Genomic DNA, 56,803 nt, shown 5'->3' with positions numbered 1-56,803 from the left:
CTGCTCGCGCGGCGCGCCGTGCCGGAGCTGATCCGCTTCGCCACGTCCGTGCCGACCGGCGGACCGCTGTACGCCGCCGAGGACTTCGAGTTCCGTGGCTGCCCGGTGAAGACCGGCGACGCGGTGATCCCCTCGCTGCTCGGCGTCAACCACGACCCGCGGCAGTTCAAGGACCCGCTGAAGCTGGACGTCGCCCGTGACATGGGTCCCGGCGTCGGCCACCTCTCCTTCGGCAGCGGCTCGCACTACTGCACCGGTGCCGCGCTGGCTCAGCTGGAGACGGAGATCGTCATCAACACGTTCCTGATCCAGAACCAGGGGATGGAGCTCGCGGTCAAGCCCGAGGAACTCCAGTACTTCGACGTCCCCGGCAAGGGCACCGCTCTCGGTTCCCTTCCGGTGCGCTTCTGAATCCCCGCTTACGCCGCGAGGAAATCCGCAGCAGAGGTCGTCCTGGCTCCCCCTTGGAGGGGGCCCGGGCGACCTCGCTCTTTTCACCGGGCGGTGCCAAGAGCTGAGGCAGTGCTCAGAATTCGTGGAGGCCTCTCCCTCAGTCGTCGAGTTCCATAGGAAAACCGTACACGCCACGAGTAGATGCCAACACCACGAACCGTGAAGCGGAATGCGGAACGGCTGAAACGGAACGCTATCCGGCTCGGACCGCACCCACGCCGGAGCCCTGCGCCTCAACGGGCCCGTCACGTCGTTCTCTTGCTCTTCTGAGCCGTCCCCAAAGGGCATAATGCCGTGCCCGAAAGGGCAGGATGGCCAAATCCAGACAGGGAACCGGAGGGCCGCTGTAGGGATTGATCTTCTCCGCCGAGAAGGAAAAGGGCCGAATCATTGTGCACGGCTCCGCACGCATTCTCGCCGCGCGGGGCGGTGTTTCCGCTTGACGGCCTGGGAGCTTCCGATCGCCCGGCGTCACGACGACGGAGGCTCCCGGCTGGCTGGAAGTGGAGGCGGGGTCCGGGGTGATGGCCGCTATCCCTCACGGTCGCCCGTCGCGTGTCCATGGCGCGATAGCGCCCTTGACCCTCATCAAAGGCCTTCTGCTTCCCCCGGCGTTCCGTACGCCACCGGATCGGCAGAGGGGCAGGGACGCCTCCGCGGCCTCGCGGCGGGTACGGGGTGCCTGACCGTCGCGAGGCCGGAGCGCCGCCCCGCTTATGGGCTCCTGAGGAATCCCGCCCACGCGGGCGGAGCGCCTGGAGAAGGCCGTCGAGGCCTGGCGCCACGAGTTCCCCCGAGGGCGCCTGACGCAGTGCGACCTGACCGACTCCGTCGTCCTGACCAACACCCGGCCCGGCTTCGGCGGACCTGCTGTCCCGTTGGCGCACGCTGGGCCTGCTCTTCGAGGACGGCGGCCAGGCCGTGCACGTCGTACCGTACGCCGCCAACCAGGACCTCCTGCGCTGGGTGACCCGCGACGGCAGCCCGGCGCCGGTGCCCGCACTGCTCCACGGCCCGGCGGGCCGCGCTCCGGAAGCGGGCGCGGCGACGGCCCTGCGGTGCTGGCGGGAACGCGACGAGGAGACACGCGCGCAGGACGGCATCTTCCTGGGCGAGGAGCCGTACGGGGGCACCGCTGTGCGGTCCGTCGCGGAGCTGGTCGCGCGGGGCGCCCAGCACGTCGCCCTCCCCGGGCCCGTGGTCCTCGGGCGTGGCGAGAGCGGAAGCGACCGGTCGGCGGTCCGAGGACTCACCCACGTACGGGAGCTGACGGGACACGGCGTCTCCGTCGACTGGGACCTGGACCTCGGAGATGACACCGGAACCTGGCGGCTGTTCAGCCATCTGTACCCGCCGCGTTCGGTGGCTGGGCCCGACGGAGACGCCGTCCTCGAGCAGTGGCGCACTACGTTCCACATGAACAAGTGCGGCTACCGGCGCGGCGTGGGGTTCATCGAAGTCACCGACCTGCGCCACGGAGCGCAGCGGTGCGTCCTCATGCGCAAGGTGAACAAGGGGAAGCTGGCGTCACTCCTGGACGGCGCCCCCGTCTCGGACTTCCGGCCGCGGGAGATCGAGGCGTTCCTGACGTCGGGCCTCGTGCACCGGGTCGGCTCCCTACCACACGTACGCGTCCGTGGCCGCCCGCGGCTACGCCGTGACGGCGTGCGACTTCTCGCCCCGGGCGGTCGAAGAGGCCCGCCGCCGCGCGCCGGAAGGCGCGCCGGTGCGGTACGAGGTCCGTGACGTCACCGGCCCCGCGCCCCCGGAGCCGTACCCGGTGGTCCTCGACCGGGGCGTGCTGCACACCTGCCCCACGGACCGCGAGCGCCGCACGTTCGCCGCGGCGATGGCCCGGGCGTGCGGGCCCGGCGGACTGTGGGTCCACGCCGGGGCCGCCGCGCTCGGCGAGGAGGACGCCCTGGACCAGTCCGGCGGCCCGTCCTGGACCATCGAGGAGACCTTCCGCGCCGCGGTGGCCCCGTGGTTCACGGTGCTGGACCTCCGGGTCGCCGCGTTCGGCCGAGAGCCGGGCGTGACGGACTGGCCCGCGCGGTACGCGGTGCTGCGGAGGGGGCCTGATGCCTGAGGCCGGGCGCCTGATGCCGCCGCCGAGGCCCTAGCCGCGGTCGACGTGCACGTTCGTCGACTTCACCCGGGCGGTGGCCGTCATGCCCACCTCCAGGCCCAGCTCCTCCACGGCCTCCCGCGTCAGCAGCGACACCAGCCGGTGCGGCCCGGCCTGGATCTCCACCTGGGCCGCCACGTCGCCCAGCTTGATCGCGGTGACGATGCCGGGGAAGGCGTTGCGGACCGAGGTGTGGGAAGCCTCCTCTTCGCCGCTCCCGCCCTGGGCGAGCTCCACGGAGAAGGCGGCCAGGTCCTTCCCGTCGATGAGCCGCTTGCCGCCCTCGTCGCGGTGGGTCGCCACCCGGCCCGCGTCCGCCCACCGGCGCGCGGTGTCCGGGCTGACGCCGAGCATCCGCGCCGCCTGACCGATCGTGTATGCCTGCATGGTCGTCAAGGTTAGGCGCCCGTGCCGCGGCCCGGCCGGGGGCCGCGGCGGTCAGGCCCGCGCGGCCTCGACGGCCGTGACCGTGCCCAGCGTGAGCAGGGCGCCGCCCGCGGTGCCCTCAAGGGCCCGGGCCACGCGGGGCCTGCGGAGCCACTCCACGAGGCGGTCCGCGGCGAGGACGACCAGGAGCAGCCACCCCGCGGCGATCACTGCGTCGATGAGGCCGTACAGCAGCGTGAGGGCGAGCACCGAGTGGCCTTCGGGCAGGAACTGGGGGACGACGGCGACGAAGAAGACGCCCACCTTCGGGTTGAGCAGACAGCTCAACAGGCCCTGCCGGAAGGCCTGCCGCGACGCGATCGGCGCGACCCCGGCTGCCGGTGACGCACTCTGCTCCGGACTCCCCGCGCGCAGGGCCCACAGCGCCTGGGCGCCGAGGAGCAGCAGGTACGCGGCGCCCGCGAGCCGTACGACCATGAAGGCGGCGTCCCAGCGGGCGAGTGCCGCCGCGAGCCCGCACGCCGCCGCGACGGCCCAGGCCAGGGAGCCGATCGCGGCGCCGGTCGCGGTCGCCGCTCCCGCGCGCCGCCCGCCGCGCAGGGTGTTGCGCAGCACGAGCAGCAGGTCGGGCCCCGGGACGACCGTCACGACGAGGGCGAACAGCGCGAAGCCGAGGATCGCCGTGCTCACGCGAGGTCCAGCGCGGTGGTGTTCCCGGGCGTGACGCACGACGGGGCCTGCGCCCCGCGCTCACCCCTGCCCGGCGCCACGGGGCCGCGCTCTTCGGCCGCGTCCTCGTCAACTGCCTGCATCACGTACTCCTCCTACTCGCATCTGCAAGGTATGAACACACTGAGGTCCGGCCGACATCCGGAAAGACCGGACAGACCGGGAAAATCGGGAAGACCGGGCTGAAGGGCGTCAGGCGACTCGGACGACTCAGACGACTCAGACGGCGGCGGGCGTCGCCGCGGCCAGCCGGGAGATCTCGGCGGCGACGGCCTCCGGCTCCGCGGCGACGGTGACGTGGGCGACGCCGTCCAGGTCGGCGTGGGCACCCACGCGGACCGCGTGCCGGGCGTGGCGCAGCAGGTCGAGGTCGTTGATGTCGTTGCCGAACGCGTTGTACTCGTCGATGCCCAGCGAGGCGAGGGCCTCCCACTTCGTGGTCCGGCCCGGGGCAAGGTCGATGATCGCCTCGTCGAGGTGGTGGTTGACGCTCATGCCGAGCGCACGGCACGCCTCGGCCAGGGCCGTCATATCGCTCGCGGTGACGACGAGGAACTTCACGACTTCGGGAAGCTCCGCGAGCTCCACGCCCCGGGCGAGACCGCCCTGGTCGACGCGGCCGCGGATCGGGTGGTCGGCCGGACCGGTGTAGGCGTAGTCCCAGGGCCCGTCGGCGAGATAGCCACCCTGGTGACGCTCGACCTCCACCAGCAGCCGCTCAAGCTCCGCACGCCGGAAGGCGGCCCGCGCGGTCACCTGCCCCCCGACCGACACGAGGCTGCCGTTCCCCCCGATCAGCAGGGCGGAGGGAAAGGCCCCACCGAGCACGGGCAGCAGATCGCGCACCGGCCGCGCGGAGGCGAAGACGAGCTGCTGACCCGCGCGTTCACACGCCTCAAGGGCGGCCAGAACGCGGTCATCGATGCCCCGCCCGTCAAAGCACAGGGTCCCGTCGATGTCGAAAACCGTCGTCCGAGCACAGGGAATGATCATGCCCGCATGCTAACCACCCAACTCTCGCGGCCACCCCACCACCTGGGCTCGCCGCTCCAGCCGGTGCCGCCGCTTGACGGTGAAGTACGGGCTCACATACATCAGCCTGATCGCGAAGGGGGCGTCCAATCCCGCCAGCCTCCGACTCGCCCTGCACCAGGGCCTGCGCAATGCCTGTGACCCAACGCTACGTCTGGTCATGCCCGTAAGGTGCATATGCCACAGAGGGTGATACGCGTGGCCCGGCGGGCTGCGGGTCTGGGCCTTGCCGCCCTGGCTGAGTCCCGCCCTACCTGGGGATTGTCCGGTCTGATGCCATGGATGAAGTGCGGGTTGGGACACCATCGTTGGGGGCGATGTGGGGACATCCACGCGATGGAAGGGACCGAACGGCGGCCAGTGGAGTTCCGCTGCGAGGCGGCTGGCGCGCTGGCGGGAGGACTCGCGCCACGCGGACCAGCGGCTGGAGGAGATCGCCGCAGACCATCTGCGTGCCCTGCACGAGACGCTCCGTGCGGATCGGTCGGCTTTCGGGTTGTACGACACCGCCTGTGCGGCCGGTGAGCGGCTCGCCGGGACGCTGGGCTCCCTGGCCGCCGAGGGAGTGGAGTCGGCGGACGCGCTCGTCGCACGTCTCGTCTCGGAGGTAGGGGGAGACGGGGGCACACTCGCAGATGCCGCGGTGCGCAGAGGGCTGGCCGCTGCGGTAAGCGATGTCCGGGCCAGCCATCCCGAGTTCGATGACGCCATGGGCGTGGGCCACGCGGGCGGCGGCTTCGCCTGGGACATCCTGTGCGATCTCTATCAGGTGTTCTTCGCCGACATGGTGGGGGAGTTCCTCCGGTCTGTCGTCGCCGAACACGTCAAGCTGGCCGTCCCGGTGCTGATCGCGACCGACCCGGAAGGCAGGATCGCCGACTGGGTCGCGGCGAAGGTGGTGCGTCTGGTGCCGAATCCCTGCGAGGAGTCAGCGGAAGCATCGGATCTCGCACCGGCCGGGGACGCCGCGCAGTCGATGGCGGACGCTGCTCAGGATCCGTCGGCCGCGCTGCCCAAGCTCGCTGAAGCGCTCGTACCGCGGGCGGTCGGAAAGGCGCTTGGCCTGATCACTGAGGAGATGGACCGAGAGGAGGGAGCCGCGGCATGACCGGTTCCGACCATCTTCTGTGGTGGCGTGGCCGCCGAGGAGACCGGCCTCGTCATGAGCGTTGGACGGAGATCGGCGAGGAAGCCTTCCAGGAGGATGAGCGCCGCATCACCGGCCGACACCATCTGCCTGGGCGTGTCCCCGACTGGGCCGACGACTTGTTCCGCGTCGCCAGGGCCGCGTTCATCGCGGACAAGTACGTACGTCGGGCCGGCGTACGGGACCGGTGGACCCGCCGCATCGGTCTCGCCGTGCCCGTCACGGAGCACGAGCGGTGGCAGAGCGCAGCCGCCCGTACCCACGTCGCCACACTCCTCCAGATCCTCACCGGGGACATCTGGAATGTGGACTTCCGACCTCTCGCCGGTCACTACATCGAGGAGGCGATGGTTTCCCGCGAGGACCCGCGTGCCTCCGAAGTAGCGCTTTTCTCCGGTGGGCTGGACTCCCTCAGCTGGGCCGCCACTCGCTCTCGGGCCGATGACCCCCGACCGCTGCTGCTCGTGATGTTCCGCGAGATCGGCATGCTGCGTCTCCAGCAGCGGGTGTACAAGGCCGTCGAGCGACTAGGCGGCCATCGGCCGGTGATGCTGCTGCCGATGAGTCAGACCCCGGCGGGCGACGGTTCCGGGCTGCGACTGGAAACCTCTTCCCGAACCCGCGGTCTGCTGTACGCGGCGGGCGCGATCCGCGCCGCTGCCGCACACGGAGTGGGCATCGTCCACATCCCCGAGAACGGCCAGCTCGCCCTCAATCCACCGCTGACGCCCGCGCGTTCGGCAGCCTGCTCCACCCGTTCCGTGCACCCGCGGACGCTGGGCAGTCTGAACGCTTTGGTCACTGCCGTGGCTGATGCCGGAAGCCCGGTACAGGTGGTCAACCCCTTGGCGCAGCTCACGAAAGGCGAGGTGTGCAAGGCCGGACGTGATGCGGGCCTTGCCCCGTCCGACCTGGAGTCGACCCTGAGCTGCGGCAAGCCGCCCGCCCGCCGCAGCGGCGGCCCTCCCATCGCCAACTGCGGCGTTTGCTTCCCGTGTCTCGTGCGCCGCTCCGGACTACTCCACGCCAACGGCACCGACGCCACGCGGTACGAGGCATTGCCGTGGGCGGACGACCTACCCCTGGACCGGAGCACAGACTGGCGCGCACTGCAGCGGTGGCTGTTCGGCCGATACACCCTTACGGACGTCCTCACCGATACCCCGCTGCCGCCGGACATGGACCCGGCGGTGGCGTTCGACTTGATCAGGCGCGGGCGGGAGGAACTGGCCCGGCTGCTTCGGGTCGCGGATGCGGCTGAGGCCGCGGATGCGGCGTAGGCAGCGCAAGCAGGACTCAGTTGGCTGTGGGCACGCGCTGCCTGTCGGACGAAGGCATTTGGGTCCATTTGGCACCGGGCGGCTTCGGCCACCCGGTGCCGTGTGCGGCGGCGTCGAGGACGTCACCGAGCCGTAGCCAAGCGGTGGGACCGGCGTATGAGGCCGGACTGCTGGCGAAGCGGGCCCACGCTTCGTCGCTGTCGCCGAGCGCGGACAGCACGACCGCGGCGACGGCTTTGCGGACATTGCTGTACCGGTCGCCTCCGACCGTCAGGGCCGTCCATGCGGGAAGGGCGCGTATGAGTTCCGGTGTGCAGTCCTGCAACGCCAGCACTTGCCGGGCCCATGTCTCCCGGAGAGGCGGGCCTCCGCCAAGGTGCTTGCGCAGGTTCGTGGTGATCTGGAGGAGCGCTGTCTCCGGCGTGGAATGGCGTGCCAAGACATCCGAGAAGGAGAGCTCCGGCCGGTACGCGTACGAGGCGAAGGAGAGCAGGGCCTTCTCGACGAGGGTGTCATTGCCTGTGTGGCGGTCCAGGTAATCGAGCAGCACTTCTGCGGAAGCGCGGCTCAAGTCAGCAACGGTGACCTGCTCGGGATCTCCGAGCGCCCACTTGCGTGCTGCCGTGGCGGGATCGCCCAGGATCCGTTCGATGGCGGCGTGTATCTCGGTGAGCTGTTCACCGTCACGTTGCTCGGCGAAGTCGTGGAGTTCCCACCGGCCGCGGGGGCGCGGACGGATGTGGCGAACCACGGCCCGGGCTTGGCCTTTGACCTCCTCAGATACGTGCGGAAGGTGCAACAGCATGGCGTGCACCCAGCGCAGGTCCCGGGGGGTGGGGCGGCTCGGCTGCGAGTCGGGCTCCCAGAGCCGTAGGGCCTTGACCGCGGTGGCCGCGAAGCGTTGGCCGAGCGAGGCGAGCAACTCGTCCGACGCGAGCCAGGTATGCGGTTCGCCGTAACGAGGCTTCGCTTCCGCAGGGGCCAGGATGTACCGCCAGGTACTGTCCGCTGCCGCTTCAACCCAGGAGACAGCGGCACGGAGACCGTAGTCCAGCTCGTCGGTGGAGTCGTCGAAGATGCTGTCGACGTGTCGACGGTTCTTGGATCCCAGCGCGTCGAGTTCGTCGGCGAAACGGGAGCGCACCTCCTGCTCGGCCACGCCGTCCCTCACCAGCCGACTCATCCGCGTGATCAACTCGCTGGTGGTGAACCTCGCCAGGTCGTCGTCGGCGACCTCCTCCAGCAAGGAGGGCTCGACGTCCCACGGAACGGTGCCGAGCAAGTGCCTACGAATGACACGGCTGGCCATGCCGTCTTCGGCCCACGTGACCAGTTGCCGGTGGCGCCGAGTGTGACGCGTCACCACGTGCTCCCACATGGACTCCCAAGCGTCCCTGGCAGCCATGTACTTGTCGAACCACCCCGTGACGCCGTCCGCTTCGGACCGGTCGATCTGGCTGGGACGCGGACGCTCCGGGAGGAGGTCCAGTGCGGCGAAGAACACGGCATCGTGCAGCTCGGCCTCGCGAAGGATCAGCTGCGCGGCACTGGGCTCCTTCAGGAGCTCCGGCGTCATGGGCTGCCCGTGAGGCCCGCGCCCCTGGAGCTCGGCCACGATCATGCGAGCTAGTACCTCGCTACATCGTTCGCGGCCGAGGATACCGAGCTGCGGTACGGAGCAGCGCCTCAGCGCGTCCTCGCGGAGCATGTCCGTACAGGAGGGGTGATCGAGCGCCGCAGCGGCCAGACGCATGGAAGGGCCCAGGTATGACGGGGTCTCCTTCTGCAAGTCACCGTCCACAGCGGCCTGGAGCATCCACTCCGGAGCTGAGTCGCTGAGAGCACCAAGCAGCAGCGCCAGCAGAAGGTCGTCGCGATCGCTGCCTGCGGGCAACTCCCGCGCCCTTTCTGCTGCCATGCGGATGGGAGGAGAGCCCGGGGCGGCCTCCGCAGCGATGACGTGCAGGAACGCGATGGGGAGCCCGGAACGCGCCTCGTCACTGGTCATGGAACCCCCAGGTCGGTGTAGTTGGACTCCCCATGCTGGACCATGCCACTGACACTCGTGGCCCCAGCGCTGATCTATGACGGCGATCGCCTGTTGCACCCCGAGAGCAGACAGCGCTACCGGGAACTGCGCGAAGCGCCGGTTCCGCAGACCTACCCCGTTGCCTCTCGCGGACGACAGAGCATCGCCCTGGTGGGCCTGAGGGACATCTCGGCGAGCGTCCAGCGTGACTACATCGCCACGCTCGAAGCCGAATGCGCACCAAGTCGGTGCGCTGGACCAAGGGGCTCGAGGACCACAGGTACCCGGCTGTTGAGGTCGAATTGGCGTGGGGCGGGCCGGAGCCGGAGCGGGAGAAGCGGACGTTCCCGCTCGCCCTGACGACGACGTACGGCAACGCGCCGCGGGCCAACATCCCTGCCCCGGAAGTCTCGTGGAGATCACTGCACCATGCCCGGCCTGGTGCAGGCTTCGCGCCGACGACCACGGTGCTGATGTGCTTGCGGATCGCTATCACTTCGGCGAGGAGCACCTCGTCGAGCTGAGCCGTCACAACCCGGAGAAGCAGTTCGACGACCGCGTCCTACCTGGCGAGCTCCAGGTGATCCTTGAGCAGGCGCCCTACATCCGCACGTCACAGGTGACCATCATCAACGAAGATCGCGGTGGAACGTACGGGCGGATGTCCCTTCCTGAAGCCAGGCGGCTCAGGAGGGCCCTCGGCAAATTGATCGCGATGGGGGAGGAGTGTGCGACTCCTGACGCATTGCCCACTCTGGACGCGGTCCTCGCGGACATGAGGGCGAAGGTCGCAGAGGACTCGAACCTCGACTCGCAATCGAGCGGCTACGCCTTGGGTGATGCTGGCGCGGAAGGGTGGGCATGGCTCTGTGTGTCTGCCGATCTCGCCCCTGACCTTCGGGAGGAGACCGTAAGGAACCTGCTGGTGGACGTCTTCGAAAAGCGTTGCAAGGCGCTGTAGGAAGGGGGCTCTCTCCCTACGTGATGGGCGACAAGAAGGCTAAGGCCAAAGCCGCGTTGCACGCTGCGGCCTGATGGTGGGAATGATTCCGCAGAAGGACCCAAGAGCGAGCCAGGGGCGGTGCATCTGCTGATGCACTGCCTCGTGGGCTACCTGAACCCACGACCTCTTCGCCCCGAATGAGGTTCGGGCGTGATTGGCACCTGGACATTTGACATTTATGCAGGTCAGGGGCGTTCTCTCAAGCAGCCTTGCGCGGTGCCGGGCGGGCCCGGGGAGCGGGTCGGCTCCCGAACGGCTCCCGAGACGCCGTCCGTCGATTCGGCCCCACAACCTGGAGCAGGAGACTGCGGAGAACAACGCTGCCGCCGGTGGATTAAGAAGTCAGCCACAACGGCCGATTCCCTTGCCTACGTTCAAGATCACTAGCTAGAGATCATGATGTCATCTCTCCGGCCCGCCCCGGCCTTTAAGCCACATTGCGAAACAACCCGTGACGAACGTCCCAGCCGCACCCAGGGCAACCGGCCCCGCACCGGCCACGGCGACCAGCACGACGGTAGTGGTCAGCAGCGCCAGGAGGACGAGCGCGTCCAGGGTGGGCCGAGTGGGTCCGCCGCCTCGGGAACCTGAGTGAGGAGCCATAGAAGTCCGTTCGTCGGGGTCCGGTGCCGACCGGACCATGTGGTGAGGGCTCCGAGTAGGCACCCCCATGTCCCCGCATGGCGATCCGATTTCGTCGTCCGCGCCGGACGATGCAGGTGAGCGGACTAAGGTCGGTGGTCCGGACCGGACCGCTCAGGACCACACGGAGCCCTGAACGGGGGCGGGGAGAGGAACGCAAGTGACGCCTGAGCCAGAACCGCGGGAATGGTTCGCTGAGCGGCTGAACGAGCTATTAGGACTGGCCAGGCCGCAACGGCTGGAAGACGTTGCTCATGATGCGGCGCGCCGTATCACTCGGCAGGCAAGAGTGGCTGGCCAGGTTCCCAAGCGGTTACCGGACAAGCGGCGGATCAGCGCGTGGAGGACTGGAAAGAACGTCCCGACGGAATCGGCCTTGTTCACCGCTGTGGTCTCGGTTCTGATCGACACTGCGCGACGGCGGAATGTGAACCCACATACAACAACCGAGGGGTTGTTGGACACGGATACCTGGGAGCGGTGGCGCATGGCCGCCATACAAGCCCCGGGCCTCCCTCAACCGCCGACGCAGCGCATCCCCGTCTCTCCCCGCCGTACGTTGATGGCAGAGGCGGATCTCTTACTGCAACTGGGGGTTCACCGAGGCGTTGAGACGGAACCCGAGTGTCTGCTGGCGCCTCTTGGATCGGCGCTACCGCTCTACGTGCCGCGTGACTACGACCGTACGAAACTGTGGGACGCGTTGGATCCGGAACATCCGGTGAACCGCCTCGTCGTCCTGGTCGGAAAGTCCACGACTGGAAAGACGCGTTCCGCAGCAGAGATGGCCCGTCGGCGATTGGGGGACTGGGAGCTCTTCGCCCCTGCTGACGCGGGCGCACTCCTACGGTGGATCGAGGGGGACCCTAGCCCGCGAACAGTCCTGTGGATCGATGAGCTGCGGAACTTCCTTGAGGGCGGTAACGGACCGGCCGTGGCCGTAGCTCTGCGCCGACTTCTAGCGAGCGAGCATCGGGTCGTAGCCATCGGGACGCTCTGGCCGGAAGACTGGCAGACCCACGCCGGTAACGATGTCGAGCCTCACCAGGGCACACCAGCTGTGCGTGAACTGCTGGTCAGGGCGGTTCGCGTGGACGTACCGCCTCAGTTCTCGGCCATGGAGTGGGACCGTGCCAGGGAACAACGGACGCTTGCCTTGGCCGTGGAATCGTGTTCCAGCACAAGGAAGTTGCCGCAATTCCTGGCAGCAACGCCGCATCTCCTGCGGCGCTATGCCGATGCCGATCCCTACTGCAAGGCACTGCTTACTGCGGCGATGGATGCCCGCAGGCTCGGGTATCGCGCTCTGTTCACGTCCGGGTTCCTGGAGCATGCCGCTGGCGGGTACCTCGACGAGCAATCCAGGGCGAATCCGCCCCGTGACTGGTACGCTGGCGCGCTCCGCTACGCCACGACCGAGGTCAAGGGCGCCGTCGCTCCACTGACCCCACTCCGCACCTCCCCAGGCGTCGGACCTGCCGACGGCTTTCAGCTCGCCGACAGCCTGGAGGAACACGCCCGGTCCGCCCGCTCCCAGGTGATCGTGCCCGTCGAAGTATGGGACGCACTGCTCGCCGCAGCCGAAGATGCAGACGACCTGGAGCGCCTCGGTGTGGCCGCACAAAGTCGCGGCTACTACCGGTACATGCATCTCTTCTGCCGCCCTGCCGCAGCTCAGGGACGCGGCATCGCGTCGTATCTCATCATGCGCAATCTCGAGGATCAGGGCCGCGCCGAGGAGGCCCTCGCCTTTCGTAGCGCGGCAGCCGAGGCGGGCGATACCGAGGAGATGGAGCACCTCTCCAGGCACTGGGAGCGGGAGCGCCAGATGGACAAGGCGAAGGAGGTGTGGAGACGGGCCGCAGCAGATGGTGACGCTGCCGCCCAGAACGGCCTGGCCAGTGTGCTGGCCCGTGATGGGGATGTCGCAGCGGCTGAAAGATGGTGGCAGAGGGCAGCAGAGGCGGGCCACCCGCAAGCGATGCGGCATTTAGCGGAGTCATTGGAGACCCGTGGTCTGGGCCGCGACGCCGAGCACTGGTGGCGTAGTGCCGTCGGCGCGGGCGAGTGGTGGGCCGCACATCGGCTTTCTCGCCTGCTAACAGATTCCGGGCGCGCTGATGAAGCAGTTGAGATATGGCGTCCCCGCGCGACCTTGAACGACACGGGAGCCATGGTCGAGCTGGCCCGCGCTCTGGAGGCTGCAGCAGATCCATGTGCAGCTGCGGCGTGGTGGCAGCGAGCGATTGATGCGGGATCGACCAGGGCCGTCTTCGGCCTCCAGAACCTGCTGTTCCGCCACGGCAATACCGAAGACGCATACCGAATCGTCGCACGCGCCATTGCGGCGGGCGACACCGAGGTCATCGAAGAGCTGTGCAAGCGAAACGGAGGAGACATCACCCTGATCAGAGACGTGGAGAGCGGGTTACGGCGAGCCTGCTCCACAGGTAGCCGGGCGGCACGGGAGGTACTCTCCGAGTTCCTGTGCGCCGACGGCCGCACCGACGAAGCTGTGACTCTGTGGCTCCCGGCCGCCGAAGCAGGGGACTTGGCTGCCACGCGCCACCTGATCCGGCTGATGTGGCTGTCCAAGAACCATCGCGAAGTGTAGCGTTGGGAGCACCGCATGGTCGAAGCAGGCGATGGAGCTGCGATGGCGTCGAGGGCGCAGGCCTTCCAGGAAGCCGGTCGCCTGCCAGAAGCCGAGAACTTGCAGCGGCGAGCACTGGAGACGGGCTATTCGGCCAATCCTCCGGTGAACCTGGAGTATCTGCTCAGGATGATGGGGCGGCCCGCCGAGGCCGACCGACTACACGCCTACGGCATCGAACCCGGTGGCCAGACAGCAGCCCCGTGGTGACCTGTGGCGCTGGTGATCGGCCGTCGCACAAGCCGCGATGGCAGCCTGGAGAACGGCGACATCCTGGTCGCGAAGGTAGTTCGGACATGCGAGTCCAGCCTGCTGACCCCTCAGACACCAAAGCCCCTTGGCTCCGCTCCCAGTGACCGGGTTCAAGAGGCCCATATGTAGGCCGTGCGGGACTCGAACCCACAGCCAATGGATTAAGAGTCCTGGAGGGGACCGTCCGGGTGGGTCCGGACGGTCCTTCACGGTCCGAGGGACGCCTGGTCAGGGAGGGTACTGGCTGGTGCGTGATCCATAAGGAACGGGCCTGTGGGGCGCCGTCCGCTCACGCAGATGGCTGCTTCCAGCGGGCCCTGTGCTGCTGCACATACGTGAGTCTGATGCGGTGATCCGGGTGGATCCTTAGAGGTCCGAGACTGTGTCCGGTGAGGGCGTCGACGACGTGAAGGTCGTCTGTGAGGTACCGAGCGCCTCTGTCGAACTGGATGTGGCAGTTCGGACACAGGCAGAGAACGTTCTCGATCCGGTCGGGTCCGTCGTGGGGAGCGCCGAGGGCTTGGATGTGGGCGGCCTCGCTGTACGAGTACGGCGGCGCAGGCAGTTCGATTCGGGTGCCGCAGATCTGGCAGGTGTTGTCGTACCACTCCTTGACCTGGCGGGTGACCCGGGTGTCCCGGTCCTGGCTCTGCACGACGGCGGTTCTGCGTTGGACCGGCATGTCCGGGACATCGGCCGCCGGCTCTCCGACCGGTTCGGTGTCCGCCTCCTGGTCGGACCGCACGGACGGATCGGAGCACACATCTGTGTCTTCGGCGGCCTGCAGCGCTGCGTCCACCTTGGCAAACGGCTCCATCAGTCGGCTGGTGTCCGCCGCGTCGAGCTCCCAGCTGTCAAGGATGGAGCGTCGGACCAGGGTCCAAGCCGCCTCGATCATGCCGTGGTGGATGACCGTCGACGCTTCCGCGGCGGCGAGTGCTGCCGCGATACGAAGCGTATGTTCACCCACACGAAGCGAGAAGGCATCCTGCTGGGGGCCGGGCACCCCTTCCAGATCCCACTCCAGGGACCTGACCGCGTGCCACTTCTCTGCCGCGGCGCCGCTCAACTCCACCCGGCGTGGGCTGCCGACGGCCCAGGCGTATGCATCGGTCAGCGCTGCGGGCGGATCTTCCGGCCCGCCCAACGGGAACGGATCAGTCCTTCGGACCTTGAAGGGAAGGAAGCGCGAGTAGAAGGCGTCGCCGCCGGGCATCTGCGGCCGCTGGTTCCAGGCGGTCTTCGAGACACCCCACAGGACACCCACCATGGGCGGTACACGATCGAGTTCCTCCTGGCCAGGGCGCCGCTTTTGCTTCAGCGGCCTCCCTCCCAGGAAGTTGCTGCCGTCCCACGCCACCCGGAGCGCGCAGTCGAGATCGTCCTGAAGTCGGCACTTACCGCCTGTCGTCCAGTGGAACGGTGATCCGTTCAGCCACGTGCTCGGCAGCATGGAAGCCGCGGTGGCATTCCAGCGTGCGGCGTCCACGGCCTGGAAGAGCTCCGTCACGCGAGCGACGCCGTATCCTCCTTCGATGAATGCGTATCTGTCGTTGATCCGCAGAGCTTCCACCACGGTTCGCTCAAGTGGGGCAGCGGGAGACGTGCTGTCGCCGACAAACGCCGTCCAGACGAGTGGCGGCCGTAGCCCGGGCAGATACGACTGGATTTCCAAGCTGGGCGCGATGGCTGTCGACCACAGTGCGATGGTCGCGGCGTAGACCTCTTCCGCTCCCAGGGCGTCCGACGGGCTCAGCTCACGGGCGAGCTTCCCGATAGGGCCGTACAGGGTGACTCCATCGGTCATCGCACTCTTCTCCTCATGTGGCTGGCTTCGTACCCGGCTTCGGTAATAGTGCCGTGCTTCAGGGCCTTGAGACCGGCCGACCCAGGCACCCCTACGCGACCAGCAGACGTTGGACCGCGATGTCGAGGCCGGGGTGGACTTCCCCCTACGCGGCGCCATCCGTCGAGGGACACGTGCGGCCCATCGGTGAGATAGCGGTGAAGAGCGCTGCCGGTGGTGTTGACGAAGTCTTCGGGGATGGCGTCGACATCGACCCAGCTGACTCGGGCGTGCTTGCGGGGTTCGCGGTTCCCGGGCTCGCCGGTCCACTCGTGAGCGGCGAAGACGACCGTGAGGAAGCTGTTGGGCGCTTCGACGCCCCACGCGCCGTGGATGATGTGGGCTACTTTCAGGGACTCCGGCTTCACGGTCAGGCCGGTCTCCTCGTACAGATCGCGGCCCGCGGTCTCGGTGATGGGCCCACCGGGCTTGCTCTTGCCAACCGGCAGGTCTCCCATGCCCTTTGCGAACTTGGCGTCCTGGCTGCGCTGGAGGAGGGCGACCCTGTTGGTGGCCTTGTCATGGACGATGACGGTGGCGACCAGCAAGGTCCTGGACTCGAAGGCTGGCTTGAGGGCTTTCGGCTGGTCGTCAGCAGCCGACTGCGCCACGGTGGTCCCTTCGTCGGCCGGGGTGTTGGGCATGTTAGGCGAGTACCTCGCGTGCGCGGCGGCTGAGTTCGGCGGAGCCAGGAACTCCCCGGCGCTGGTAGACCGCAAGCGTCGAGCGCACTGCACGAGGTCTAGCAGCCAGCTCTCGCCACGGCCAGGGTCATCCCGACGCTGGAGAAGGGGCAGCGCTGGAAGGCATCCCGCAAGGACGGATTCGACGTGCTCCGGCACACCTTCGTCTCGGTCATCCTCGAAGCGGGCGAATCCGTCGCCACGCTGGCCCGCTGGCTCGGCCACTCCAGCCCGACGATCACACTTGACCACTACGCGCACTTCATGCCGGAGGCTGGTGGCAAGGGGCGTACGGCTGTCGACGCACTGCTCGGTTTGGTTCCCGAGTACGTGCCGGACAGCCTCGCCGGCGCCTGAGAAAACAGATGTACGGGCCCTGTGACGAGCCGCCGGGTGAAGGTTGAGGCGTCACCGCGTCTGCTGAAGGCGGGGGAACGGCGCTTTGTATGAGGAGACCTTTGCCGACGCCGTTCCTTGGACCGTGGCGCGTTAGCCTCCCGCCATGGTTGGTAGAGGGATGCACGGTGCTGCCGTTGAGCAGACGTGGTTCGAACCGACGGTTGAGTTTCGGGCCCAGGTGAAGCACGGGTCCGGAGACGATAGATGGTTCTGGAGATCGGCGGAGTTGTTAGTGCCGCCGCTTCGTGAACCTCTTGGGTCGCAGGGGGAACTTCGTGCGACGCTTCACGTCTACGGTCGGTTGGCTGCATCGATCTTGGAAATCAGGAAGCATGTCGTGCGCGCTCGGGTAACAGGTCATTGGCTGCCGGACGGGGGCACTGCCGTAGCGCACTACGAGTGGCGACGCTCTGGGGAGACGGGTCGACTGATACCTGCGGAGGAACCAGTCGTCCTGTGGATCGGCTGAACTCTGAGACCTACGGTGACCGCTGTTCACCGGCCTGAAGGGCACGGGTGGGGCAGGCACTGCGTCCACCCGGTGTTGGGTTCGGCTCCGACTGATGTCGGCGAAGGTAACGCCCTCCAATTCGCTACTCGTGTGTCGGAGGTTGAGGCGGCGGTTGACACACGCAGAGGGCCGGACCATCGGTCGGGTAGACGGGCCCGCTCCGTGTGGACCGCGGCCCCGCAGTGTCCGCCATCGTCGACGGAGGGGTATGCCCTGATGACGGTCGAGGAGTGCCTCACATGGGAGGCGAAAGGTCGTACGCACCCGACTCGTTCACCATCGAGCTGTCACAGCGGCTGTCGGACGGGAAGTGCGATCCTCCTGATGGAGAGGGTGAGCTGTGCTGCGCACACACGCTTGTCGTGCCCGTTAGGTCACGCTCAGCGACATTTGCTGAAGGTGCTCGGTGGAGCCGCGTCGTACCGCAGGTGCGGGACAGCGGGCGAGGAGGCTGGCGGCCCGCTCCCCAAGGCCGCGCATTCTCCCCACATTCCCCCCAGGACTCCGAAGCGGGCCCGCAGGGCAATTCGCAGGCGTGAAGTTGATCATTTGGGCTGACTTGCTGCCTACAGCCAGTCTCGCCTCTTGAAGATGAAGTACAGGCTCACGCACACCACGCCCATCAGCCCGATCGCGAAGGGGTAGCCGAAGGTCCAGCTCAGTTCGGGCATGGTGTCGAAGTTCATGCCGTAGATGGTGCCGACCAGGGTGGGGGCGAAGAGGATGGCGGCCCAGGAGGAGATCTTCTTGATCTCCTCGTTCTGTTCGAAGCCCGCTTCGGCCAGGGCTCGCATTTCTGCGTTTTGTTGTTGGGTGACCAGGGTGGCGTTCACGGTGAGGATGTCTGCCAGGGCCTGGCGGAAGCCGTCTACTCGTTCGCTGGTGTGGGTGACGTGGTCGGCGACGTCGCGGAGGTAGCGCTGGAGTTCCTCGTCGGTGCCGTACTTGGCGAAGCCTGCCATGAGGGCGTGGAGCATTCCGACCAGGGGGCGGGTGGCGCGCTGGAACTCGACCATTTCGCGGGCGAGTTCGTAGATGCGCCGGGAGACCTCGGGGGCGCCGCTGAAGACCTCGGTCTCGATCTCGTCGATGTCGTTCTGGACGCCCGCGACGACCGGCGCGTAGCCGTCGACCACCGCGTCCAGGATGGCGTACAGGACGGCCTCGGGGCCCAGGCCCAGGAGTTCGGGGTCGTCCTCCATGCGGTGGCGCACCGCGGACAGGTCGGGGGCGGCGCCGTGCCGGACGGTGATGAGGAAGTCGGGGCCGACGAAGACGTGCAGCTCGCCGAAGTCGACCTCCTCGGGGGCGTCGAGGTAGCGGGCGGCGCGCAGGACGACGAAGAGGGTGTCGCCGTACCGCTCCAGCTTCGGGCGCTGGTGGGCCTCCATGGCGTCTTCCACGGCGAGCTCGTGCAGGTCGAACTCGGCGGCCAGGGAGAGGAGTTCGGCCTCCGTGGGGCGGGCGAGGCCGATCCACGCCATGCCGTCGGGGCGGGCGCGCAGCTCGCGGTAGGTCTCGGCGAGCGTGGTGGGTGAGGACACGCGGACGCCGTCGCGGTAGAGGGCGGCCTCCACCACGCTGGGTGCCTGGGGCGCGGTGTGCTCGGGTCGGCGGCGGGGCGGGTCGGCGGCCGGTGGTGTCGCGGGCCGCTCGGGCGTGCGGCGCTCCGCCGCGCGCCGCCAGGAGTGCTTGCGGGTCGACTGCGGGCGGTGTGCTCGTCGCTCCGGGGTCACCGGTGGCCCTTCCTGTCGCCGATACGGTCCTCACGCCTGCGGCCGCGCCTGCGGCCACACCTCCGGCCGTAAGGACCTTGAGCAGGATATATGCGGCAGATGACGCGAGTGTGACCCCGGTGTGCGGTCGCCCTCGGGCCGTGCCGCACCGCCGCCCCGGCTCTCGTACGCGGCCGTTCCCGCCCTTGGCGCGCTGCCGCCCGGCCCGTGCCGCACCGCCGCCCCGGGCCCTGGTGTGCGGCCGTCCCGGGCCTGGCGCGCTGCCGCCCGGGCCGCCGCATTCGGCTGCCGTCCGTGGCCGTGGCGTGCCTCAGCCTCTGGTCGTGGCACGCCCCAGTCCCTGGCCGTGGCGTGCCCCGCCGCCCGGCCCGTGCCGCGCTGCCGCCCCCGGCCCGTGCCGCACCGCCGCCCCGGGCCTCGGCGCGCTGCCGTTCCGGCCGTGGTGCGTCCCGCCCCGGGCCCTGGCCCACCCCCACCCCGGCCCTCGTACGCCCCGCTGCTGCCCGGCCCAGCCCGTGCCGCTCCGCCGCCCCCGGCGTCTCGCGGACCAAACCTGTCCGCAACACCCGCTAGCGTGCGCGCATGACGAAGACCCCGTCGGCGACCCCGTCGGCCCCGGTGCTGAGCCGCCGTGCGCTGAACCGTGCCACCCTCGACCGGCAGCTCCTGCTGCGCCGGGTGCGGATGCCCGCCGTGGACGCGCTCGCTCACCTCGTGGGCCTCCAGGCGCAGAACGTGAAGCCGCCGTACGTCGCGCTCGCCGCCCGGCTCGACGGGTTCGTCCCCGAGGAGCTCTCGGGCCTGATGAGCGACCGCGCGGCCGTGCGGGCCGTCACCATGCGCTCCACCGTGCACACCCTCACCGCCGACGACCTGCTCCTGCTGCGCCCGCTGACGCAGGGCGCGCTGGACCGGGAGCTGCGGACGTTCCGCGCGGGCCTCGGCGGCGTCGACTTGGACCGGCTCGCCGCCGTCGCCCGCGCGTACGTCGAGGACGAGCCGCGCACGCCCGCCCAGCTCCGCGCCGAGCTGGCCCGCCACTGGCCGCGGGCCGACGCGCGGTCGCTCGGCGTCGCCGCCCGCGCCCTCCTGCCGCTGGTCCAGGTCACCCCGCGTGGCCTGTGGCGGCGTAGCGGCCGGGTCGCGCTGACCACGGCCGAGCGCTGGCTGGGCCGCCCGCTCGTGGAGGGGGCCGCGCCCGACGCCGTCGTACCGCGCTACCTCGCCGCCTTCGGGCCCGCCTCCGTACGGGACATGCAGGCCTGGATGGGGCTGACGCGGCTGCGGGACGCCTTCGAGCGGCTGCGGCCCGGACTGCGTACCTTCCGCGACGAGAACGGCGTCGAGCTCTTCGACCTGCCGGACGCGCCCCGGCCGGACCCCGACACCCCGGCGCCCCCGCGCTTCCTGCCCGAGTACGACAACCTCCTGCTGTCCCACGCCGACCGCTCCCGCCTCGACCCCGCCGGGTACAAGGCCCGCACCCGGAAGGTCAACCAGCCCTTCCGCACCTTCCTGGTGGACGGGGCGCTCGCGGGCGTGTGGCGCCTCGACGAGGGCGGGGCGGGCGGCGGCCCGGTCACCGTCGTCGTCGAGCCGTTCGGGGCGCTGACGACGGCGCGGCGCGCGGACGTCGAGGACGAGGCGGTCCGGACGGCGCGCGTGCTCGCCGAGGGCGCGTCCTCGTACGACGTGCGGTTCGGGGCCGTGGTCGACGGCTGAGCCCGCGGTCGGGGCGGGCGGCGCCGCTGCGTAGGGTTTCCGGCATGGAACTGCGGCAGTTGGGCTACTTCGTGACGGTCGCCGAGGAGCTGCACTTCGGGCGGGCCGCGGAGCGGCTGCACATCGTGCAGTCGGCGGTGAGCCAGCAAGTGCGGCGCCTGGAGCGGGAGCTCGGGGCCGAACTGTTCGACCGTGCGCCGCGCCAGGTGCGGCTCACCGCCGCGGGGGAGCGGCTGCTGCCCGAGGCGCGGGCCGTCCTCGCCGCCGCCGAGCGGGCCCGGGCCGCGGTCGGCGCGCGCCCGCCCGGCCTGCGGCTCGGCACCTGCACGGGGCTCGGCGAACACCTGGAGCGCGTGCTCGCCCACTTCGCCGGGCGGGCGCCCGGGGTGCCGGTCGAGCTCGTGTCGACCGGCGCGGGGGAGCGGCTCGCGCGGGTCGCGGACGGGCGCCTCGACGCGGCCTTCGTCCGGGCCGCCGTACCCGTGCCCGGGGTGCGGGTCGTACCGTTGTGGCGCGACCCCCTGGTGGCGGTCGTACCCGCGGGGCACCCGGTGGCCGCGCGCGCCGAGGCCGACCTGACCGACCTGGCGGAGGTGCCCCTCGCGCTCACCGCGCGCCGGGCCAACCCGGCCCTGGTCGACCTCGTCGTCGGCGCCTGTCACACGGCCGGGTTCACACCGGTGCGCGGGCCGGTCGGCGGCTCGCTCCAGGACAACCTCGCGACGATCGGCGCGGGGGCCGCGCCGCTGTGGACCGTCGTGTACGCGTCGCACGCGCGGCTGCTGCGCGGTCCTCGGGTGGCGTTCGTGCCGTTCGCGGCGGAGCTTGCCTTGGAGACGGGGCTCGCGGTCCCGGACGGGGCGCGGCGGGGCGCGGCCCCGCTGGACGGGTTCCTCGCGGCGTGCGAGGCCGCGGCCCGCGATCTCGGTCAGGACTGACGACCCCGGTCACGGCTCGCGATCTCGGTTCGTGATCGTCGCGATCGCGGGCTGCTCCTTGGTCGCGGCGCGCGGGTGGGCTGAACTGGTGTCGTCCCGCAGGGGACACCGAGAGATCGGCTCACCTGGCCGGTAACTCCGGCCGCACGCAAGGGAGTTCAGCATGCCTACCGTCACCGTTCAGCAGGGTCCCCGGGACGTCGAGCTCAAGCGGGAGCTGGTGCGGCGGATCACGGACGCGTTCGTGGACGCGTACGCGATTCCGGCGGAGACCGTCACGGTGTGGATCGAGGAGTACGGGGCCGAGAGCTGGGGGAAGGCGGGCTCTTTGACCGCCGACAAGTAGGACCCGGGGCTTCGGCCCTCGGCCCGCGGCACTCCGTAGGGCGTGGCGCCGTGCGTCCGGTGTCGCGCCGTGGGGGGTTGTCGCGCTGCGCGCTCGTCCTCAAACGCCGGACGGGCTGATGTGTGGCCGGGGCGGTGCGGGGTTCGGCGCGGGGGAGCTACGGCAGCAGCCCCGCCCGCCGTGCCGCCACCACCGCCTCCCACCGCGTGTGGGCGCCCAGCTTGCGCATGGCCGAGCGCAGATAGGCCTTCACCGTCTCGGGGCGCAGGCCCAGGCGCTCCGCGGCCGCGGCGTTGGTGGTGCCCAGGGCCACGCAGGTCAGGACGTCGAGTTCGCGCGGGGTCAGGGCGACCACGGGGGAGTCGCCCGCGGAGGTCAGCGTGGTGCAGACCGCGAGGAGCTCGCGGCGCAGGGCGGGGTCGCAGGTGCGCGCGGCCAGCGCCCGCAGGGCGCCGTGCGCCTCCCGCACCCGCTCCCAGGCGGCCGGGCCCGGCCCGGCCGCCGTGTCCCGCGCGGCCGCCACGAGCGCGCGGGCCTCGTCGCGCACCACGAGGGCCTGTTCGACGTCGCGCGCCGCGGCCACGGCCGCGGCGAGGGTGCGGTCCCCCAGCGGCTGCGCCGTGCGCAGGGCGCCGTACAGCAGGCCGCGCACCCGGCGGCGCACCACGAGCGGAACCGCGAGCACCGAGCGCAGGCCCTCGGCCTCGACGGCGGCGTCGTACTCGTGGCTGATGTGCCGCGAGGAGCTGTAGTCGGTGACGGCGCACGGCCGGGCCAGGGCGAGGGCCTTGCCGCCGAGGCCGTTGCCCACGCGGATGCCGAGGCCGCGCAGGACCTGCGTGCCGGTGCCGCTGAGCTCCGCGATCCGCAGGTGCGGGGCGACGGCGGGGGGCGTGTCGGTGAGCCCGCCGAACGCCACCGGAAGCCCGGTGGCGCGCCGCAGCCGCACCAGCGCGGCCCGTACGTCCCCCGCCTCACCCGCGCCCGCAGCCGTCACGCGCCCGCCCTTTCACCGCACCGCACCCCCGTCCGGGGGTAGTGAGACCCACATCACGAACTCCACGATGGTACGGATGCGGAGTCGGCCGGGGAACGGCCGCGCGCCGGCCGGGTGGACGGCGGGGACCTAGGGAGAGCGGGGCATGCCGATGACGGTGACGGAGACGGGGGGCGCCACGGAGACGTTCCGGGCGGCCCGGGACTTTCTGCTGCGCCACCGCGAGGACTACGCGGCCGCGTACGAGGGCTTCGCCTGGCCGCGCCCGGAGCGGTTCAACTGGGCGCTCGACTGGTTCGACGTCATCGCCGAAGGCAACGACCGCACGGCCCTGCACATCGTCGAGGAGGACGGCTCCGAGGTCCGGCTGACCTTCGCCGAGCTCGCGCGGCGCTCCGCGCGGGCCGCCAACTGGCTGCGCGGGCTCGGCGTCACCGCCGGGGACCGCGTCGTCGTCATGCTCGGCAACCAGGTCGAGCTGTGGGAGGTCGCGCTCGCCGCGATGAAGCTGCGCGCCGTGGTCATCCCGGCGACGCCGCTGCTCGGCGCGGCGGACCTGCGCGACCGCATCGAGCGCGGCCGGGCCCGGCACGTGGTGGTGCGGGCGGAGGACACCGCCAAGTTCGCGGAGGTGCCCGGGGACTACACCCGGATCGTGGTCGGCACGGCCTCAGCCACGCCCGCCGGGGCGGCGGCATCAACTGGGGCCGCCACGTCCGCCGGGGCGACCGAGCCTGCGGGGGCTGCCACGTCGGCCGGGGCCACCGGACCCGCCGGGGCGGTCACGTCGACCGGGGCCGCCACACCCGCCGGGGCGGCGACCTCTGCCGGGGCCACCGCGCCCGCCGAGGCGGCTACGTCGGCCGGGGCGACCGCGCCTGCGGGGGCCGCCGCGCCCGCCGAGGTTGCCACGTCGGCCGGGGCGACCGCGCCCGCCGGGTCCGCCGTACCCACCACGGCCACTGAGCCCGCGGGGTCCGCCGAGCCCGTCACGGCCACCGCGCCCGCAGGGCCCGCCAAGCCCACCGCGCCCGCAGGGCCCGCAGGGCCGACCGCGCCCGTCTGGATCTCGTACGACGGCGTAGACACCGCCCCCGACGCCTTCACCCCCGACGGCGTCACCCTCGCCACCGACCCGCTCATGCTCTACTTCACCTCCGGCACCACCGCCCGGCCCAAGCTCGTCGAGCACACCCATGTGTCGTATCCGGTCGGACACTTGGCGACGATGTACTGGATCGGGCTCAAGCCCGGCGACGTGCATCTGAACATCTCCTCGCCCGGCTGGGCCAAGCACGCCTGGTCGAACCTGTTCGCGCCGTGGAACGCGGAGGCGACCGTCTTCATCCACAACTACACGCGCTTCGACGCGGGCCGTCTGATGCGCGAGATGGACCGTGCGGGCGTCACCAGCTTCTGCGCCCCGCCCACCGTGTGGCGGATGCTCATCCAAGCCGACCTGACCCAGCTCACGACCCCGCCGCGCGAGGTCGTGGCCGCGGGTGAGCCGCTGAACCCCGAGGTCATCGAGCGGGTGCGGAGCGACTGGGGGGTGACCATCCGCGACGGCTTCGGCCAGACGGAGACCGCCGTACAGGTCGCCAACACGCCCGGCCAGCCCCTCAAGCCCGGCTCCATGGGACGCCCCACACCCGGCTTCCGCGTCGTGCTGCTCGACCCGGTGACCGGCGAGCCGGGCGCGGCGGAGGGCGAGGTCGCGCTCGACCTGTCCGCCGCGCCGGTGGGCCTGATGACGGGCTACCACGGCGACCCGGAGCGCACCGCCGAGGCCATGGCGGGCGGCTTCTACCGCACGGGTGACATCGGCGCGCGCGACGCCGAGGGCTATCTGACGTACGTGGGGCGTTCCGACGACGTCTTCAAGGCGTCCGACTACAAGATCTCGCCCTTCGAGCTGGAGAGCGCGCTGCTCGAACACGAGGCGGTCGCGGAGGCCGCCGTCGTGCCCGCGCCCGACCCGGTGCGCCTCGCCGTGCCGAAGGCGTACGTGGTGCTCGCCGAGGGCTACGCGCCGGGGCCCGACACCGCCAAGGCGCTCTTCGCGCACTCGCGCGCGGTCCTCGCGCCCTACAAGCGCCTGCGCCGCCTGGAGTTCGGCGCGCTGCCCAAGACCGTGTCCGGCAAGATCCGCCGCATCGAGCTGCGCGAGGCCACGGCCCAGGGCTCCGACGCCGAGTACCGCGAGGAGGACTTCCGGTGAGCGCCTCCGCTCCCCGAGGCGCCGCGGGTGACCGGGGCGCCGTCGAGCTGTCGTACGCGCACGGCACGGCCTCCGTCCCGCTGCTCGGCGACACCATCGGGCAGAACCTCGACCGGGCCGTCGCCGCCTGGCCCGACCGCGAGGCGCTCGTCGACGTGCCGTCCGGGGCGCGCTGGACGTACGCCGAGTTCGGCGCGGCCGTCGAGCGCCTCGCGCGGGCCCTGATGGGGGCCGGGGTCGTGCGGGGCGACCGGGTCGGGATCTGGGCGGTGAACTGCGCCGAGTGGGTCCTCGTCCAGTACGCGAGCGCGCGCGTGGGCGCCATCATGGTGAACATCAACCCGGCCTACCGCTCCCACGAGGTGGCGTACGTCCTGAAGCAGGCGGGCATCGGTCTGCTCGTCGCCTCGCAGGCGCACAAGAGCAGCGACTACCGCGCGATGGTCGAGCAGGTCCGCGCGGAGTGTCCGGACCTGCGCCGGGTCGTCTACGTCGCGGACGGCTCGTGGGACGACCTGCTCGCCGCCGCCGACGCGGTCACGCCCGCGGAACTCGCCGCCCGCGAGGCCGCCTTGACCTGCGACGACCCGGTGAACATCCAGTACACGTCGGGCACCACGGGCTTCCCCAAAGGGGCCACCCTCTCCCACCACAACATCCTCAACAACGGGTACTGGGTGGGCCGCACCATCGGCTACAGCGAACAGGACCGCATCTGCGTGCCGGTGCCCTTCTACCACTGCTTCGGCATGGTCATGGGCAACCTCGCGGCCACCTCGCACGGGGCGTGCGTCGTCATCCCCGCGCCGTCCTTCGACCCGGTCGCCACCCTGCACGCCGTCGAGCGCGAGCGGTGCACGTCCCTGTACGGCGTGCCGACGATGTTCATCGCGGAGCTGAACCTCGCCGACTTCGCCACGTACGACCTGTCGTCGCTCAGGACCGGGATCATGGCCGGGTCGCCGTGTCCCGTCGAGGTCATGAAGCGGGTCGTCGCCGAGATGCACATGGAGCAGGTCTCCATCTGCTACGGCATGACCGAGACCTCGCCCGTGTCCACGCAGACCCGCATGGACGACGACCTGGAGCGGCGCACCGCCACCGTCGGCCGCGTCCTGCCGCACATCGAGGTCAAGGTCGTCGACCCGGCCACCGGTGTCACCCTGCCGCGCGGCAGCTCGGGCGAGCTGTGCACCCGCGGCTACAGCGTGATGCTCGGCTACTGGCGCGAGCCCGAGCGCACCGCTGACGTCATCGACTCCGGGCGCTGGATGCACACGGGTGACCTCGCGGTCATGCGGGACGACGGGTACGTCCGGATCGTGGGCCGCATCAAGGACATGATCATCCGCGGTGGCGAGAACATCTACCCGCGCGAGATCGAGGAGTTCCTCTACGCCCACCCGAAGATCGCGGACGTCCAGGTGGTCGGGGTACCGGACGAGCGCTACGGAGAGGTGCCCCTGGCCTGCGTGATCCTCCACGAGGGCGTAGAGGGCCTGACCCTCGAAGAACTACGCGCCTTCTGCGAGGGCCGCCTCGCCCACTACAAGGTCCCCGCGTCCCTCCAGATCCTGGACACCTTCCCGATGACGGTCTCCGGAAAGGTACGCAAGGTGGAACTACGCGAGCGCTTCGGCTGACGGGCACAGATCAAGCCCGTCCGGCGTTTGAGGACGAGCCCGCAGGGCGTGGACGTGACGGGTGACTGGGCCGACGGGCGCGGATCAAGCCCGTCCGGCGTTTGAGGACGAGCCCGAAGGGCGAAACCCCCCGCACCCCCTGCCCTGGAAGGGCCTAGGTGGAGAGCGAGGCCGCCGCCCCGTTCAGCGCCACAGGCAACCCGTCCAGCTCAATGCGGAACAACGGCACGCCGAGCTCCGCCGCGCGCTCGCCCGCCTCGGGCGTGAAGTCGGACAGGGCGAAGCACACGCACGTGACCTCGTGGGTGAGCGCGGTGAGCCACGCGCACTCCAGGTCGCGCAGGGACACGGGCCGCGCCGACGGCTCGACGTGCGCGAGGACGCCCCGCGCGGTGAGCCGCGCCCCGGACGGCGCGCGGCCGCCGGAGCCGGGCCCGGCGTCCCGCACGTCCGCGTAGCCGAGCCAGCGCAGATACAGCGCGGCCGTGGTCACGGCGTCGCGCGCGCTGCGCACCGGGACGGGCCGGAACGGGGGCCGGGGCGCGGGCGGGGCCGCGGACAGCGGCGGCTCGGGCGGGGCGAGGCCGGGCCCCGCCGCTGACGCGGCCTCCGTGAGGACCGGGACGCGCAGCACCGCCCCGCACGCGCAGCCGACTTCGGGCTGGGGCCAGTCCGCCGTGCGCCCGCAGGCCCGGCACCGTACGGTCACCCAGTCGTCCGCCCAGCTCCGCTCGGTGACGGGGGTGGCGGCGGCGCCGTACGCGACCGGCGGGACGACGGGCGCGCCGCAGGAGCAGGGGAACGCGGGGGGAGCGTAGGCCTGCTCGTGACGGCACACCGGGCAGTGCACCGGAACCCCGTCCGTCGTCATCTCCCTCACCGCCTCCCTCTCGTCACCCGTGACACCCGGCCGCATCAGCCTGGGCCCATGGTCTTACGGAACGCAACTACCCCGATACGCGATTTTGAGCTTCGGGCCGCTCCAGGACCGTCACTCCCTTGACGGTCCGGCCACCCCGTCCTACATTGTTTCCACATAACAGAATCTAAATTCCGCAATGTGAAAGACCAGCCCACGGCCCGCGAGGCCGGACCACCGCAGGACCGGAATTCACAGCTCACCGCGGGGCGCGACGGGAGCCCGAATCCGCCAGCTGGAGCAGGAGAACCCCATGGCTCGTATGACCGCCGCCCGCGCGGCAGTTGAGATCCTCAAGCGCGAGGGCGTCACCGCCGCCTTCGGCGTGCCGGGTGCCGCGATCAACCCCTTCTACAAGGCGCTGAAGGAGGGCGGCGGCATCGACCACACGCTCGCCCGCCACGTCGAGGGCGCCTCCCACATGGCCGAGGGCTACACCCGGACGAAGCCCGGCAACATCGGCGTCTGCATCGGCACGTCGGGCCCGGCGGGCACCGACATGATCACCGGCCTGTACTCGGCCATCGGCGACTCGATCCCGATCCTGTGCGTCACGGGCCAGGCGCCCACCCACGTGATCCACAAAGAGGACTTCCAGGCCGTCGACATCGCCTCCATCGCCAAGCCGGTGACGAAGATGGCCGTGACGGTCCTGGAGGCCGCCCAGGTCCCCGGCGTCTTCCAACAGGCGTTCCACCTGATGCGCTCAGGACGACCCGGGCCCGTCCTGATCGACCTGCCCATCGACGTCCAGCTCACCGAGATCGAGTTCGACCCGGAGACGTACGCGCCGCTGCCGGTCTACAAGCCCGCCGCGACCCGCGCGCAGGTCGAGAAGGCCATCGGCTTCCTCCTCGCGTCGCAGCGGCCGCTGATCGTCGCGGGCGGCGGCGTCATCAACGCCGACGCCTGCGACCTCCTCGTGGAGTTCGCCGAACTGACGGGCACTCCGGTGATCCCCACCCTCATGGGCTGGGGCGCCATCCCGGACGACCACGAGCTCAACGCGGGCATGGTGGGCCTGCAGACCTCGCACCGCTACGGCAACGCCACCTTCCTGGAGTCGGACTTCGTCCTCGGCATCGGCAACCGCTGGGCCAACCGCCACACCGGCTACAAGCTGGACGTGTACCGCGAGGGCCGCACGTTCGTGCACGTCGACATCGAGCCCACCCAGATCGGCAAGATCTTCGCGCCGGACTACGGCATCGCCTCCGACGCCAAGGCCGCCCTCGCGCTCTTCGTCGAGGTCGCGCGCGAGCTGAAGGCGGCGGGCAGGCTGCCCGACCGCACCGACTGGATCGCCGCCGGGCAGGAGCGCAAGGCCACGCTCCTGCGCCGCACCCACTTCGACGACGTCCCGATCAAGCCGCAGCGCGTGTACGAGGAGATGAACAAGGCCTTCGGCCCCGAGACGCGGTACGTCTCCACGATCGGCCTCTCCCAGATCGCGGGCGCGCAGATGCTGCACGTCTACCAGCCCCGGCACTGGATCAACTGCGGCCAGGCGGGCCCGCTCGGCTGGACCATCCCCGCCGCGCTCGGCGTCGCGAAGGCCGACCCGGACGGCCAGGTCGTCGCGCTCTCCGGCGACTACGACTTCCAGTTCCTCATCGAGGAGCTGGCGGTCGGCGCCCAGCACCGCATCCCGTACGTCCACGTCCTCGTGAACAACTCCTATCTGGGCCTGATCCGCCAGGCCCAAATCGGTCTGGACATCAACTTCCAGGTCAACCTGGAGTTCGAGAACGTCAACTCCCCGGAGCTCGGCGTCTACGGCGTCGACCACGTGAAGGTCGCCGAGGGCCTCGGCTGCAAGGCGATCCGGGTGACCGACCCCAGCGACCTTGCCGCGGCCTTCGAGCAGGCCAAGAAGCTGGCCCAGGAGTTCCGGGTGCCGGTGGTCGTGGAGGCGATCCTGGAGCGGATCACGAACATCTCGATGAGCCGCACGGCCGACATCAGCGACGTGACCGAGTTCGAGGAGGTCGCCACCGAGGCCTGGCACGTCCCGAGCGCGATCAAGACGTTCAAGGCCTGACGTCAGCGTCCCCCGCGCGGGAACGCGCCGCCTGTGCTCGGGAGTCCGGCTCCCGGGCACAGGCCTCCCCGGAGCCCAGGCGGGCGGCGCGCAGCGCCGGGAACGCCGCCGCCACCGCGAGCGTGGCCGCCACGCAGACCAGGCCGCCCACCGTCACCGTGGCGGCGGGCCCGGTGAGTTCCGCGAGGAGGCCGACCGCGGCGTTGCCGAGCGCGGGCGACACCGTGGCCTGCGCCATCCACAAGCTGCTGACGCGGCCCCGGAGTCCGTCGGGCGTGCCGTGCTGGAGCAGCGCCGAGCGCAGCGTCTCGGAGATCAGGTCGCCGAACCCGGCGAGCGCGAGCAGGACGAGCGCGAGCGGCAGCCAGCCGCTGAGCCCCACGCCGGTCAGCGCGGCGCCCCACAGCAGGACGGCGCCGACCAGCGCGTGCCCGCCCGCGCGGGCCGTCCAGCCGCTGGTGGCCGCGCCGACGAGCGCGCCGAACGCGGGCGCCGCGTACAGGAGTCCGACGGCCGCGGGCCCGCCGCCGAACCGCTCGTCGGCCAGGGCCGGGTACAGGGCCTGCGGCATCGTGAAGACCATCGCCGCGGCGTCGATGAGGAGCAGGCCGAGGATCGTGCGGTGGCGCCGCACGAAGCGCAGGCCCTCGGCGAGCGAGCCGAACGCCTGCCGTACGCCCGTGCCCCCGGCGCCGGGGGCCGACGGCACGGGCAGCGGCCTGACGAAGAACAGCGCCGCCGTGAACACCAGGAATCCGGCCGCGTCCACCGCGTAGCACGCGGCGAGTCCGGGGCCGGCGATGAGCGCGCCGCCGATGGCGGGTCCGCCGAGCGCGGCGAGCTGGGTGGAGCCGGAGAGCAGGGCGCCCGCCGCGGCGAGGCGCTCGGTGCCCGCGAGGGCCGGGACCGCGGCCAGCATCGCGGGCCCGCCGAGCCCCGCGAGGAGCCCGGTCGCCGCGGTGGCCGCGTAGATCACCCAGAGCCGGGGCTGCGGCGCGAGCGCGTTGGCCGCGAGCGCGGCGGCCACCAGGGCCAGCGGCAGCCGCGTGGCGATCATCAGCGTACGGCGGTCGCACCGGTCGGCCAGGACCCCGCCGAGGAGGACGCCGACGACCAGGGGAAGCGCCCGGGCCAGGCTCACCAGGCCGATGTGGAGGGACGAGCCGGTCAGGTCGTACACCTGCACCGCGACGGCCACCGAGGTCATCAGGGTGCCGGTCATCGCCCCGAGGAAACCGGCGTAGAGCAGCCGGAAGTCGCGGCTTTCGCGCAGCGGCCCGAGGTCCATGGCGAGGCCGGAGAGACGGGGCATCGAGACTCCAAGCAAGGTGAGGCAACCCTTAGTCGCACTCACTTTGAGGGGCGCGGCGCTTAAAGTCAACAGGTGTGAAGTTCAGTGTGCGGGCCGCGTCTCCAGCGGTCCGCGCGCCTCCGTTAGCCTCGGGGGATGAGCGGAACGACGCGGCGCAGGCCCACCCACCGCAAGGGCCGGGCCACCCTGACCCGGGAGGCGGTGGGGGAGGCCGCGCTCGCCTATCTGGGGGAGCACGGCGCCGCCGCGCTCACCATGCGCTCGCTGGCCGCCGAGCTCGGCGTCTCCGCCCGCGCCCTGTACAACTACGTGGAGGACCGGCGGGACCTGGTCGCGGTCGCCGCCGAGATCTTCCAGGCGACCTGGCGGCCGCCCCGCCTTGACCCGGCCCCCGGCGCCTGGCGCGCCAGCCTGGCCGCCTTCTGCGCGGACCTGCGCGCCCACTACCGCCGCCACCCCGGCATGACCACGCTCGCCCTCGGCGAGAACGTGACGATGGCCGGTCACCCCGTGATGCTCCGCAACGTGGACGCGCTCATCGGCTTCTACGCGGCGCTCGGGCTCACCCCGGCGGACGCCTACCGCGCCTGCATGGAGACCGTGCGCCTGGTCGTCGGCTTCGTGGAGTTCGAGGACGCGCCACGGGACCGTCCCCCGGCCCATCTGGACCCGGGGGACCTCCAGGCGCACCCGCCGCCGTGGCTGCGTACCGAGGAGGGGGACGCGCTGCCTCACCTGGCGGCGGTCGCGGAGCTCGCGCCCGACTCGGCGGACACGCGGTTCGCCTTCGCCGTGGAGGTGTTCACGGACGGCCTCGCCGCCCGGCGGCGCAGCGCGTAGTGCACGGCGAGCGCCAGGACCAGCGGCCCCCACAGGCCCACGGGCAGCACGCAGATCCGGAACAGCAACTCCCAGGCGCCGCTGTCGAACGCGTCGAAGCCGTGGCCGAGGCCGAGGGCGCCGAGCGTGAAGGGCCCGAAGAGCAGGGTCGCGCCGAGGCCGCCCAGGGTCGCGGGGACCAGGGCCACCGCCGGGTGCAGCCGCCGTCCGCCGATCAGTGGCACCCAGGTCGGCGCCACTTCGCCCCAGCCCCGGATCAGCCCGAAGGACAGCAGCGCGAGCGCCTCGGTGAGCAGGCTCAGACCGAAGACGTACGGGACGGAGATCCACAGGCTGCCGATCGAGCCCGTGCCAGCGCCCATGTCGAAGCCGAAGGCGAAGGGGAGCCGCCAGAGGCACTGGGGGAGCAGGACGAGCGGGATGAGGTGGGCCACGCGCTCGGCCCAGCGGGGTACGGGGACTGCGGTCGTCTTCATGCCCCTGAGCATTCCGCGGGGCCGCACGGAGATCGTCCCCGCTCAAGCCGAACCGCCTCCGCCGTGCGGCGGAGGCGGTGGTCGTCCCTGGGGGAGGAGCGGACAGTGCGCGGATTTGAGCCTGTCCGGCGCTTGAGGACGAGGCCGAAGGCCGATCGGCCGGTTCTGGCACGCCCCGCGAGGGACCGCGACGGCCGGGCGACGGCCCCGGTCGGTCCTCCTCTGGTCGAAGGAGCGGGCGGGGCCTTCGCCACCGCACTGGCTCGCCCCGAGCCGCCGCGGTCCTCGTCCCCCCGCGTGCCGTGTGCCACCCCTCATCCGGGCGCACGGCAGCGCGGGATCCGCGCTGGGGGACCGACCTCCCGTCAAGTCCCCGGCGCAGTCTGTGAAGTGATCGTGTGTCAGTCCTCGCGCAGGGCGCGGACCGCGTCCTCCACGCGCTTGCCGTAGTCGGCGTCGGCGGCGTGGAAGTGGGCGAGGTTCTTCTCGACGACGTCCTCGCGGGACACCTGGGACAGACCGCCCGCGATGTTCGCGACCAGGCGGGACTTCTCCTCCTCGGACATCAGCCGGTAGAGCTCACCGGCCTGGAAGAAGTCGTCGTCCTTGGTGTGGGCGGGCGCCTCGTGCGTGCCGGTGTGGCCGGTCACGGCCAGCGGCGCGGAGAGCGGCCTGCCGGTCTCGGCGGGGCCGTCGTAGGAGTTGGGCTCGTAGTTCTTGCGCTCGCGGCCGTAGGCGTTGGTGGCCATGAAGCCGTCGCGGCCGTAGTTGTCCGCGGTGGTCGCCTTCGGCGCGTTCACCGCGAGCTGGGTGTGGTTGACGCCCAGGCGGTAGCGGTGCGCGTCGGCGTACGCGAACAGTCGGCCCTGGAGCATCTTGTCCGGCGAGGGGCCGATGCCCGGCACGAAGTTGTTCGGCGAGAAGGCGGCCTGCTCGACCTCGGCGAAGACGTTGTCGGGGTTGCGGTCGAGGACCAGGCGGCCCACGCGCTGGAGCGGGTAGTCGCCGTGCGGCCACACCTTCGTCAGGTCGAAGGGGTTGAAGCGGTAGTGCGCCGCGTCCGCCGCGGGCATGAGCTGCACGTGCAGCGTCCAGGACGGGTTCACACCGCGCTCGATGGCCTGGAGCAGGTCCGTCTGGTGGGAGTTGGGGTCCTTGCCCGCGATCTCGGCGGCCTGCTCGGAGGACAGGCTGCGGATGCCCTGGTTCGTCTTGAAGTGGTACTTGACGAAGAAGGCCTCGCCCTGGGCGTTGGTCCACTGGTAGGTGTGCGAGCCGTAGCCGTTCATGTGCCGGTACGAGGCGGGGATGCCGCGGTCGCCCATCAGCCAGGTCACCTGGTGCGTGGCCTCGGGGGCGTGCGCCCAGAAGTCCCAGACGTTGTCCGGCTCCTGCTTGCCCGTGAACGGGTCGCGCTTCTGCGAGTGGATGAAGTCGGGGAATTTCAGCGGGTCCTTGATGAAGAAGACCGGCGTGTTGTTGCCGACGAGGTCGTAGTTGCCCTCCTCGGTGTAGAACTTCACGGCGAAGCCGCGCGGGTCGCGGACGGCGTCGGCGCCGCCGAGGCTGTCGGCCACGGTCGAGAAGCGCAGGAACACCTCGGTGCGCTTGCCGACCTCGTTGAGGAAGTCGGCGTGGGTGAAGCCGGTGACGTCGTCGGTCACCTCGAAGTAGCCGTACGCGCCCGAGCCGCGGGCGTGCACCACGCGCTCCGGGATGCGCTCGCGGTTGAAGCGGGCGAGCTTCTCCAGGAGGTGCTGGTCCTGGAGGAGGAGCGGGCCGCCGACGCCTGCGGTGGCGGAGTTCTGGTTGTCGGCGACAGGGGCGCCGGACTCGGTGGTGAGCACGCGCTTCGGCATGGTGGTAGGTCGGCCTTCCGTGCAGGACTGCATGGGCTGCTGAGGTGACGCGAGCGTAGGGACGCCGGATCCATCGCGTCAACAGTTTGTTGAAGTTCGAGGTGGGGTGGGGTTCCGGGCCGCGGCGGCGCTTGGGCGCGACAGGGCAGGTGTCAGCGCCGCCACGGCCCGGAAGTCTGGGTTGCCTCAGGCGGCGGGGCCGCCGGAGAGCCGCTCGACGGAGCGGAGCAGCGCGGAGTGGTCGAGGCCGCCGTCGCCCTGGGCGCGCAGGCTGGCGACGAGCTGGGCCACCACGGCGCCGACGGGCAGCGCGGCGCCGACGTTGCGGGCGGCGTCCGTGACGATGCCCATGTCCTTGTGGTGCAGGTCGATGCGGAAGCCCGGCTTGAAGTCCCGGTTCAGGAAGTTGTCCTTCTTGCGGGTCAGGACGGTCGACCCGGCGAGCCCGCCGCCCAGCACGTCGAGGGCCGCGGCCAGGTCCACGCCGGACTTCTCCAGGAAGACCACGGCCTCGGCGCAGGCCTGGATGTTGACCGCGACGATGAGCTGGTTGGCGGCCTTCACGGTCTGGCCCGAGCCGTGCGGGCCGCACCGTACGACGGTCTTGCCGAGGGCGTCGAACAGCGGCTTGGCCGCGTCGAAGTCCGCCTGCTCGCCGCCGACCATGATGGACAGGACGGCCTCGATCGCTCCGGCCTCGCCGCCGGAGACCGGGGCGTCGAGCACCCGGATCCCCTTGGCCGCGGCGGCCTTCGCGAGGTCCACGGAGGTCTGCGGGGTGATCGACGACATGTCGATGAGCAGCGCGCCGGACCTGGCGTTCTCCAGGATGCCGTCGGGGCCGTAGGCGATGGCCTCGACCTGCGGCGACGCGGGCACCATCGTCACGATGACGTCGGCGTCGCGGACGGCCTCGGCGATCGAGGCGGCCGCGGTGCCGCCCGCGGCGGCGAGCCGGTCCAGCTTGTCCTGCTCCAGGGTGTAGCCGGTGACGGGGTAACCGGCCTTGATCAGGTTCTCGGACATGGGCGATCCCATGATCCCGAGTCCGATCCACGCGACCTTGGGGAGCGTGCTCATGAGGGACCTCTCTAACTACGTTGGTGCGTACGTGAGTTGCCTGCTCAGCGCGGAGCTCGGACCCCGGCCGGGAGCCAGTCGAAGGACGCGTGGCTCGGCCGGTCGCCGGGCTTGTACTCCAGGCCGAACCGGCCCTCGTACCCGGCCTCGCGCAGCTGGTCGAGCAGCTCCTCCAGGGGGAGCGACCCGGTGCCGGGGGCGCCGCGCCCCGGGTTGTCGGCGATCTGCACGTGGGCCGTCTTGTCGGCGTACGCGGCGATCACCCGCGGCAGGTCCTCTCCGTTCATGGAGAGGTGGTACAGGTCCATGAGGAACTTCGCGTTGCCGAGCCCGGTGGCCTCGTTGACCTTGTCCACGACCTCGATGGCCTTGGGGGCGCTGACGATCGGGCAGCGCGGCGACTCGGGGGCGTTCAGCGCCTCGATCAGCAGCACCGCGCCCACGCGGTCGGCGGCGCGGGCGGCGAGGACCAGGTTCTCCAGGGCGAGTTCGTCCTGGGCGGCCGGGTCGACGCCGTCGACGCGGTTGCCGTACAGGGCGTTGAGCGCCGTGCAGCCGAGGGAGGCGGCGAAGTCCGCGGCGACGTCGACGTTCGCGCGGAACTTCTCGCTCTCCTCGCCGGGGATCGACAGGGCGCCCCGGTCGGGGCCCGGCAGTTGCCCGGCGTAGAAGTTCAGGCCCACCAGCTGGACGCCCGCGTCCTCGATCGCCTGCTTCAGGGCGTCGAGCTCGGAGTGCTCGGGGGTGGGGGTCTCGACCCAGGGCCACCACAGCTCGACGGCCTTGAACCCCGCCGCGGCGGCGGCCGCGGGGCGCTCCAGGAGCGGGAGCTCGGTGAAGAGGATCGACAGGTTCACATCGAAGCGCTGGTCGGAGAATCCCATGGGGCTTCCGCGCTCCTTCCGTAGTGCCGTGGCCGGGGCGCGGTGGGGCCGGGTGCCGTGGCCGCAGCGCCGAAGGCTGATTTCGTATAGCGGAAGTTCGTTTCTGCTTGATGGAAGACTGCCTCCGTTCCGTGGAAGCTGTCAAGAGGGGCTGCCGCGGATTCCGGAGTCCGAAGTAGGTTGAGCCCGTGCGATTGAGAGTGGAGTTCACGACCGAGCCCTTCGATCTGGACGAGGCGCCCCCGCACGCGGTGGTCGCCCGCGAGGTGGTCCAGGGGGCGGGCCTCGACGCCGTGGACGTCGGTCCGTTCGGCAACACCGCGGAGGGCGACGCCGACGCCGTGCTCGCCGCGGTCGACGCGATGCTGCGCCGCTCCCTGAAGGCGGGCGCCACCCGCGTCTCCCTCCAGGTGAACGTCCTCGGCGCCGGAGAGGGGGAGGGCTGATGCCGGGGCTCGCCGACGACCCCTTCGCCCTCGCGGTGAAGCCGCTGGTGGACGCGATGGGCGGGCGCATGCTGGCCCCCGAGGAGGCGGGCGAGGACGACGTCGTGCTCGCCTGGGAGGGGCGGGACGTCGTGGCCGTGCGGCTGCCGCAGCTCGCCGAGTCCCTGGACCACATCCTGCTCGCCCTGGAGCGCAAGCACGGCCCCCTCGCGGACCTCGACCGCAAGGCGAAGCAGGAGGTCGTGCGGATGCTGGAGTCGCGCGGCGCCTTCGCTGTGCGCCATGGCGTGGAGACGGTCGCCACGGCGATCGGCGTGAGCAGGTTTACGGTCTACAACTACCTGAATCGCTCCACGTAGCCACACGCCGGACGGGCTCTTACGAGCCCGTCCGGCGTGTGAGGACGAGGCGCGAAGCGCCGATGAAGCCGCGCCCCCCTGGCCCGGGGTCTTTGTTAACCAAAGTTTTCAACAAAGTGTTGACGTCGACTTTCGGACGGCGTTAGCTATGCGCAGCCCGTCCAGCACAAAGGCCCCGGAGGCCCCCGTGACTTCGAGCACCAAGACGCCGGGCCTGGCCCGGTTCAACGCCCTCGACGAGGCCGCGGCGCGCACCGCACTCCACGAGGCCTGCGCCTCGACCGCCTGGGGCGACGCGATCCTGGCCCGGCGCCCCTTCGCCACCGCCGAAGACCTGTACGCCGCGAGCGACGCCGCCACGGCCGAGCTGACCGCGGCCGACCTGGCCGAGGCGATGGCGGGGCACCCGCCGATCGGCCGCCCGAAGCCGGGCGACCCGACCTCGTCCCGCGAGCAGCGGGGCATGGCCGGGGCGTCCGCGGAGCTCAAGGCCGAGATGCTCGAACTCAACCTGGCCTACCAGGACAGGTTCGGCCATGTCTTCCTCATCTGCGCCACCGGCAGGAGCGGGGAGCAGATGCGGGACGCGGTCCGGGACCGGATCGGCAACACGCCCGAGCGCGAACGCGAGATCGTCCGCGCCGAGCTGGGCAAGATCAACCGGATCCGCCTCGCCCGCATCGTCGACGTCGTTGAAGAGGACTGACGCAGCATGAGCACAAGCACCACGGCCTCGGTGTCCACGCACATCCTGGACACCTCGGTCGGCCGCCCGGCCGCGGCGGTCGCCGTCCAGCTCTCCGCCCGCGGCGGGGGAGGCGCGGACTGGCGGGAGCTCGGCGGTTCGGTGACCGACGCGGACGGGCGCTGCAAGGACCTCCCGGCGCTGCCGGAGGGCACCACCCATGTGCGCCTCGACTTCGCCGTCGAGCCGTACTTCCTGAGCAAGCAAGCCAAGCAAGCCGAGGCGCAGCAGGACGCCCCCGCGAATCGGGACAGCGGTGCGTTCTTTCCAGAGGTAGGGATCACGTTCGCCGTCGAGCCCGGCGAGCACTACCACGTACCGCTGCTGCTCAACCCGTTCGGCTACTCCGTATATCGAGGGAGCTAGCAGATGGTCGACTCTTCCCGCCACGCCCGCCCTGTGGTCCTGGGACAGAACCAGTACGGCAAGGCCGAGAACCGAGTCGTAAAGATCACGCGGGACGGCGACACCCACCACATCAAGGACCTGAACGTCTCCGTCGCCCTCTCCGGCGACCTGGACGACGTCCACTACAACGGCTCGAACGCCAACTGCCTGCCGACGGACACCACGAAGAACACCTGCTTCGCCTTCGCCAAGGAACACGGCATCGAGTCCGCCGAGGCCTACGGCATCCACCTCGCCCGGCACTTCGTGGACAGCCAGCCCTCCATCCACCGGGCGCGCATCCGCATCGAGGAGTACTCCTGGGAGCGCATCGCCGCTTCCGACAGCAACTCGAAGTTCATCGGCGCCGACGAGGTCAAGCACTCCTTCGTGCGCAAGGGCCAGGAGACCCGCCTCGCTCAAATCACGTATGACGGCGCGGACTTCGAGGTGCTCAGCGGTCTGAAGGACCTGACCGTCATGAACACCACGAACTCGGAGTTCTGGGGCTACATCAAGGACAAGTACACGACGCTCAAGGAGGACTACGACCGCATCCTCGCCACGTCCCTGTCGACGTGGTGGCGGTACACCTGGACGAGCGACGACCAGCGCGCGCCCAGCTGGAACAAGTCCTACGAGCAGGCGAAGAAGCACATCCTCCAGGCCTTCGTGGAGACGTACTCCCTCTCGCTCCAGCAGACGCTCTACCAAATGGGCTCGCGGGTCATCAACAACCGCGGCGAGATCGACGAGATCCGCTTCTCCGCGCCCAACAAGCACCACTTCCGCCAGGACCTCTCCTTCTGCGGCCTCGACAACGACGCCAAGGACGGCGCGGTCTACTACGCCGCGGACCGTCCCTACGGCCTCATCGAGGCCACGATCCTGCGCGACGGCGCCGAGGCCAAGATCCCGGTCGACATGACCAACCTCTGACGCGGGACGCGCGCCCCGCCCGCCGCAGGGGCGGGGCGCGCCACACCGGAGGGAACGACAGCTATGGCACAGCCTGCCGAAGGGCCGACCGACGGCCCGTGTTCCACCCCGCCGGACGCATGCCACCCGGTGGATGAGAAGCTCCACGTCTCGCGGCTCGTCCCCGCCGCGCTCCAGCACATCGCCGCCATGTACGCGGGTGTCGTCACCCCTCCGCTCATCATCGGGCAGGCCGTCGGCCTCGACGCCGCCGCGCAGACCCGGCTCATCGCGGCCGGTCTGCTCATCGCCGGACTCGCCACGCTCCTGCAGACGCTCGGCGTCAAAGGCGTCGTCGGCAACCGGCTGCCGTTCGTCAACGCGGCCTCCTCCGCGGGCATCGCGCCGATGCTCGCCATCGCTGAGACCAACGCCACGGGCCACCAACTCCCCGCGATCTACGGCGCGGTGATGGTCGCCGGGCTCTTCTGCCTCGTCGTCGGACCGTTCTTCGGGCGGCTCCTGCGGTTCTTCCCGCCGCTGGTCACCGGCGTCGTCATCACGCTCATCGGGGTCACGCTCATGCCGGTGCCCGTCGGCTGGGCCCAGGGCGGCGACAAGGAGGCCGCCGACTTCGGCGACATGCGCTACCTCGCGCTCGCCGCGTTCACGCTCGTGGTGATCCTGCTCTTCCAGCGGTTCGCGCGCGGCTTCTTCAAGCAAGTGGCCCTGCTCATGGGCCTGTTGATCGGCACGCTCGCGGCGGTGCCGTTCGGGCTCGCGGACTTCTCCGCGCTGCGGTCCGCGCCGGTCGCGGCCCTGCCCACGCCCTTCGCCGCGGGAGCGCCGGAGTTCCAGCCCGCGGCGATCCTCTCGCTGTGCATCGTGATGCTCGTCCTCATGACCGAGTCCAGCGCGGGCATGCTCGCGCTCGGCGAGATCTGCGAGCGCAGGACCGACGGCGCCACCATCACCCGGGGCCTGCGCACCGACGGCGTCGCCACCCTCGTCGGACCCGTCTTCGGCGGCTTTCCGACCTCGGCCTTCGCCCAGAACGTGGGCGTGGTCTCGCTGACCCGGGTGCGCAGCCGCTACGTCGTCGCCGTGGCGGGCGGCGCCCTGATCGTGCTCGGCGCCTTCCCCGTGCTCGGCGCGGTCGTCAGCCTCGTACCGATGCCGGTGCTCGGCGGCGCGGGCATCGTGCTCTTCGGCTCCATCGCGGTCAGCGGCATCCGCACGCTGTCCGAGGCGGGCCTCGACGACAGCTCCAACATCGTCCTGGTCGCGGTGGCGCTCGGCGCGGGCATCATCCCGCTCGCCGCGCCCACCTTCTACGCCGACTTCCCGGCCTGGGCGCAGACCGTGCTCGGCTCGGGGATCAGCGCGGGCGCGCTGGTCGCCGTCGCGCTGAACCTGTTCTTCCACCATCTCGGCACCCGTGACAGCGCGCACAGCGAGGTCGCGGCACTCAAATCCCCCTAGGGTCCTGCCGTGCCCGACCCACCGCCACCCACCCGAGAAGGACGCACCATGGCACCTTCGGCAGCCCCGCAGCGCACCGTCATCGAGAACGTCGCGATCGCGACCGTCGACGCCGAGGACACCGAGTACGCCTCCGGCCACCTCGTCGTCGCCGGGAACCGGATCGAGTCCCTCGGCGCCGGAAAGGCCCCCGAGGGCCTGGAGAACGTCGTACGCCGGATCGATGGCACCGGACACCTCGCCACGCCCGGCCTGATCAACACGCACCACCACTTCTACCAGTGGATCACCCGCGGCCTCGCCACCGACCACAACCTCTTCGACTGGCTGGTCGCGCTGTACCCGACGTGGGCGCGCATCGACGAGGACATGGTCCGCGCCGCCGCCCGCGGCTCCCTCGCGATGATGGCCCGCGGCGGCGTCACCACCGCCATGGACCACCACTACGTGTACCCGAAGGGCTCCGGCGACCTGTCCGGCGCCGTCATCGGGGCGGCCCGCGACATGGGCGTGCGCTTCACCCTCGCCCGCGGCTCCATGGACCGCAGCGAGAAGGACGGCGGCCTGCCGCCGGACTTCGCCGTGGAGAGCCTGGAGGGTGCGCTCGCGGCCACCGAGGAGACCGTGGGGGCGCACCACGACGCGTCCTTCGACGCCATGACGCAGGTCGCCGTCGCGCCCTGCTCGCCCTTCTCCGTCTCTACTGAACTCATGGCGCAGGGCGCCGAGTTGGCCCGCCGTCTGGGGGTGCGGCTGCACACGCACGGCAGTGAGACGGTGGAGGAGGAGAAGTTCTGCCACGAGCTGTTCGGCAAGGGGCCGACGGACTACTTCGAGTCCACGGGCTGGCTGGGCGACGACGTGTGGATGGCGCACTGCGTCCACATGAACGACTCCGACATCGCCGCCTTCGCCAGGACCGGCACGGGCGTGGCCCACTGCCCGTCCTCCAACGCCCGGCTCGCGGCGGGCATCGCCCGCGTCCCCGACCTGCTCGCCGCCGGGGTGCCCGTCGGGCTCGGCGTGGACGGCACCGCCTCCAACGAGTCCGGCGAGCTCCACACCGAGCTGCGCAACGCCCTGCTCATCAACCGGCTCGGCGCCCACAAGGAAGCCGCCCTGAACGCCCGTCAGGCCCTGCGCCTCGGCACCTACGGAGGCGCGCAGGTGCTCGGCCGCGCGAGCCAGATCGGCTCCCTGGAGGCGGGCAAGCTCGCCGACCTGGTCCTGTGGAAGATCGACGGCATCGGACACTCCACGATCGCCGACCCGGTCACCGCACTCGTCTTCGGCGCCGCCGCGCCGGTGACCCTCTCCCTCGTCGACGGCGAGCCGGTGGTCGAGCACGGCCGTCTGCTGACGGCCGACGAGGACGCCATTGCCCGCGCCGCGCGGGACGAGGCCCAGCGACTCGCGCGCATCACCGCGGAGCGCTGACCGCGCGGGCGAGCGCAGACGTCCGGCTGAGGGGGACGGCCCTCAGCCGGCGCCCGTGGACCCGAGCGGGGTCCGCGGGGCACTGTGGCCGGGGGCGCGCACGGCGTGCGCGCCCCCGGACCCTCATCTCCTCCCTGTTCCACTGCACCGCCTCCCTGATACCCGCGTCACCCGGTGACGTGTAACCGACCGGAGGGTCCGCCGTGGCCAAGCCAAGTTCCCGCAAGGACGCAGCGACTGCCGCTGCGCAGCACCCAGTTGACGAGCGCCTCCCCGCGCTCAAGATGGCCACCACCGGCCTTCAGCACGTCGCCGCGATGTACGCGGGCGTCGTGGCGCCGCCGCTGATCGTCGGCGCGGCGGTGGGCCTGTCCGCCACCGAGCTGACCTTCCTCACCGGGGCCTGTCTGTTCACCGCGGGCCTGGCCACGTTCCTGCAGACCCTCGGCGTCTGGAACATCGGCGCCCGCCTTCCCTTCGTCAACGGCGTGACCTTCGCGGGTGTCGCGCCGATGCTCGCCGTGGTGGACTCCACCAAGGACAAGGACGACGCGCTGCCCGTCATCTTCGGCGCGGTGATCGTCGCCGGGATCCTCGGCTTCGTCGCAGCCCCGTTCTTCTCCAAGGCGGTCCGCTTCTTCCCGCCCGTCGTCACGGGCACGGTCATTACCCTCATCGGCATCTCCCTGATGCCGGTGGCCTTCGGCTGGGCCCAGGGCCCGAACCCCGCGGCCGACGACTACGGTTCGCGGAAGTTCCTGGCCCTCGCGGGCATCACGCTGCTGATCGTGCTGCTGCTGCGCCGGTTCACGCGCGGCTTCGTCAAGCAGATCGCCGTCCTGCTCGGCCTGGTCGTCGGCACGCTCGTGGCGATCCCGTTCGGCGTGACGGACTTCGACCCGGTCACGCAGGCGGACGTGGTCGGCTTCCCGACGCCGTTCCACTTCGGCGCCCCGCAGTTCACGGCGGCCGCGATCGTCTCCCTGTGCGTCGTCATGGTCGTCTCCATGACGGAGTCCACGGCCGACATGCTCGCGCTCGGCGAGATCGTCGACCGGCCCGCCGACGAGAAGACCATCGCGGCGGGCCTGCGCGCCGACACCCTCGGCTCGGCGGTCAGCCCGCTGTTCAACGGCTTCATGTGCAGCGCCTTCGCGCAGAACATCGGCCTGGTGGCGATGACCAAGATCCGCAGCCGCTACGTCGTGGCGACCGGCGGCGGCTTCCTCGTCCTGATGGGCCTGTGCCCGATGGCGGCCTCGCTGATCGCGGTCGTGCCCCGGCCGGTCCTCGGCGGCGCGGGCGTCGTCCTGTTCGGCTCGGTGGCCGCCAGCGGCATCCAGACCCTGGTCAAGGCGGGCCTGGACAAGGACAACAACGTCCTGATCGTCGCGGTGTCCCTCGCCGTCGGCCTGATCCCGATCTCGGCGCCGGAGTTCTACCACGCGTTCCCGGAGACCGCGAGGATCATCCTGGACTCCGGCATCTCCACGGGCTGCGTCGCCGCGGTGGTCCTCAACCTCCTCTTCAACCACATCGGCAGCGGCCGCGAGGACGACGAGGTCACCGCCCCGATGGAACCCGGCGACGAGATCTCGGAGTCCCGGGTCCCCAAGCGGGCGACCGCACACTGACCGCCCGGCGCCGGGGCGGCGCCCCGCCCCCTCAGCGCCCCAGCTCGGCGAGCGCGGCCACCACCGGCTCGGGGTCGAGCGGGCCGACGTGCGAGGCCGTCGGGAAGTTCCGTACGCGGAAGGGGTTGCCGGGCGTCCGCTCGTCCGCGGCGGCGATCATGAGGTCCTGGAGCGCCGGGGTGATGAGGCGGTCCTTGCCGAAGCGCAGATACGTGCGCGGCACCCGGCCCCAGGTCCCGGCCCCGCCGACGGCGCGGTCGGTGGCCACCCGGTCCGACTCGTCGGGCTGGAGCCCGGCGAGCACGTTCCGGAAGGCGGCGTCGGGGTAGTCCGCGCAGACCATCTCCTTGAACAGCGCGAGGTCCTTGGCGTCGCCGGTGCGGAGGTTGAGCCGGATCACCCCCAGGGTGGCCGGGTCGCCGATGACCTGTTCGTCGGGCACGATCGCGTCGGCGGCCTCGGGGGTGCCCATGCAGGCGGCGATGGTGGGGAAGGCGGGGGCCGGGCAGTACGCCGCCATGTAGACGAGGTGCTCCAGGAGTTCGGGCACGGCGTCGGCGACCCGGCTGACGGAGACGCCGCCCATGCTGTGCCCGACGAGCACCACCTTGCCGCCGCGCGCGTGGCGGGCCGCCCGGCGCACGACGCCGGTGACCCGCCGCTCGAAGTCGTCGAGTCCGATCCGCCCGAGCGGCGTCGGCTCGGTGGCGAACGCCGCCAGGTCCTGTGTCTGGTAGGAGGCGGGAAGGTACGCCTCCGCCCCGTGGTAGGGCTGGTCCACCGCGATGACGCGGTGCCCGCGCAGGGTCAACTCCCGGGCGATGGGGGCCCAGAAGGCGCCCGCGCTGTTGGTGCCGTGCACCAGGACGTAGGTGCGCGCGGCGGTGGTCGCGCCCGCGGCGGGCCCGGCCGCCGTGAGCCCTAGCGCCACGGCGCCCGTGGCCGCGCCGATACCGCCGCGCAGGATGTTCCTCCGGTCAGTCATGGTCGCGAACGTAGACAGTCCGGACGGGTGCCGACAAGAGCCTTTGGGGCAGATGTGGCGCGAGGTGCGCGCGGCCCCCCACGGACCGTGCGCACCCCGCGCCCCGCGGCGGGGCGTTGCTCAGCGGTCGATGCGGTACGACTCGCCGTAGACCTTCCAGGCCAGCGGCGGGTCCAGGTTCAGGTTCTTCTTGTTGAGGAAGACGCGCTGGGCGGTGTCCACGCGGCTGGTGTCCTCGTGGGCTTCCTCCTGCTTCATGGCCCAGACGCGGGCGTCGAGGAAGGCGTGGAGGTACTTGGTCTCGTCGCCGCCCTGCGCCGGGGGCTTGGCGGTGCGCAGGGCGCGCTTGCGGATGCTGCTGAAGCTGGTGCTGTCGCCGCCGTCGCCGTGCATGACGATCGCGTCGTAGTACGCGAACTGGCCGAGCGCGCCGATGCCGTCGGCCTTGCCCTGCTTGACGGCCGGGTTGAAGTAGACGCGGTCGCGCTCGTCGTTCTGCGCCTGCTGGAAGGCCGGGTCCTTGGCGGCCTTCTCCCAGTCCTTGGTGTAGTTGGGGTCCAGGCCCGCGTGCGAGTCGGAGCCGTTCACGCGGCGCAGCGCGGGCAGGTACTTCTCCAGGACGTTGCCGGGCTTGCGCTTGGCGTAGAGCTCGACGAGGTCGAGCATGTCGCCGGTGCCGGAACAGAAGCCGATGATCCCCGCGGTGTAGCCGCGCTTGTCACCGATGTCCTCGATGTACTTGTACTGCGCCTTCCAGTCGAGCGAGGAGTTCTCCGCGCTGGAGACCAGCTTCATGGCGATCTCCTTCTTCGCCGGGTCGTCCAGGCCGACGGCGGCGGAGCTCGCGGGGGCGGTGGCGCGGGGCGCGGGCGCGGCGCCCGCGGTCTGGGTGGCTATCAGGGGGCTCGCTATCAGGGCGGCGCCGATCAGGCCGATGACGGTGCGCCGCGTGCTGGTGCGGTGGGGGGTGGGGTGGGAGTGCAACGGAACCTCCAAAGGGGGGGAGTTCGTGGTGCCGTGCGGGGCCGTGCTTTGTTAGGAAGGTTTCCTACCAGAAATCGAAGATGACGTATACCCGTCAAGCACAGTCCAGTGCGCGGCCCCGTGCGCGGCCCGGCGCGCCGCCAGTGCGCCGCCGGGGCGCGTCCGGCGCGCCCCCGGTCCGCCGCCCGGCCCGGCCCGCTTCGCGGCACAGGAGTCACGGCGGTCCCTCAAGGCGGCACGAGCGCGTGTCCCAGAGGGCCCAGGAGCACGCTCGTACATGGCCGGTCATCGCCCTAGTCGCTGCTCACGCTGGTCCGTACGATCCCAACACCCTCAGCCTCCGCTCATCGCACGCCGACCGGTCGCCGACCCGTGAGCGGACCGCGTGAGCGGGCCCGTGCGATGGCTGAGTCAGTTCCTCCCAGCACACGCTCCATCCCCCACCTCGCGGCGGCACGCCCTGCGTGCGTGCCGTCACGGGCCGAAGCACTCGATGGGAGAACCACGAACATGTCCGCTGCACTGCTCGCCGGTGGCGCCCTCGCCACCCTGCTCGCCGCGGGTCTGCCCGCTCACGACCCGACCGAGATCAGTGACCCGCCGCCCGACAAGATCGTGATCGAGATCGCGACCGTGAACGGCTCGGGCTGCCCCAGAGGGACGGCGGCCGTCGCCGTCTCCGAGGACAACACGGCGTTCACCGTCACCTACAGCGACTACCTCGCCCAGGCGGGCGGCAGCTCCGCCCCCACGGCGTTCCGCAAGAACTGCCAGCTCAGCCTGATCGTGCACGTCCCGCAGGGCTTCACCTACGCGATCGCGAGCGCCGACTACCGCGGCTTCGCCTCGCTGGAGCGGGGCGCCAAGGGCACCGAGAAGGCCTCGTACTACTTCCAGGGCTCGCCGGACACCGGTGCCAAGTCCCACGCCTTCTCCGGCCCGGTCGCGGACAACTGGCAGGCCACCGACGAGACCGAGGTCACCCAGCTGGTCTGGGCGCCCTGCGGCAAGAAGCGCAACTTCAACATCAACACCGAGCTGCGGGTGGACGTCGGCACCTCGGACCGCACCAAGACCAGCTTCATGACGATGGACTCCACCGACGGGGCCATCAGCACGATCTACCGCGTGAAGTGGAAGGAGTGCCCGCGCTGATCCGGCTCGGCTGAGGTGCTGACCAGCTAGTTCCTGGTGAGGGGGCCGTGCCTCCGGCGGGGCCGACCGCCGTCCGGAGGCGCGGCGACGGGCCCCGCGTCAGCGGGTCCCGTCGAGTACGTCGCGCACCTTCTTCGCGATCGCGTACGTGTCTCCGGTGGGGGCCACGGCGAGGCGTCCGGGGTCGCGGAGCCACCGGTCCTCCAGGGCGAACCAGTCGACGCTCTCCGGCGCGCGGCCCTCGTCCAGGGCGGCCCGCAGCGTGTCGAAGTACGTCGTCCAGCGCAGCCGGTACAGGCCGCCGACGAGGCCCGCCCACTCGCGGTTGGCGTAGTCCTTCAGGCCCGCGTCGGCCCCGGCGCGGGTGCCCCATACGGTGACCAACGACAGCTGGTCATAGGCCAGTTGGTCCCGCTCGCGCTCGTCGGCGCCCCACGCCCGGGCGTCCGCGACCCACCGCCCGAGCAGCTGCCCGGCGTCGGTGGCGGCGAGCCGGTCGAGCAGGCCGAGCAGGCGCAGCCAGGTGCGGGTGTGCCGCTCGAAGCGGGCGGTGTCCCGCGCGTCGTACGCGGCCTTGATCCGGGGCAGCAGCACCCGGCTCCGGTTGGACAGCGCCTGCCGTGCCACGTCGAGCAGGTCCCGCCGGTACGCCGCCGAGCCCCTCAACTCCCGCCGTACCAAAAGGAGTGCGTCGAGCGCGGCCTCGAAGTCCGCGGCCCGGTAGCGGAGCTCCTTCGGTGACCAGGAGGCGGCGGAGCGCACGGTCAGGCCGGGCCGGGCGCCGAACAGCCCGTCGGCGCCCTCGGCCCACGCGTCGGCGCGGGTGGTGCCGTAGCAGGTGCGCCGCAGCACGTCCCAGGCGCGCGCGGCATGCGCGTCGGCGCCGCCGTACCGGCTGGTGGCCCACTGCGTGAACCACTCCTTGAGGTCCAACTCGCCCTGTCTCCAGGCGAGTTCGGAGAACAGCTCGAAGGCGGCCGGGTTGTTGTCGGCGGCCTCCGGCAGCAGGGCGATGCCGCGCAGGGCGCTGCCGTCCTTGGTGCGCCACCGCTCGTACAGCTCCGCCCAGTCGGGCGTGTTCGCGCCGAGCGCGGTGTGCCCGCCGAAGTTCCAGATCGAGCCGAAGGCGTACGGCGTACCGCCCCAGTCGGCCTCGCGGTCGGTGACGTACGGGAAGCGGTCGGACAGGCCGTCGACGACGAGCATGCGGCCCTTGTCGACGGCGTCCGTGAGGGCCTTCGGCGGGTTGTGCTGCCAGCCGAGGATCACCCACAGGGCGTCAGGGCGCGCGGTCCGCAGCGCCCGCTCGACGGCCCGCGCGGCCTCGCCCACCGGCACGTCACCGGGTTTCCCGCCCTCGTGGAGCAGGTCCATCTTGTACATCGTGGACGGCCCCAGGAGTTCGCCCTGGACGCGGTAGAAGGCGGCGGCGACCCGCGCGAAGGGGCCGGTGCGCGGATCCAGCCAGTCGGGCCGCGCGAAGCCCACCCAGTTTCCCTGCGGCACGGTCCGCGCGCCCGGGTTCCGCGCGGCGAAGCCCGGCGGGACGGTGCCGAAGTAGCCGGGGAACACGGGCGTCATGCCGAGCGCGCGCAGCCGGTCCGCGATGCGTCGCCCGAGCCGGGCGCGGTGCTCCAGGAGCTGCCGCGAGACCGGGTGCGGGAAGGACGCCATGTTCTGCAGCAGCCACCACGGCTGGTGCGCGGGCCCCGGGACCCAGGCCCGCAGCTCCTCGTCCCCGTATCCGAACTCCTGGAACACCCGGTGGTGGACGGCGTCCGCGCCCGTGTACACCAGGACCTCGTTGTAGCCGTGCAGCGCGAGCACGTCGATCTCGCGCTCCCAGTAGGTCCAGTCGTGGTAGGCGTTCGTGTAGCCGTCGTTGGTGTCGTTGAGGGCGAAGCGGTGCGGGGAGTTGGCGCGGCCGGTGAGCGGCGCGCCGGGCGCGGGCAGCAGCTTCGGCAGGGCGAGCTGGTGGCCCGCCCAGGTGAGGTTGGCGTGGCAGACGTGCTTCAGGTAGTGGTACAGGCCCTTGAGCTGGACGGCCGGGGTCGGTCCCGCGACGGTGAGACGGCCGCGCGACCCGGAGACGCGGTAGGTGTCCGGGGCGCCGGACACCTCGAACGCGATCTGCTCGGCGTGCCGGGGGAGCAGTCGCCGCGCGGCGGCCGCGGCTTCCCCGGGCTCTCCGCTCGGGCCCACGGCCGCCCGCGACGCGCCGTCGGCGTGCCCTCCGGAGCAGGCCGCAGCGGCCCCGGCCGTGCTGGCGAGGGCGGTCAGCAGAGTGCGGCGGGGCAGGGGTGACATCGGGGCTCCCGGGGTCGGGCGGGCGGGGCGGACACCGAGGTGACTCCTGCCCCGGAGGCCCCCATCTCCTAACCACCCGTCAGGGAACCAGCGGCACGCGCCCCACCGAACCCGCGGCAGGCGTCACACCGAATCCGCTGCACGCGCGACACCGACAAGCGAGGCGATTCATCGGATCAGAACGCCCGGAAGGAGTGGATCGTTTGCAGAAGAGAGCAAGCAGACCCCATTGACATCCGATGTATCCGCTCCTACGTTCCCGAGCGTCCCATAGCTGAACCCGAGCGTCCGTAGACGAACAGGAGCCGCTCATGCGACGAAGAGTCACCACGCTCGCCCTGCTCCTCACCGCCGCCGCCCTGCCGCTGTCCGCCGTGACGCCCGCGCAGGGGGAGACCCGGCCCCAGCGGGCCGCGGGCCCCGGCACGGACCACGCCACCGACGACCCCTTCACGGCCGAGCGCACCCAGTGGTTCCGCCAGGACCGGTTCGGCATGTTCATCCACTTCGGCGCGTACTCCCAGCTGGAGGGCGAGTACGCGCGCCCCGACGGCACGGTCTGCCGCAACGCCGAGTGGATCAAGCGCCAGTGCAAGATCCCGACGGCCGAGTACGAGCGGCGGGCGCGGTCGTTCGATCCGGCCGACTTCGACGCCCGGGCCGTCGTGAAGGCGGCGAAGGACGCCGGGATGAAGTACATCGTGATCACGTCCAAGCACCACGAGGGCTACGCGATGTGGCCGACGAAGGTCAACTCCTGGAACTTGCGCGACCATTCGTCGTTCGACAAGAAGCGCGACATCCTCGCCGAGCTGAAGCGCGCCGCCGACGCGGCGGGCATCAAACTCGGCTTCTACTACTCCATCTGGGACTGGCACGACCCGGACTTCTCCGACCCGGCGACCTTCCCGAAGTACGAGAAGCGCATGTACGCGCAGCTCAAGGAGCTGATCGACAGCTACGACCCGGCGCTGCTCTGGTTCGACGGCGAGTGGGACACCGAGGAGCCGCACAACCCCTGGACCGCCCGCGACGGCGAGCGCCTAGAGGCGTATCTGCGCGGCCTGAACCCCGACCTGGTCATCAACAACCGCGTCGGCAAGCGCCGCGTGGTCGACGGCGACTACGGCACGCCCGAGCAGGAGATCCCCGACGCCCCGGTGGACGGCCAGCTCTGGGAGTCCTGCATGACCCTGAACGACCACTGGGGCTTCGCCCGCTACGACCAGAACTGGAAGTCCGGCGGGGCGCTGGTGCGCAACCTCCTCGCCACGACCTCGCGCAGCGGCAACTACCTCCTGAACGTCGGCCCCGACGCGCGCGGCCGCATCCCGCGGCCCTCCGTGGACCGGCTCAAGGAGATGGGCACCTGGCTGCGCACGGCGGGCCAGGGCGAGGCGGTCTTCGGCGCCCGCTACGGCGGCCTGGTCGAGGAGCCGGACTGGGGCACGGTCAGCCGCAAGGGCGACACCCTGTACGCGGCGGTCACGCGCTGGCCGGGCGCGGGGGAGTCCCTGCACCTGAGGGCCCGCACGGACTTCACGGTCAAGTCGGCCCGGGTCCTTGGCAGTTCGCAGGAGGTCACCGTCGCCAAGTCCGGCGACGGCTACGACCTCACGCCGTCCGGGGCGGCCACCAACCCCACCGCCACCGTGATCGAGCTGAGGGTCGACCCCGGCCGCGCGTCCCGCCCCGGCGACGGCAAGGGCCTCAAGCAAGAGGTCTTCGACAATCCGGAGCTGTCCGGCACCCCGAAGGTCACCCGCACCGACCCCACGGTCAACCACGCCTGGAAGTACACGGGTTCACCGCACCCGTCCGTCCCGGCGGACCGGTTCGGGGTGCGCTGGACGGGGTCGGTCGAGCCGCGCCGCTCGGAGACGTACACGCTCACCACGGTCTCCGACGACGTCGTGCGCGTCTGGATCGACGGCAAGCTGGTCATCGACTCCTGGAGCCCGCACGAGCCCAAAGTCGACAAGGCCCAGGTGCGCCTTGAGGCGGGCAGGCGGCACGCGATCCGCGTCGACTACGCGGAGCGGACCGGCGAGGCCCACCTCAAACTCCTGTGGTCCAGCCCAAACCAGCCCCAGGAAATCATCCCGTCAACACAACTACGGACGAGCTGACCAGCGCCCCAAAGGGGCGCGGGGAACTGCGCGCCCAGCCACGAACGACCCGCAGGCAACGACGAGCCGTTAAGGGGCGCGGGGCTGTACCTATATGCGGCTCCGCCGCGCGGGCGCGACAAGCCCCCCGAACCCGCAGACGAAGGTCACAACCCCTCCAGGACGGAGTCCACCGTGGCCACCAGAGCGGCACGCTCACCCCGCACCCGGGCCAGCACCCGCAGACCGTAGTACGTGCTCTGCACAAGCCGCGCCACCTCGCGCGGGTCGCGCCCGCGCGAGATCTCCCCGGCGGCCTGCCCGGCCCGGGTCACCGCGCACACCTCGTCCTCGACGCGGTCGAAGCCGCGCCGCACCGCCCGGCGCACGTCGCCGTCGAGCCCGGCCCGTTCGATGGCCGCGTTGATGGCGAAGCAGCCCCGGCCGTCGTCCGCGTCCAGGTCGCTGTCCAGGGAGAGCAGCATCATCGCCCGCAGCCGCTCCTTGGCGGAGCCGGGGCCCTGGAGCCGCTCGACCTGTGCGGCGGTGACCGTGTCGTAGTAGCGGTCGAGCGCGCGCAGGTACAGCTCGCGCTTGCCGCCGAAGGTGTTGTAGAGGCTCGACGGGCCGAGGCCCGTCGACTCGCACAGGTCGCGCGTCGACGTGCCCTCGTACCCGCGGCTCCAGAAGGTCTCCATGGCCGCGGTGATGACGCGGTCCTCGTCGAACTGTCGTGGCCTGGCCATGGGCGGACCCTACCCGTTTTGGAATACCTTCTCAAAACTAGCCGACGGCGGAGCGGGGGGTGCCGCCGCGGCCCGTCGCTCCAGGAGCCCGGCCCACACGGCGGCCGCGCAGCCGAGCGCCGCGAGCCCGGCCCCGACCCAGGCGACGGCCGCGTATCCGTAGCCCGCGTCGATGGCGAGGCCGCCGAGCAGCGGCGCGAGGGTGTTGCCGACGTTGAACGCGGCCGTGTTGGTGGCGCCGACCAGCGTGGGCGCATCCGGCGCGAGCGTGAACACCCGTGACTGGAGGGCGGGGTTGGTGACGTACCCCGCCATGCCGAGCAGGAAGACGAGCGCCACCACGACGGCCACCGCCGAGCCCGCGGTCAGCGCGAGCACCGCCGAGACCGCCGCGAGCGCGCCGAGCCCCCACGCCAGCGTGGCGACCGCGTGCGTCCGGGCCGTCCGGCCGCCGATGACCAGGCCGAGCATGCCGCCCGCCCCGAACAGCGCGAGCACCGCGGGCACCCACCCCTCGCCCAGGCCCGTCTCGTCGGTGAGCAGCGCGGCCAGATAGCTGAAGGTCACGATCACCGCGCCGAAGGCGAAGGCCGTGACGGCGTACGAGAGCCACAGCTGCGGGCGCGCCATGCCGCGCAGCTCCGCCCGCACGGAGGGCGCCTCGCCCCGCCCGCCGCCCGGCACGGCCGCGACCGTGCACACCAGGCTGACCACCGTCGCCGCCGCGACCGCCCAGAACGCGGCCCGCCACCCCGCCGACTGGCTCAGGACGGTGCCCGCGGGCACGCCGACGATCGTCGCCAGGGTCAGACCGCCCGCGACCAGGGCCACCGCCCTGCTCTTCGCCTCCTCGGGCACGAGCGCCACGGCCGTCGCCACGGCCACGCCCCAGAAGCCCGCGTACGCGAGCGCGCTGACGACCCGCGTCACGAAGAGCAGGCCGTACCCGGGCGCCACCGCGCCCACCACGTGCCCCGCCACGAACACGGCTTGCAGGATCACCAGGGCCGTCCGGCGCGGCCACCGCAGCGTCGCCACCGCGAGCAGCGGCGCCCCGACGACCATGCCGATCGCGAACGCCGAGATCAGCAGCCCCGCGTCGGGAATGGACACCCCCAAGTCCTCCGCCATCCCCGGCAACAGGCCGGACAGCATGAACTCCGATGTCCCTTGCGTAAAGATGCCGAGCGCCAACACGTAGACCGCGAGCGGCATGGGTGTCCCTCCCTAATGCGTGTACATGGTTTTGAAGCAGTCGCTCCAAAACTAAGGTGGACGGTAGCACGCCCCGTAAGGGGCGCGGGGAACTGCGCGAGCAACCCCCACGCACCCGCAGGTGACTACTCGGCGGACTCCCAGACGGTGACGTCCAGTTCATCGCCCAAGGCAAGCTTGCCGGTGCGCAGCACCGAGAACTTGGCCCCCAGGGCCACCCCACCCCCGGCCTGCCGCCGATACGTGGCCAACGTACGCAAAGGCTCCGGCCCAGCCCGCTCCCCCGACACCTGGTCCACGAGAGTGACGGCGCAGCGCAGCGCGAGCTTCGCGAAGCCCAACTCGGCGTTGCCGATGCCCACGTTCCGGACGGAGTCCTCCGTGTGCGGCGCGTCCCACCCGTCGACGACGACGTTGGGCCGCAGACGGCTCAGGGTGATCGGGGCGCGCCCCGCCGCCTCGATGCGGGCGTTGAGGTCGTCGTACGAGGCCCGGGACAGCAGGTGCAGCGCGCCGCTGTCGGCGAACCCGGACGTGCCGGGGTTGAGCCCGTCGGTGACCCGGTCGTGCTCCGGCGGCACCCGCACGAGGCGGCAGTCCGTGCCGAGCACGTCCGACAGCCACCGGGCCGCCTCCGCGCCCTGGTCGATGGCCTTGAACGGCGCCCCGAACAGATCCACGTCACGGCGCGGCGACTCGGTGTCGACCTCGATCTCCAGCGGCTCCACGTCCGGCGCCCGCAGCGTCAGGCGCCCGCCGTCCCAGCTGACCTCGGGCCGGATGACCGCGAGCCGGGCGTCCTTGCGCTGGGTGCGGTACACCCCGGAGTCGTCGGTCACCATGAACGCGCGGTCGTGCGCGAGGCCCGCCGGTGTCAGGTCGCTCTCGGTGAGCGCCACCCCGGCGCATCCCTTGACCGGATACGTGATGAGGTCCGTGACTACCGCTGTCATGCCGGTCCGATCGCGACGACGTCGTCCATGGGAGCTGCCTTTCGGTCGGTCTGCGCGTGGATCTTCCTGGTACGCCTCAGCATTGTTCGCCGACTCGCCCGGCAGCAATGCCTTTCGCCCAAGCGAGACGATCACCACGCGAGGCCGCGCCCGCTTCTGTAACGGTCGACGTCCGCCCGATCGCCCGCGCACGGCGGCTCCGCCACAATGGCGGCGCCCCCACCCTTCCCCCGCCGGAGGCGCGCCATGAGGCTCCGCACCGCCGTGTCCCAGCTCCTGTGTGCCGTACTCCTCGGCACTCTCGCCCTGGTGGCGGCCCCCGCCGCGAGCGCCACCGCCGCCCCGGCGCAGACACCGCTGCGCGGCGGCACGATGCTCTACAGCCCGTCCGGCCGGTGCATGGTCGCCTTCAACGCCACCAACGGCACCCGCTACTACGGGATCATGGCGGGCCACTGCGCCACCGCCGTGGGCACCCAGTGGTACGCCGACCCGCGCCTGACCATCCCGGTCGGCGTCACCGAGGCGGCCGTCTTCCCCGGCCAGGACTACGCGCTGGTCCGCTTCACCAACCCCGACTACACGTATCCGAGCGAGATCGCCGCCGGTGTGCAGGTCATCCGCGTCAACCGCGCCGCGAACCCCGTCGTGGGCCAGTCCGCGTGCCGCGTCGGACCCACGACAGGGACGCACTGCGGCACCGTCCAGGCCGTGAACGTCTCCGTCACCTACCCGCAGGGCACCGTCCACGGCCTCTTCCGCACCACCATCTGCGCCGAGCCCGGCGACTCCGGAGGTCCCGCCTTCGGCGGCGACGCCGGGCTCGGCTTCCTGGTGGGCGGCAGCGGCAACTGCACCTTGGGCGGGGCGACGTACTACCAGCCCCTGGTGCCCGTGCTCAGCGCGCACGGGCTCCGCGTGGGCTACTGAGCGCCGCTCGCGTACGACACGAAGTCGGCCCACGCCCCCGGGGCGACGGTCAGCTGGGGCCCGGCCCGGTGCTTGGAGTCGCGGATGTGGATGGTGGTGGGGCAGGTGGCGACCTCTACGCAGTCGTCGCCGGACCCGCTGCTGTAGCTGGACTTGTGCCAGGCGAGGGCGACTTCTACGCAGTCGTCACCGTCACCGCCGCTGTAGCTGCTCTTGAACCACGCCAGTTCGGGGGTGCTCATCATGCTCCTCGCATCCGCTCCAGCAGGCTCACCGAGTCTTCGAGGGAGAGAGCCTGTGAGCGCATCCTGGCATACCGCATCTGGAGCACGCTGACCACCTTCGGGTCGGCGATGAACTGCCCGCTTTCCTGCCCTTCGTTGTAGGCGAACCACTTGTTGTCCTGGGTTTCTAGGAGTCGGATCGGGCCGTGCAGTCCCGCGTGACTTTCCTTCACCAGCGGCATGACCTGGATCTCGATGTTCCGTCGCGCGCCAAGGTGCAGCACGTGGTCGATGAGTTCCCTTGTCACTTCCGCACCGCCGGTGGACCGCAGGAACAAGTGCTCCTCCAGGATGAAGCTGTATGCCGTGTTCGGCCGCTCTGTCAGCAACTTCTGGCGCTCGGTGCGGGCCGCCAACTGCGCCTCGATCTGTTCGTCCCCGAGGGGCGGGAGCTGCTCGGCGAACAGGGTGCGCGCGTACGCCCTGGTCTGCAACAAGCCCGGGATCAGGCGGCATTCGTACGTGTAGAGGCTGAGGGCCTCCTGCTCAAGCTGGGCCCACCGGCGGAACCACGTGGCCAACCCCCGCTGCCGCGAAAGCTGGTTCACCATCAGCCTCAGCGTCCCGAAGGCGTCCAGGGTCGCCTCCGCCTGGTCCACGAAGCGCGGCGGCGGGAAGCGCCTGCCCTGCTCGATGGACGCGATGAAGTGTGTCGAGTAGCCGATCTCGGGAGCCAGGGTCTCTTGCGTGTACCCGGCCCTCTTGCGGAAGCTCTTCAGTGCGGCGCCGAACGCCTTGAGACCATCACTCGGTTCGGGCTCCTGTGAGCCCGGCGTGCTTGACGACATCACGGGTATCCCCTGACGCTCGCTTACCGTCCCCGCCAACGCGCCCATGCTTACGGGCAGTTACCCCCGCTGTCTACGTTTCGCACTCGTACACTTACGGAGCGTACGAGTTTTGTGCCTCCCGAACTGCGCGTTCACACGGTCACCGTGGATCGCATGCCACCCCAGGTACAAACCCCCACACCAGCACATGTGTTCACACGGCGTGTCAACGCCAGCCCGCGAGGGGCCCGGCAGGCGAGAACGCTCGCCCGCGACCAGCTGAACGGCTGGGGAATCCCTTACGGAAGCGAACTGTCCGACGCGGCGGCCCAGATCGTCGCCGAACTGGCGGCCAACGCGGCGACGCACGGGCGGGTCCCCGGGCGCAGCTTCGAGCTGAGGCTGCTGCTGCTCGCGGGGACGCTGCGGATCGAGGCGTCGGACACCCGGGCGGAGTGCGGCCCGCCGCTGGAGGTCCGGCTGCCGCCGGAGGAGGCGGAGTCGGGCAGGGGCCTGGTCCTCGTAGCGGCGCTCGCCGAGGAGTGGGGCGTGGAGAGCCGAGAGATCGGCAAGACGGTATGGGCGACCCTGAGCAGACGACCATCAAGCCGTCCGGCGCCTGAGAACGAGCCCGCAGCGCGACCATCAAGCCCGTCCGGCGTTTGAGGACGAGGCGCGAAGCGCCGATAACGGGGGGCGCGGGGGGCGAAGCCCCCCGGATCGGGAAGGGGCGGGCCTGGGGCGCCCCCGCGAGGCCTACCGCCCCCCCC

50 protein-coding genes and 1 pseudogene (1 of these 51 running past the window's edge) are annotated in these 56,803 nt (G+C 71.1%); 28 read left to right on the top strand and 23 right to left on the bottom strand.

Features of this window, described 5'->3' with window-relative positions; translation table 11 throughout:
• From ACIG3E_RS20625 to ACIG3E_RS20615, 3 genes are all read left to right on the top strand, one after another.
• Positions 1-411: the 3' end of a cytochrome P450 gene (locus tag ACIG3E_RS20625; RefSeq protein WP_399618241.1), read on the top strand. Its footprint begins 819 nt before the window's first position; 411 of the gene's 1,230 nt are visible here — the last part of the coding sequence; its start codon lies beyond the left edge, outside the window; its stop codon occupies positions 409-411.
• A gap of 963 nt (positions 412-1,374) precedes the next feature.
• Positions 1,375-2,199, top strand: coding sequence for a DUF5825 family protein (locus tag ACIG3E_RS20620; protein WP_399618238.1), 825 nt, complete (start codon positions 1,375-1,377; stop codon positions 2,197-2,199).
• The gene (locus ACIG3E_RS20615; protein ID WP_399618235.1) at positions 2,090-2,542 is read left to right on the top strand and encodes a class I SAM-dependent methyltransferase; all 453 of its coding nucleotides are present in this window, start codon (positions 2,090-2,092) and stop codon (positions 2,540-2,542) included. The genes ACIG3E_RS20620 and ACIG3E_RS20615 overlap by 110 nt, the downstream gene beginning before the upstream one ends.
• A 30-nt stretch (positions 2,543-2,572) precedes the next feature.
• Here ACIG3E_RS20615 and ACIG3E_RS20610 read toward each other — a convergent pair whose 3' ends face one another.
• The 4 genes from ACIG3E_RS20610 to ACIG3E_RS20595 form a co-directional block, all read right to left on the bottom strand.
• Entirely contained in the window at positions 2,573-2,968 is a 396-nt protein-coding gene (locus ACIG3E_RS20610) for a molybdopterin-binding protein (RefSeq protein WP_399618232.1), read from the bottom strand.
• A 51-nt stretch (positions 2,969-3,019) separates the two neighbouring features.
• Entirely contained in the window at positions 3,020-3,658 is a 639-nt protein-coding gene (locus ACIG3E_RS20605) for a LysE family translocator (protein WP_399618229.1), read from the bottom strand.
• Entirely contained in the window at positions 3,655-3,780 is a 126-nt protein-coding gene (locus ACIG3E_RS20600; protein ID WP_399618227.1) for a hypothetical protein, read from the bottom strand. The genes ACIG3E_RS20605 and ACIG3E_RS20600 overlap by 4 nt, the downstream gene beginning before the upstream one ends.
• A 136-nt stretch (positions 3,781-3,916) precedes the next feature.
• Positions 3,917-4,690, bottom strand: a complete 774-nt coding sequence (locus tag ACIG3E_RS20595) for an HAD hydrolase family protein (RefSeq protein ID WP_399618225.1) — start codon at positions 4,688-4,690, stop codon at positions 3,917-3,919.
• Between the two features lie 358 nt (positions 4,691-5,048).
• Between ACIG3E_RS20595 and ACIG3E_RS20590 the strand changes: the two genes are divergently transcribed.
• Positions 5,049-5,837, top strand: a complete 789-nt coding sequence (locus tag ACIG3E_RS20590; protein WP_399618222.1) for a hypothetical protein — start codon at positions 5,049-5,051, stop codon at positions 5,835-5,837.
• Complete coding sequence (locus tag ACIG3E_RS20585) at positions 5,834-7,156, top strand: 7-cyano-7-deazaguanine synthase (RefSeq protein WP_399618219.1); 1,323 nt, start codon at positions 5,834-5,836, stop codon at positions 7,154-7,156. Before ACIG3E_RS20590 ends, ACIG3E_RS20585 begins: the two co-directional genes overlap by 4 nt.
• Positions 7,157-7,172: 16 nt before the next feature.
• Here ACIG3E_RS20585 and ACIG3E_RS20580 read toward each other — a convergent pair whose 3' ends face one another.
• Positions 7,173-9,164, bottom strand: a complete 1,992-nt coding sequence (locus ACIG3E_RS20580; RefSeq protein WP_399618216.1) for a hypothetical protein — start codon at positions 9,162-9,164, stop codon at positions 7,173-7,175.
• Between the two features lie 433 nt (positions 9,165-9,597).
• On the opposite strand from ACIG3E_RS20580, the gene ACIG3E_RS20575 reads away from it, so the two are divergent.
• From ACIG3E_RS20575 to ACIG3E_RS20565, 3 genes are all read left to right on the top strand, one after another.
• The gene (locus tag ACIG3E_RS20575) at positions 9,598-10,146 is read left to right on the top strand and encodes a DUF6907 domain-containing protein (protein ID WP_399618213.1); all 549 of its coding nucleotides are present in this window, start codon (positions 9,598-9,600) and stop codon (positions 10,144-10,146) included.
• Between the two features lie 1,618 nt (positions 10,147-11,764).
• Entirely contained in the window at positions 11,765-13,444 is a 1,680-nt protein-coding gene (locus tag ACIG3E_RS20570; RefSeq protein ID WP_399618211.1) for a hypothetical protein, read from the top strand.
• A gap of 15 nt (positions 13,445-13,459) precedes the next feature.
• Entirely contained in the window at positions 13,460-13,693 is a 234-nt protein-coding gene (locus ACIG3E_RS20565; RefSeq protein WP_399618208.1) for a hypothetical protein, read from the top strand.
• Positions 13,694-14,024: 331 nt separating this feature from the next.
• On the opposite strand, the gene ACIG3E_RS20560 is transcribed toward ACIG3E_RS20565, so the two are convergent.
• Positions 14,025-15,542, bottom strand: coding sequence for an HNH endonuclease (locus ACIG3E_RS20560; RefSeq protein ID WP_399618205.1), 1,518 nt, complete (start codon positions 15,540-15,542; stop codon positions 14,025-14,027).
• A 152-nt stretch (positions 15,543-15,694) separates the two neighbouring features.
• A pseudogene (locus tag ACIG3E_RS20555) lies at positions 15,695-16,225 on the bottom strand (NUDIX domain-containing protein); the annotation flags it as partial.
• A gap of 186 nt (positions 16,226-16,411) precedes the next feature.
• On the opposite strand from ACIG3E_RS20555, the gene ACIG3E_RS20550 reads away from it, so the two are divergent.
• A complete protein-coding gene (locus tag ACIG3E_RS20550) occupies positions 16,412-16,621 on the top strand; it encodes an integrase (protein WP_399618202.1) in 210 nt (69 codons plus the stop codon).
• Between the two features lie 1,119 nt (positions 16,622-17,740).
• Here the strand turns inward: ACIG3E_RS20550 and ACIG3E_RS20545 are convergent.
• Positions 17,741-18,910: a magnesium and cobalt transport protein CorA gene (locus ACIG3E_RS20545; RefSeq protein WP_399618199.1), complete on the bottom strand. Its 1,170-nt coding sequence runs from the start codon at positions 18,908-18,910 to the stop codon at positions 17,741-17,743.
• Between the two features lie 582 nt (positions 18,911-19,492).
• On the opposite strand from ACIG3E_RS20545, the gene ACIG3E_RS20540 reads away from it, so the two are divergent.
• The 3 genes from ACIG3E_RS20540 (at position 19,493) to dmpI (ending at position 21,916) form a co-directional block, all read left to right on the top strand.
• Entirely contained in the window at positions 19,493-20,632 is a 1,140-nt protein-coding gene (locus ACIG3E_RS20540; protein ID WP_399618196.1) for a winged helix DNA-binding domain-containing protein, read from the top strand.
• Positions 20,633-20,676: 44 nt separating this feature from the next.
• Positions 20,677-21,570 carry a LysR substrate-binding domain-containing protein gene (locus ACIG3E_RS20535; RefSeq protein WP_399618193.1) on the top strand — a complete coding sequence of 298 codons (894 nt, stop codon included), beginning with the start codon at positions 20,677-20,679 and terminating at the stop codon, positions 21,568-21,570.
• Between the two features lie 163 nt (positions 21,571-21,733).
• Positions 21,734-21,916, top strand: a complete 183-nt coding sequence (dmpI, locus tag ACIG3E_RS20530) for a 4-oxalocrotonate tautomerase DmpI (protein ID WP_399618190.1) — start codon at positions 21,734-21,736, stop codon at positions 21,914-21,916.
• Positions 21,917-22,073: 157 nt separating this feature from the next.
• Here the strand turns inward: dmpI and ACIG3E_RS20525 are convergent, their stop codons facing one another.
• The gene (locus tag ACIG3E_RS20525; protein WP_399618187.1) at positions 22,074-22,913 is read right to left on the bottom strand and encodes a response regulator transcription factor; all 840 of its coding nucleotides are present in this window, start codon (positions 22,911-22,913) and stop codon (positions 22,074-22,076) included.
• A 145-nt stretch (positions 22,914-23,058) separates the two neighbouring features.
• Between ACIG3E_RS20525 and ACIG3E_RS20520 the strand changes: the two genes are divergently transcribed.
• Positions 23,059-25,134, top strand: coding sequence for an AMP-binding protein (locus ACIG3E_RS20520; RefSeq protein ID WP_399618184.1), 2,076 nt, complete (start codon positions 23,059-23,061; stop codon positions 25,132-25,134).
• On the top strand, positions 25,131-26,777 hold the full coding sequence (locus tag ACIG3E_RS20515) for an AMP-binding protein (RefSeq protein WP_399618182.1): 1,647 nt from the start codon (positions 25,131-25,133) through the stop codon (positions 26,775-26,777). The genes ACIG3E_RS20520 and ACIG3E_RS20515 overlap by 4 nt, the downstream gene beginning before the upstream one ends.
• A 154-nt stretch (positions 26,778-26,931) precedes the next feature.
• Here the strand turns inward: ACIG3E_RS20515 and ACIG3E_RS20510 are convergent, their stop codons facing one another.
• Positions 26,932-27,648, bottom strand: coding sequence for a hypothetical protein (locus ACIG3E_RS20510; protein ID WP_399618179.1), 717 nt, complete (start codon positions 27,646-27,648; stop codon positions 26,932-26,934).
• A 310-nt stretch (positions 27,649-27,958) separates the two neighbouring features.
• On the opposite strand from ACIG3E_RS20510, the gene gcl reads away from it, so the two are divergent.
• Positions 27,959-29,737 (top strand): glyoxylate carboligase, encoded by a 1,779-nt coding sequence (gene gcl, locus ACIG3E_RS20505; protein ID WP_399618837.1) that lies wholly within the window; start codon positions 27,959-27,961, stop codon positions 29,735-29,737.
• Here the strand turns inward: gcl and ACIG3E_RS20500 are convergent.
• Entirely contained in the window at positions 29,727-31,049 is a 1,323-nt protein-coding gene (locus tag ACIG3E_RS20500) for an MFS transporter (protein ID WP_399618176.1), read from the bottom strand. The two genes, gcl and ACIG3E_RS20500, sit on opposite strands and share 11 nt — an antisense overlap.
• A 135-nt stretch (positions 31,050-31,184) precedes the next feature.
• Here ACIG3E_RS20500 and ACIG3E_RS20495 point away from each other — a divergent pair, with 135 nt between their 5' ends.
• Positions 31,185-31,889, top strand: coding sequence for a TetR/AcrR family transcriptional regulator (locus tag ACIG3E_RS20495; RefSeq protein WP_399618173.1), 705 nt, complete (start codon positions 31,185-31,187; stop codon positions 31,887-31,889).
• Here the strand turns inward: ACIG3E_RS20495 and ACIG3E_RS20490 are convergent.
• From ACIG3E_RS20490 to ACIG3E_RS20475, 4 genes are all read right to left on the bottom strand, one after another.
• Positions 31,781-32,365, bottom strand: coding sequence for a hypothetical protein (locus ACIG3E_RS20490; RefSeq protein ID WP_399618170.1), 585 nt, complete (start codon positions 32,363-32,365; stop codon positions 31,781-31,783). The two genes, ACIG3E_RS20495 and ACIG3E_RS20490, sit on opposite strands and share 109 nt — an antisense overlap.
• Before the next feature lie 401 nt (positions 32,366-32,766).
• Positions 32,767-34,224 carry a catalase gene (locus ACIG3E_RS20485; protein WP_399618167.1) on the bottom strand — a complete coding sequence of 486 codons (1,458 nt, stop codon included), beginning with the start codon at positions 34,222-34,224 and terminating at the stop codon, positions 32,767-32,769.
• Positions 34,225-34,410: 186 nt separating this feature from the next.
• Positions 34,411-35,304 (bottom strand): 2-hydroxy-3-oxopropionate reductase, encoded by an 894-nt coding sequence (locus ACIG3E_RS20480; protein WP_399618165.1) that lies wholly within the window; start codon positions 35,302-35,304, stop codon positions 34,411-34,413.
• A gap of 44 nt (positions 35,305-35,348) precedes the next feature.
• On the bottom strand, positions 35,349-36,188 hold the full coding sequence (locus tag ACIG3E_RS20475) for a TIM barrel protein (protein ID WP_399618163.1): 840 nt from the start codon (positions 36,186-36,188) through the stop codon (positions 35,349-35,351).
• A 188-nt stretch (positions 36,189-36,376) separates the two neighbouring features.
• On the opposite strand from ACIG3E_RS20475, the gene ACIG3E_RS20470 reads away from it, so the two are divergent.
• From ACIG3E_RS20470 to ACIG3E_RS20435, 8 genes are all read left to right on the top strand, one after another.
• Positions 36,377-36,634 carry a thiamine-binding protein gene (locus ACIG3E_RS20470; RefSeq protein ID WP_242725618.1) on the top strand — a complete coding sequence of 86 codons (258 nt, stop codon included), beginning with the start codon at positions 36,377-36,379 and terminating at the stop codon, positions 36,632-36,634.
• Positions 36,634-36,993: a helix-turn-helix domain-containing protein gene (locus ACIG3E_RS20465; RefSeq protein ID WP_399618158.1), complete on the top strand. Its 360-nt coding sequence runs from the start codon at positions 36,634-36,636 to the stop codon at positions 36,991-36,993. Before ACIG3E_RS20470 ends, ACIG3E_RS20465 begins: the two co-directional genes overlap by 1 nt.
• A gap of 148 nt (positions 36,994-37,141) precedes the next feature.
• Positions 37,142-37,699 (top strand): 2-oxo-4-hydroxy-4-carboxy-5-ureidoimidazoline decarboxylase, encoded by a 558-nt coding sequence (uraD, locus tag ACIG3E_RS20460; RefSeq protein ID WP_399618155.1) that lies wholly within the window; start codon positions 37,142-37,144, stop codon positions 37,697-37,699.
• 6 nt (positions 37,700-37,705) lie between these two features.
• Positions 37,706-38,104, top strand: a complete 399-nt coding sequence (gene uraH / locus ACIG3E_RS20455; RefSeq protein WP_399618152.1) for a hydroxyisourate hydrolase — start codon at positions 37,706-37,708, stop codon at positions 38,102-38,104.
• A gap of 3 nt (positions 38,105-38,107) precedes the next feature.
• A complete protein-coding gene (pucL, locus tag ACIG3E_RS20450) occupies positions 38,108-39,064 on the top strand; it encodes a factor-independent urate hydroxylase (protein ID WP_399618150.1) in 957 nt (318 codons plus the stop codon).
• Between the two features lie 63 nt (positions 39,065-39,127).
• Positions 39,128-40,525: a nucleobase:cation symporter-2 family protein gene (locus ACIG3E_RS20445; protein ID WP_399618148.1), complete on the top strand. Its 1,398-nt coding sequence runs from the start codon at positions 39,128-39,130 to the stop codon at positions 40,523-40,525.
• 48 nt (positions 40,526-40,573) lie between these two features.
• Complete coding sequence (locus ACIG3E_RS20440; RefSeq protein WP_399618145.1) at positions 40,574-41,962, top strand: 8-oxoguanine deaminase; 1,389 nt, start codon at positions 40,574-40,576, stop codon at positions 41,960-41,962.
• 284 nt (positions 41,963-42,246) lie between these two features.
• Complete coding sequence (locus ACIG3E_RS20435; RefSeq protein ID WP_399618834.1) at positions 42,247-43,596, top strand: nucleobase:cation symporter-2 family protein; 1,350 nt, start codon at positions 42,247-42,249, stop codon at positions 43,594-43,596.
• Positions 43,597-43,627: 31 nt separating this feature from the next.
• On the opposite strand, the gene ACIG3E_RS20430 is transcribed toward ACIG3E_RS20435, so the two are convergent.
• Both ACIG3E_RS20430 and ACIG3E_RS20425 read right to left on the bottom strand, forming a co-directional pair.
• The gene (locus tag ACIG3E_RS20430) at positions 43,628-44,581 is read right to left on the bottom strand and encodes an alpha/beta hydrolase (RefSeq protein WP_399618143.1); all 954 of its coding nucleotides are present in this window, start codon (positions 44,579-44,581) and stop codon (positions 43,628-43,630) included.
• A gap of 120 nt (positions 44,582-44,701) precedes the next feature.
• Positions 44,702-45,565, bottom strand: a complete 864-nt coding sequence (locus ACIG3E_RS20425) for a chitosanase (RefSeq protein WP_399618141.1) — start codon at positions 45,563-45,565, stop codon at positions 44,702-44,704.
• A gap of 510 nt (positions 45,566-46,075) precedes the next feature.
• Between ACIG3E_RS20425 and ACIG3E_RS20420 the strand changes: the two genes are divergently transcribed.
• On the top strand, positions 46,076-46,720 hold the full coding sequence (locus ACIG3E_RS20420) for a DUF4360 domain-containing protein (RefSeq protein ID WP_399618138.1): 645 nt from the start codon (positions 46,076-46,078) through the stop codon (positions 46,718-46,720).
• A 99-nt stretch (positions 46,721-46,819) separates the two neighbouring features.
• Here ACIG3E_RS20420 and ACIG3E_RS20415 read toward each other — a convergent pair whose 3' ends face one another.
• Complete coding sequence (locus ACIG3E_RS20415) at positions 46,820-49,027, bottom strand: alpha-N-acetylglucosaminidase (RefSeq protein ID WP_399618135.1); 2,208 nt, start codon at positions 49,025-49,027, stop codon at positions 46,820-46,822.
• 311 nt (positions 49,028-49,338) lie between these two features.
• Between ACIG3E_RS20415 and ACIG3E_RS20410 the strand changes: the two genes are divergently transcribed.
• Complete coding sequence (locus ACIG3E_RS20410; protein WP_399618132.1) at positions 49,339-51,156, top strand: alpha-L-fucosidase; 1,818 nt, start codon at positions 49,339-49,341, stop codon at positions 51,154-51,156.
• A gap of 146 nt (positions 51,157-51,302) precedes the next feature.
• Here the strand turns inward: ACIG3E_RS20410 and ACIG3E_RS20405 are convergent, their stop codons facing one another.
• From ACIG3E_RS20405 to ACIG3E_RS20395, 3 genes are all read right to left on the bottom strand, one after another.
• The gene (locus ACIG3E_RS20405; RefSeq protein ID WP_399618129.1) at positions 51,303-51,881 is read right to left on the bottom strand and encodes a TetR/AcrR family transcriptional regulator; all 579 of its coding nucleotides are present in this window, start codon (positions 51,879-51,881) and stop codon (positions 51,303-51,305) included.
• A 9-nt stretch (positions 51,882-51,890) separates the two neighbouring features.
• Positions 51,891-53,096: a Cmx/CmrA family chloramphenicol efflux MFS transporter gene (locus ACIG3E_RS20400; protein ID WP_399618126.1), complete on the bottom strand. Its 1,206-nt coding sequence runs from the start codon at positions 53,094-53,096 to the stop codon at positions 51,891-51,893.
• A 125-nt stretch (positions 53,097-53,221) separates the two neighbouring features.
• On the bottom strand, positions 53,222-54,049 hold the full coding sequence (locus ACIG3E_RS20395) for an MOSC domain-containing protein (protein ID WP_399618123.1): 828 nt from the start codon (positions 54,047-54,049) through the stop codon (positions 53,222-53,224).
• Positions 54,050-54,295: 246 nt separating this feature from the next.
• Between ACIG3E_RS20395 and ACIG3E_RS20390 the strand changes: the two genes are divergently transcribed.
• A complete protein-coding gene (locus ACIG3E_RS20390) occupies positions 54,296-54,979 on the top strand; it encodes a S1 family peptidase (RefSeq protein ID WP_399618120.1) in 684 nt (227 codons plus the stop codon).
• Here ACIG3E_RS20390 and ACIG3E_RS20385 read toward each other — a convergent pair.
• Positions 54,973-55,221 (bottom strand): DUF397 domain-containing protein, encoded by a 249-nt coding sequence (locus ACIG3E_RS20385; RefSeq protein ID WP_399618118.1) that lies wholly within the window; start codon positions 55,219-55,221, stop codon positions 54,973-54,975. The genes ACIG3E_RS20390 and ACIG3E_RS20385 overlap by 7 nt on opposite strands.
• Positions 55,221-56,051: a Scr1 family TA system antitoxin-like transcriptional regulator gene (locus ACIG3E_RS20380; RefSeq protein WP_399618115.1), complete on the bottom strand. Its 831-nt coding sequence runs from the start codon at positions 56,049-56,051 to the stop codon at positions 55,221-55,223. Before ACIG3E_RS20380 ends, ACIG3E_RS20385 begins: the two co-directional genes overlap by 1 nt.
• 192 nt (positions 56,052-56,243) lie before the next feature.
• Between ACIG3E_RS20380 and ACIG3E_RS20375 the strand changes: the two genes are divergently transcribed.
• Positions 56,244-56,699, top strand: a complete 456-nt coding sequence (locus tag ACIG3E_RS20375; protein ID WP_399618112.1) for an ATP-binding protein — start codon at positions 56,244-56,246, stop codon at positions 56,697-56,699.
• The last annotated feature ends 104 nt before the right edge of the window (positions 56,700-56,803 follow it).

This window comes from Streptomyces sp. NPDC053474, from assembly GCF_044544845.1.
Taxonomy (GTDB): Bacteria; Actinomycetota; Actinomycetes; order Streptomycetales; family Streptomycetaceae; genus Streptomyces.
This window is presented reverse-complemented; position numbering and strand designations above follow the sequence as displayed.

Coding starts and splice junctions, on each gene's coding strand:
- ACIG3E_RS20395 (WP_399618123.1), bottom strand. CDS start 54,049: ATGACAGCGGTAGTCACGGACCTCATCACGTATCCGGTCAAGGGATGC.
- ACIG3E_RS20595 (WP_399618225.1), bottom strand. CDS start 4,690: ATGATCATTCCCTGTGCTCGGACGACGGTTTTCGACATCGACGGGACC.
- ACIG3E_RS20585 (WP_399618219.1), top strand. CDS start 5,834: ATGACCGGTTCCGACCATCTTCTGTGGTGGCGTGGCCGCCGAGGAGAC.
- ACIG3E_RS20400 (WP_399618126.1), bottom strand. CDS start 53,096: ATGCCGCTCGCGGTCTACGTGTTGGCGCTCGGCATCTTTACGCAAGGG.
- uraH (WP_399618152.1), top strand. CDS start 37,706: ATGAGCACAAGCACCACGGCCTCGGTGTCCACGCACATCCTGGACACC.
- gcl (WP_399618837.1), top strand. CDS start 27,959: ATGACCGCCGCCCGCGCGGCAGTTGAGATCCTCAAGCGCGAGGGCGTC.
- ACIG3E_RS20390 (WP_399618120.1), top strand. CDS start 54,296: ATGAGGCTCCGCACCGCCGTGTCCCAGCTCCTGTGTGCCGTACTCCTC.
- ACIG3E_RS20435 (WP_399618834.1), top strand. CDS start 42,247: ATGGCCACCACCGGCCTTCAGCACGTCGCCGCGATGTACGCGGGCGTC.
- ACIG3E_RS20440 (WP_399618145.1), top strand. CDS start 40,574: ATGGCACCTTCGGCAGCCCCGCAGCGCACCGTCATCGAGAACGTCGCG.
- ACIG3E_RS20420 (WP_399618138.1), top strand. CDS start 46,076: ATGTCCGCTGCACTGCTCGCCGGTGGCGCCCTCGCCACCCTGCTCGCC.
- ACIG3E_RS20405 (WP_399618129.1), bottom strand. CDS start 51,881: ATGGCCAGGCCACGACAGTTCGACGAGGACCGCGTCATCACCGCGGCC.
- ACIG3E_RS20430 (WP_399618143.1), bottom strand. CDS start 44,581: ATGACTGACCGGAGGAACATCCTGCGCGGCGGTATCGGCGCGGCCACG.
- ACIG3E_RS20465 (WP_399618158.1), top strand. CDS start 36,634: ATGCCGGGGCTCGCCGACGACCCCTTCGCCCTCGCGGTGAAGCCGCTG.
- ACIG3E_RS20380 (WP_399618115.1), bottom strand. CDS start 56,051: ATGTCGTCAAGCACGCCGGGCTCACAGGAGCCCGAACCGAGTGATGGT.
- ACIG3E_RS20410 (WP_399618132.1), top strand. CDS start 49,339: ATGCGACGAAGAGTCACCACGCTCGCCCTGCTCCTCACCGCCGCCGCC.
- ACIG3E_RS20565 (WP_399618208.1), top strand. CDS start 13,460: ATGGTCGAAGCAGGCGATGGAGCTGCGATGGCGTCGAGGGCGCAGGCC.
- uraD (WP_399618155.1), top strand. CDS start 37,142: ATGCGCAGCCCGTCCAGCACAAAGGCCCCGGAGGCCCCCGTGACTTCG.
- ACIG3E_RS20610 (WP_399618232.1), bottom strand. CDS start 2,968: ATGCAGGCATACACGATCGGTCAGGCGGCGCGGATGCTCGGCGTCAGC.
- ACIG3E_RS20445 (WP_399618148.1), top strand. CDS start 39,128: ATGGCACAGCCTGCCGAAGGGCCGACCGACGGCCCGTGTTCCACCCCG.
- dmpI (WP_399618190.1), top strand. CDS start 21,734: ATGCCTACCGTCACCGTTCAGCAGGGTCCCCGGGACGTCGAGCTCAAG.
- ACIG3E_RS20500 (WP_399618176.1), bottom strand. CDS start 31,049: ATGCCCCGTCTCTCCGGCCTCGCCATGGACCTCGGGCCGCTGCGCGAA.
- ACIG3E_RS20385 (WP_399618118.1), bottom strand. CDS start 55,221: ATGAGCACCCCCGAACTGGCGTGGTTCAAGAGCAGCTACAGCGGCGGT.
- ACIG3E_RS20600 (WP_399618227.1), bottom strand. CDS start 3,780: ATGCAGGCAGTTGACGAGGACGCGGCCGAAGAGCGCGGCCCCGTGGCG.
- pucL (WP_399618150.1), top strand. CDS start 38,108: ATGGTCGACTCTTCCCGCCACGCCCGCCCTGTGGTCCTGGGACAGAAC.
- ACIG3E_RS20490 (WP_399618170.1), bottom strand. CDS start 32,365: ATGAAGACGACCGCAGTCCCCGTACCCCGCTGGGCCGAGCGCGTGGCC.
- ACIG3E_RS20580 (WP_399618216.1), bottom strand. CDS start 9,164: ATGACCAGTGACGAGGCGCGTTCCGGGCTCCCCATCGCGTTCCTGCAC.
- ACIG3E_RS20485 (WP_399618167.1), bottom strand. CDS start 34,224: ATGCCGAAGCGCGTGCTCACCACCGAGTCCGGCGCCCCTGTCGCCGAC.
- ACIG3E_RS20475 (WP_399618163.1), bottom strand. CDS start 36,188: ATGGGATTCTCCGACCAGCGCTTCGATGTGAACCTGTCGATCCTCTTC.
- ACIG3E_RS20520 (WP_399618184.1), top strand. CDS start 23,059: ATGCCGATGACGGTGACGGAGACGGGGGGCGCCACGGAGACGTTCCGG.
- ACIG3E_RS20560 (WP_399618205.1), bottom strand. CDS start 15,542: ATGACCGATGGAGTCACCCTGTACGGCCCTATCGGGAAGCTCGCCCGT.
- ACIG3E_RS20535 (WP_399618193.1), top strand. CDS start 20,677: ATGGAACTGCGGCAGTTGGGCTACTTCGTGACGGTCGCCGAGGAGCTG.
- ACIG3E_RS20495 (WP_399618173.1), top strand. CDS start 31,185: ATGAGCGGAACGACGCGGCGCAGGCCCACCCACCGCAAGGGCCGGGCC.
- ACIG3E_RS20415 (WP_399618135.1), bottom strand. CDS start 49,027: ATGTCACCCCTGCCCCGCCGCACTCTGCTGACCGCCCTCGCCAGCACG.
- ACIG3E_RS20480 (WP_399618165.1), bottom strand. CDS start 35,304: ATGAGCACGCTCCCCAAGGTCGCGTGGATCGGACTCGGGATCATGGGA.
- ACIG3E_RS20510 (WP_399618179.1), bottom strand. CDS start 27,648: ATGACGACGGACGGGGTTCCGGTGCACTGCCCGGTGTGCCGTCACGAG.
- ACIG3E_RS20540 (WP_399618196.1), top strand. CDS start 19,493: ATGACGAAGACCCCGTCGGCGACCCCGTCGGCCCCGGTGCTGAGCCGC.